Origin of the sequence: Vibrio ziniensis (assembly GCF_011064285.1) — a bacterium.
In the GTDB taxonomy this organism is placed as follows: domain Bacteria; phylum Pseudomonadota; class Gammaproteobacteria; order Enterobacterales; family Vibrionaceae; genus Vibrio; species Vibrio ziniensis.
On the sequence record NZ_CP049331.1, the window covers coordinates 2,707,264 to 2,764,934 of the forward strand.

Annotated in this window: 51 protein-coding genes and 9 tRNA genes (2 of these 60 only partly in view); 36 read left to right on the forward strand and 24 right to left on the reverse strand. The window is 42.1% G+C overall.

Going from position 1 to position 57,671, the window contains the following annotated elements; genetic code table 11:
- The 6 genes from G5S32_RS12490 to fepB all read right to left on the reverse strand — a co-directional run.
- Positions 1-549 carry the 5' portion of a siderophore-interacting protein gene (locus G5S32_RS12490; RefSeq protein ID WP_165312305.1) on the reverse strand. 270 nt of this gene lie to the left of the window's left edge, so only the first 549 of its 819 coding nucleotides appear in the window; the start codon lies at positions 547-549; the stop codon falls past the left edge of the window.
- 88 nt (positions 550-637) lie between these two features.
- Positions 638-2,704 carry a TonB-dependent receptor gene (locus G5S32_RS12495; protein WP_165312306.1) on the reverse strand — a complete coding sequence of 689 codons (2,067 nt, stop codon included), beginning with the start codon at positions 2,702-2,704 and terminating at the stop codon, positions 638-640.
- 150 nt (positions 2,705-2,854) lie between these two features.
- A complete protein-coding gene (locus G5S32_RS12500; protein WP_165312307.1) occupies positions 2,855-3,685 on the reverse strand; it encodes an ABC transporter ATP-binding protein in 831 nt (276 codons plus the stop codon).
- A gap of 12 nt (positions 3,686-3,697) precedes the next feature.
- The gene (locus G5S32_RS12505) at positions 3,698-4,753 is read right to left on the reverse strand and encodes a FecCD family ABC transporter permease (RefSeq protein WP_165312308.1); all 1,056 of its coding nucleotides are present in this window, start codon (positions 4,751-4,753) and stop codon (positions 3,698-3,700) included.
- Positions 4,750-5,769 carry a FecCD family ABC transporter permease gene (locus G5S32_RS12510; RefSeq protein WP_165312309.1) on the reverse strand — a complete coding sequence of 340 codons (1,020 nt, stop codon included), beginning with the start codon at positions 5,767-5,769 and terminating at the stop codon, positions 4,750-4,752. The genes G5S32_RS12505 and G5S32_RS12510 overlap by 4 nt, the downstream gene beginning before the upstream one ends.
- Positions 5,770-5,774: 5 nt before the next feature.
- Positions 5,775-6,710, reverse strand: coding sequence for a Fe2+-enterobactin ABC transporter substrate-binding protein (fepB, locus tag G5S32_RS12515; protein WP_165312310.1), 936 nt, complete (start codon positions 6,708-6,710; stop codon positions 5,775-5,777).
- A 98-nt stretch (positions 6,711-6,808) separates the two neighbouring features.
- Between fepB and fes the strand changes: the two genes are divergently transcribed.
- Positions 6,809-8,092, forward strand: coding sequence for an enterochelin esterase (gene fes, locus G5S32_RS12520; RefSeq protein ID WP_165312311.1), 1,284 nt, complete (start codon positions 6,809-6,811; stop codon positions 8,090-8,092).
- A 166-nt stretch (positions 8,093-8,258) separates the two neighbouring features.
- Positions 8,259-10,850, forward strand: coding sequence for a pectinesterase family protein (locus G5S32_RS12525; RefSeq protein ID WP_165312312.1), 2,592 nt, complete (start codon positions 8,259-8,261; stop codon positions 10,848-10,850).
- Between the two features lie 69 nt (positions 10,851-10,919).
- Here the strand turns inward: G5S32_RS12525 and G5S32_RS12530 are convergent, their stop codons facing one another.
- The 3 genes from G5S32_RS12530 to G5S32_RS12540 all read right to left on the reverse strand — a co-directional run bounded on the left by G5S32_RS12530 (position 10,920) and on the right by G5S32_RS12540 (position 16,201).
- Entirely contained in the window at positions 10,920-13,190 is a 2,271-nt protein-coding gene (locus tag G5S32_RS12530; RefSeq protein ID WP_165312313.1) for a penicillin acylase family protein, read from the reverse strand.
- Between the two features lie 335 nt (positions 13,191-13,525).
- Entirely contained in the window at positions 13,526-15,358 is a 1,833-nt protein-coding gene (gene glmS, locus G5S32_RS12535) for a glutamine--fructose-6-phosphate transaminase (isomerizing) (protein ID WP_165312314.1), read from the reverse strand.
- Positions 15,359-15,439: 81 nt separating this feature from the next.
- Positions 15,440-16,201 (reverse strand): DeoR/GlpR family DNA-binding transcription regulator, encoded by a 762-nt coding sequence (locus tag G5S32_RS12540; protein WP_165312315.1) that lies wholly within the window; start codon positions 16,199-16,201, stop codon positions 15,440-15,442.
- A 427-nt stretch (positions 16,202-16,628) separates the two neighbouring features.
- Here G5S32_RS12540 and pykF point away from each other — a divergent pair, with 427 nt between their 5' ends.
- The gene (pykF, locus tag G5S32_RS12545; RefSeq protein ID WP_165312316.1) at positions 16,629-18,041 is read left to right on the forward strand and encodes a pyruvate kinase PykF; all 1,413 of its coding nucleotides are present in this window, start codon (positions 16,629-16,631) and stop codon (positions 18,039-18,041) included.
- Positions 18,042-18,456: 415 nt separating this feature from the next.
- Here pykF and G5S32_RS12550 read toward each other — a convergent pair whose 3' ends face one another.
- From G5S32_RS12550 to G5S32_RS12560, 3 genes are all read right to left on the reverse strand, one after another.
- Positions 18,457-20,334, reverse strand: a complete 1,878-nt coding sequence (locus G5S32_RS12550; RefSeq protein WP_165312317.1) for a diguanylate cyclase — start codon at positions 20,332-20,334, stop codon at positions 18,457-18,459.
- A gap of 154 nt (positions 20,335-20,488) precedes the next feature.
- Entirely contained in the window at positions 20,489-21,184 is a 696-nt protein-coding gene (locus tag G5S32_RS12555) for an oxidative stress defense protein (protein ID WP_165312318.1), read from the reverse strand.
- Positions 21,185-21,294: 110 nt separating this feature from the next.
- Positions 21,295-22,191 carry a LysR family transcriptional regulator ArgP gene (locus tag G5S32_RS12560; RefSeq protein ID WP_165312319.1) on the reverse strand — a complete coding sequence of 299 codons (897 nt, stop codon included), beginning with the start codon at positions 22,189-22,191 and terminating at the stop codon, positions 21,295-21,297.
- A gap of 112 nt (positions 22,192-22,303) precedes the next feature.
- Here G5S32_RS12560 and G5S32_RS12565 point away from each other — a divergent pair, with 112 nt between their 5' ends.
- A complete protein-coding gene (locus tag G5S32_RS12565; RefSeq protein ID WP_165312320.1) occupies positions 22,304-22,936 on the forward strand; it encodes a LysE/ArgO family amino acid transporter in 633 nt (210 codons plus the stop codon).
- A 72-nt stretch (positions 22,937-23,008) separates the two neighbouring features.
- Here the strand turns inward: G5S32_RS12565 and mscS are convergent, their stop codons facing one another.
- The 4 genes from mscS to epd all read right to left on the reverse strand — a co-directional run bounded on the left by mscS (position 23,009) and on the right by epd (position 27,759).
- Complete coding sequence (gene mscS, locus G5S32_RS12570) at positions 23,009-23,872, reverse strand: small-conductance mechanosensitive channel MscS (RefSeq protein ID WP_165312321.1); 864 nt, start codon at positions 23,870-23,872, stop codon at positions 23,009-23,011.
- A 308-nt stretch (positions 23,873-24,180) separates the two neighbouring features.
- Positions 24,181-25,257 carry a class II fructose-bisphosphate aldolase gene (gene fbaA / locus G5S32_RS12575; RefSeq protein WP_165312322.1) on the reverse strand — a complete coding sequence of 359 codons (1,077 nt, stop codon included), beginning with the start codon at positions 25,255-25,257 and terminating at the stop codon, positions 24,181-24,183.
- A gap of 162 nt (positions 25,258-25,419) precedes the next feature.
- Positions 25,420-26,583 carry a phosphoglycerate kinase gene (locus G5S32_RS12580; protein ID WP_165312323.1) on the reverse strand — a complete coding sequence of 388 codons (1,164 nt, stop codon included), beginning with the start codon at positions 26,581-26,583 and terminating at the stop codon, positions 25,420-25,422.
- Between the two features lie 150 nt (positions 26,584-26,733).
- Positions 26,734-27,759, reverse strand: a complete 1,026-nt coding sequence (gene epd / locus G5S32_RS12585) for an erythrose-4-phosphate dehydrogenase (protein ID WP_165312324.1) — start codon at positions 27,757-27,759, stop codon at positions 26,734-26,736.
- A gap of 205 nt (positions 27,760-27,964) precedes the next feature.
- Here epd and G5S32_RS12590 point away from each other — a divergent pair, with 205 nt between their 5' ends.
- The 3 genes from G5S32_RS12590 to G5S32_RS12600 are packed head-to-tail and all read left to right on the forward strand — an operon-like array spanning position 27,965 to position 31,345.
- Positions 27,965-29,689 (forward strand): hypothetical protein, encoded by a 1,725-nt coding sequence (locus G5S32_RS12590; RefSeq protein WP_165312325.1) that lies wholly within the window; start codon positions 27,965-27,967, stop codon positions 29,687-29,689.
- Positions 29,690-29,699: 10 nt separating this feature from the next.
- Positions 29,700-30,626, forward strand: a complete 927-nt coding sequence (locus G5S32_RS12595; protein WP_165312797.1) for a glycosyltransferase family 2 protein — start codon at positions 29,700-29,702, stop codon at positions 30,624-30,626.
- A gap of 17 nt (positions 30,627-30,643) precedes the next feature.
- Positions 30,644-31,345: a class I SAM-dependent methyltransferase gene (locus G5S32_RS12600; RefSeq protein WP_165312326.1), complete on the forward strand. Its 702-nt coding sequence runs from the start codon at positions 30,644-30,646 to the stop codon at positions 31,343-31,345.
- Positions 31,346-31,347: 2 nt separating this feature from the next.
- Here the strand turns inward: G5S32_RS12600 and G5S32_RS12605 are convergent, their stop codons facing one another.
- Positions 31,348-32,529 carry a glycosyltransferase family 87 protein gene (locus G5S32_RS12605; protein ID WP_165312327.1) on the reverse strand — a complete coding sequence of 394 codons (1,182 nt, stop codon included), beginning with the start codon at positions 32,527-32,529 and terminating at the stop codon, positions 31,348-31,350.
- A 140-nt stretch (positions 32,530-32,669) separates the two neighbouring features.
- A complete protein-coding gene (gene tkt, locus G5S32_RS12610) occupies positions 32,670-34,667 on the reverse strand; it encodes a transketolase (protein WP_165312328.1) in 1,998 nt (665 codons plus the stop codon).
- A gap of 334 nt (positions 34,668-35,001) precedes the next feature.
- Between tkt and metK the strand changes: the two genes are divergently transcribed.
- The 8 genes from metK to ruvX all read left to right on the forward strand — a co-directional run bounded on the left by metK (position 35,002) and on the right by ruvX (position 41,848).
- Positions 35,002-36,156 (forward strand): methionine adenosyltransferase, encoded by a 1,155-nt coding sequence (metK, locus tag G5S32_RS12615; RefSeq protein ID WP_165312329.1) that lies wholly within the window; start codon positions 35,002-35,004, stop codon positions 36,154-36,156.
- A gap of 228 nt (positions 36,157-36,384) precedes the next feature.
- Positions 36,385-37,182 (forward strand): DUF2189 domain-containing protein, encoded by a 798-nt coding sequence (locus tag G5S32_RS12620; protein WP_165312330.1) that lies wholly within the window; start codon positions 36,385-36,387, stop codon positions 37,180-37,182.
- A gap of 144 nt (positions 37,183-37,326) precedes the next feature.
- A complete protein-coding gene (locus tag G5S32_RS12625; protein ID WP_165312331.1) occupies positions 37,327-37,830 on the forward strand; it encodes a SprT family zinc-dependent metalloprotease in 504 nt (167 codons plus the stop codon).
- Positions 37,831-37,978: 148 nt separating this feature from the next.
- Positions 37,979-38,686, forward strand: a complete 708-nt coding sequence (gene endA / locus G5S32_RS12630) for a deoxyribonuclease I (RefSeq protein ID WP_165312332.1) — start codon at positions 37,979-37,981, stop codon at positions 38,684-38,686.
- Positions 38,687-38,939: 253 nt separating this feature from the next.
- Positions 38,940-39,671, forward strand: a complete 732-nt coding sequence (gene rsmE, locus G5S32_RS12635; RefSeq protein WP_165312333.1) for a 16S rRNA (uracil(1498)-N(3))-methyltransferase — start codon at positions 38,940-38,942, stop codon at positions 39,669-39,671.
- A 12-nt stretch (positions 39,672-39,683) separates the two neighbouring features.
- On the forward strand, positions 39,684-40,640 hold the full coding sequence (gene gshB, locus G5S32_RS12640; RefSeq protein ID WP_165312334.1) for a glutathione synthase: 957 nt from the start codon (positions 39,684-39,686) through the stop codon (positions 40,638-40,640).
- A 26-nt stretch (positions 40,641-40,666) separates the two neighbouring features.
- Complete coding sequence (locus tag G5S32_RS12645) at positions 40,667-41,230, forward strand: YqgE/AlgH family protein (protein WP_165312335.1); 564 nt, start codon at positions 40,667-40,669, stop codon at positions 41,228-41,230.
- 192 nt (positions 41,231-41,422) lie between these two features.
- Entirely contained in the window at positions 41,423-41,848 is a 426-nt protein-coding gene (gene ruvX / locus G5S32_RS12650; protein WP_042489189.1) for a Holliday junction resolvase RuvX, read from the forward strand.
- A 223-nt stretch (positions 41,849-42,071) separates the two neighbouring features.
- On the opposite strand, the gene G5S32_RS12655 is transcribed toward ruvX, so the two are convergent.
- Positions 42,072-43,178: a PilT/PilU family type 4a pilus ATPase gene (locus G5S32_RS12655; RefSeq protein WP_165312336.1), complete on the reverse strand. Its 1,107-nt coding sequence runs from the start codon at positions 43,176-43,178 to the stop codon at positions 42,072-42,074.
- A gap of 11 nt (positions 43,179-43,189) precedes the next feature.
- Entirely contained in the window at positions 43,190-44,227 is a 1,038-nt protein-coding gene (locus G5S32_RS12660; protein ID WP_165312337.1) for a type IV pilus twitching motility protein PilT, read from the reverse strand.
- 44 nt (positions 44,228-44,271) lie between these two features.
- Here G5S32_RS12660 and G5S32_RS12665 point away from each other — a divergent pair, with 44 nt between their 5' ends.
- From G5S32_RS12665 to hemW, 7 genes are all read left to right on the forward strand, one after another.
- The gene (locus tag G5S32_RS12665) at positions 44,272-44,976 is read left to right on the forward strand and encodes a YggS family pyridoxal phosphate-dependent enzyme (RefSeq protein WP_165312338.1); all 705 of its coding nucleotides are present in this window, start codon (positions 44,272-44,274) and stop codon (positions 44,974-44,976) included.
- Positions 44,977-45,071: 95 nt separating this feature from the next.
- A complete protein-coding gene (proC, locus tag G5S32_RS12670; RefSeq protein WP_165312339.1) occupies positions 45,072-45,890 on the forward strand; it encodes a pyrroline-5-carboxylate reductase in 819 nt (272 codons plus the stop codon).
- A gap of 28 nt (positions 45,891-45,918) precedes the next feature.
- On the forward strand, positions 45,919-46,476 hold the full coding sequence (locus G5S32_RS12675) for a YggT family protein (protein ID WP_165312340.1): 558 nt from the start codon (positions 45,919-45,921) through the stop codon (positions 46,474-46,476).
- The gene (gene yggU, locus G5S32_RS12680) at positions 46,476-46,766 is read left to right on the forward strand and encodes a DUF167 family protein YggU (RefSeq protein WP_165312341.1); all 291 of its coding nucleotides are present in this window, start codon (positions 46,476-46,478) and stop codon (positions 46,764-46,766) included. The genes G5S32_RS12675 and yggU overlap by 1 nt, the downstream gene beginning before the upstream one ends.
- Before the next feature lie 86 nt (positions 46,767-46,852).
- Positions 46,853-47,284 carry a DUF4426 domain-containing protein gene (locus G5S32_RS12685; RefSeq protein ID WP_165312342.1) on the forward strand — a complete coding sequence of 144 codons (432 nt, stop codon included), beginning with the start codon at positions 46,853-46,855 and terminating at the stop codon, positions 47,282-47,284.
- 59 nt (positions 47,285-47,343) lie between these two features.
- The gene (locus tag G5S32_RS12690) at positions 47,344-47,940 is read left to right on the forward strand and encodes an XTP/dITP diphosphatase (protein WP_165312343.1); all 597 of its coding nucleotides are present in this window, start codon (positions 47,344-47,346) and stop codon (positions 47,938-47,940) included.
- On the forward strand, positions 47,940-49,112 hold the full coding sequence (hemW, locus tag G5S32_RS12695; RefSeq protein WP_165312344.1) for a radical SAM family heme chaperone HemW: 1,173 nt from the start codon (positions 47,940-47,942) through the stop codon (positions 49,110-49,112). Before G5S32_RS12690 ends, hemW begins: the two co-directional genes overlap by 1 nt.
- Here hemW and G5S32_RS12700 read toward each other — a convergent pair.
- Positions 49,109-49,732 carry a DNA-3-methyladenine glycosylase family protein gene (locus G5S32_RS12700; RefSeq protein WP_165312345.1) on the reverse strand — a complete coding sequence of 208 codons (624 nt, stop codon included), beginning with the start codon at positions 49,730-49,732 and terminating at the stop codon, positions 49,109-49,111. The genes hemW and G5S32_RS12700 overlap by 4 nt on opposite strands.
- A 20-nt stretch (positions 49,733-49,752) precedes the next feature.
- A complete protein-coding gene (gene glsB, locus G5S32_RS12705) occupies positions 49,753-50,673 on the reverse strand; it encodes a glutaminase B (RefSeq protein ID WP_165312798.1) in 921 nt (306 codons plus the stop codon).
- A 70-nt stretch (positions 50,674-50,743) separates the two neighbouring features.
- Between glsB and G5S32_RS12710 the strand changes: the two genes are divergently transcribed.
- Positions 50,744-50,926 carry a hypothetical protein gene (locus tag G5S32_RS12710; RefSeq protein WP_165312346.1) on the forward strand — a complete coding sequence of 61 codons (183 nt, stop codon included), beginning with the start codon at positions 50,744-50,746 and terminating at the stop codon, positions 50,924-50,926.
- 22 nt (positions 50,927-50,948) lie between these two features.
- Here G5S32_RS12710 and trmB read toward each other — a convergent pair whose 3' ends face one another.
- On the reverse strand, positions 50,949-51,668 hold the full coding sequence (trmB, locus tag G5S32_RS12715) for a tRNA (guanosine(46)-N7)-methyltransferase TrmB (protein ID WP_165312347.1): 720 nt from the start codon (positions 51,666-51,668) through the stop codon (positions 50,949-50,951).
- Positions 51,669-51,856: 188 nt separating this feature from the next.
- Here trmB and mutY point away from each other — a divergent pair, with 188 nt between their 5' ends.
- The 12 genes from mutY (at position 51,857) to G5S32_RS12775 (ending at position 56,358) form a co-directional block, all read left to right on the forward strand.
- On the forward strand, positions 51,857-52,906 hold the full coding sequence (mutY, locus tag G5S32_RS12720) for an A/G-specific adenine glycosylase (protein ID WP_165312799.1): 1,050 nt from the start codon (positions 51,857-51,859) through the stop codon (positions 52,904-52,906).
- Positions 52,907-52,923: 17 nt separating this feature from the next.
- Positions 52,924-53,196: an oxidative damage protection protein gene (locus G5S32_RS12725; RefSeq protein ID WP_112403748.1), complete on the forward strand. Its 273-nt coding sequence runs from the start codon at positions 52,924-52,926 to the stop codon at positions 53,194-53,196.
- Positions 53,197-53,352: 156 nt separating this feature from the next.
- Complete coding sequence (mltC, locus tag G5S32_RS12730; RefSeq protein WP_165312348.1) at positions 53,353-54,483, forward strand: membrane-bound lytic murein transglycosylase MltC; 1,131 nt, start codon at positions 53,353-53,355, stop codon at positions 54,481-54,483.
- Between the two features lie 369 nt (positions 54,484-54,852).
- Positions 54,853-54,928: transfer RNA gene (locus tag G5S32_RS12735), tRNA-Phe, on the forward strand.
- A gap of 54 nt (positions 54,929-54,982) precedes the next feature.
- Positions 54,983-55,058: transfer RNA gene (locus G5S32_RS12740), tRNA-Thr, on the forward strand.
- A 7-nt stretch (positions 55,059-55,065) separates the two neighbouring features.
- A tRNA-Phe gene (locus tag G5S32_RS12745) sits at positions 55,066-55,141 on the forward strand.
- A gap of 37 nt (positions 55,142-55,178) precedes the next feature.
- Positions 55,179-55,254, forward strand: a tRNA-Asn gene (locus G5S32_RS12750).
- A 565-nt stretch (positions 55,255-55,819) separates the two neighbouring features.
- Positions 55,820-55,895: transfer RNA gene (locus tag G5S32_RS12755), tRNA-Phe, on the forward strand.
- Between the two features lie 47 nt (positions 55,896-55,942).
- A tRNA-Thr gene (locus G5S32_RS12760) sits at positions 55,943-56,018 on the forward strand.
- A 37-nt stretch (positions 56,019-56,055) separates the two neighbouring features.
- Positions 56,056-56,131, forward strand: a tRNA-Asn gene (locus G5S32_RS12765).
- 36 nt (positions 56,132-56,167) lie between these two features.
- Positions 56,168-56,243 (forward strand) — tRNA-Thr (locus tag G5S32_RS12770).
- Between the two features lie 39 nt (positions 56,244-56,282).
- Positions 56,283-56,358: transfer RNA gene (locus G5S32_RS12775), tRNA-Asn, on the forward strand.
- Between the two features lie 246 nt (positions 56,359-56,604).
- Here G5S32_RS12775 and djlA read toward each other — a convergent pair.
- Positions 56,605-57,465, reverse strand: a complete 861-nt coding sequence (djlA, locus tag G5S32_RS12780; protein ID WP_165312349.1) for a co-chaperone DjlA — start codon at positions 57,463-57,465, stop codon at positions 56,605-56,607.
- 147 nt (positions 57,466-57,612) lie between these two features.
- Here djlA and lptD point away from each other — a divergent pair, with 147 nt between their 5' ends.
- Positions 57,613-57,671, forward strand: partial view of an LPS assembly protein LptD gene (gene lptD, locus G5S32_RS12785; RefSeq protein WP_165312350.1) — the 5' portion only. 2,290 nt of this gene lie beyond the right edge of the window; 59 of the gene's 2,349 nt are visible here — the first part of the coding sequence; the start codon lies at positions 57,613-57,615; its stop codon lies off the right edge, out of view.

The window sequence follows — 57,671 nt, forward strand, 5'->3', positions numbered from 1 at the left end:
ACCTGCAGGACGCTTAATCTCATGTACATCATCGAATGATTCCACTTCGATAAACACTGCACCTTTAGCGTCTTCATGCATATCTTCCAGTATGGCACTAATCGCAGGAACAGCCGTCAAGTCACCAGCCAAAATATGCCAATCAGAGGTTTGAAGCAAAGGATCGGGACCCGCAGGGCCAATCAATCCCAGTTCATCCCCTTCTTTTGCCGCAATAGCCCAACCAGAGCCAATGCTATCTTCACCATGAGCAACAAAATCGATGTCGAGTTCATTCGTTTCTGGATGATATTTTCTAACGCTATAAGCACGCGGAACGGGCTTGTGCTCTGGGAATTCAACACGGTCTTCATAGCGAACTGGAAGTTGTAAAATGCCCGATTCCTGATTTGGGAAAAACACTTTAATGTGCGCACCATTACGAGTTTCAGGAAAACCGACAAGTTCATCACCAGAAAAAGTAACTCGGATGAGATGCGGTGTAATGTATTGTTTGCGCTTGCAAACAATTAACTTAGCTTTGATCGGATAGATTACTTGTTCACTCATACGACTGACTCATTATTGTTTTAAAGGTAGAAAAGCTCGACTCTTCAGAGAAAGAAGCCGAGCTCAGTGGAATTAACTCAGATGACCATTACATGCGGTAAGTTGCATTTAGACCAAAGGTTCTTGTTTGACCAACAGACGCTTTAGTTGCTGTGCCACTACTTACTTGGTACTGATAAATCACATCTTCATCCGTCAGGTTGGTTACGTAACCATCCAATGTGAAGTCACCAATCGTATATTGAAGACGAGCATCCGCCGTAAAGTAATCACCGGCAGTATAGTCTTCCGTATTATCTAAGTCAGAGTAGTATTTACCCACATATGTCACATCAGCACCAAATGAGAAGTTTTGTCCTAGATATTGAGTAAAACCTGCTGAAAGGTTAGTTTTTGGTGCATTTGGTAACTCAAGACCACTTTCGGCGACACTATCTTTAACAATTTCGGTCTCTAAATAGCCAGCACTCGCACGAAGCTCTGTACTGGTTGTAGCCCAGATAGAACCAGCAAGTTCAATACCGTAGGTACGTGACTCATCGATATTTTCGAAACGATTGCTAACCATCGCCTGATAACCAGAATAATCGTTATAGAACACATTTGTACTAAATTGACCACCTTTAAACTCTTTTAAGAATCCAGCTTCATAAGCAATCACTGTTTCTTCATCATACTCATAGTACTCCCACGGAGTATTGTAGAAATCTAAAGCATGTCCGCCAGCGTTATAGCCTTTACGTACCGTAGTGTTAACGGTTGTTGTGTCGTCAAAGTAGTAAATCGCACCAACTTTCGGTAAGAAAACGTTATTACTCTGTTTATCTTGATCGTCAACACGCGAACCAACGGTTGTATGTTCTAGTTTTTCATTCTCAAAACGAGCACCTCCGACTAGCTTAAATGCAGGGTTGAGTGTGTAAGTCGTTTCTCCATAAACTGCCGACGTGGTTGTTTTACCTTTAACGTCTGTGGCTCCAGTAATAAGCGTTGATGTGTCAGCATCTGAATAGTAAAGACCGATAAGAGTAGAAAAATCTGAGCCAGGAGTTTGTATAAAGAGGCGGTTCTCAGCGGTAATGTTCTTAATGTCTGAATCAACATAAGTTGTCGTTTCTGGGTACTGCTCAAATGACACATCGGTAGTTAGGTAAGCAATATGTAAGCTGTTGGAAATACCATTATCAAAGTCGTAATCAATATCTGCAGCAACAGATTGAGCGACTGAGTCTTGTAAACGAGTATTTACGCCATCTCTACCACCATTAGAGTTATACAGAAGCAAAGTTGGATCATTGACATAGTCAGCAGAAGCCCAAGCAAGGTACTCTCCATCATAAGTATGACGATTGTATGTAAGCTTAGCTTTTAAACCTGGGATAGCTGCGGGTTCCCACAATAGTTTGAAACGAGCGTTAAGGTTTTCAGATTCGGACACACCTGGATCTGCATCAAGTTCATCCGCTGTAGCTGAATAATTCATCCAGCCATCACCTTTAGTTCCATCAAGTGCCAAACGAAAAGCCAGTTCATCTTTAATTATTGGGCCTGACGTCATTAGTGCAAGATGATTTTTCACATTACCGTTTTCGTAGGTTTCAAAACCTGCACGCAACTTAGTTTCCCAGTAATAAGTTGGGTCATTAGTTTGAATAACGAGTGCGCCACCAATCGAGTTTGTACCCTGACTGGTTGATTGAGGACCTCTAAGTACTTCTACTTGCTTTACATCCCATGATTTGCTTGGGGTATATCCTTGACCAAACCAAGCTTGGGAGACTCCGTCTACTATAGTGGAAACTCTAGCTTTACCACCGCTGTAAAATGCGTGTGCGCCAGTGGCAACCCCCGCGCCCTCAATACCACGAATGCTTATTGATTCGAAACCTGCGGCAACCACGTTTGGCGCTGACGTTGCGATGTCGTTGATTGATGTTTTCTCGCCATTAGCTAGCTGATCTTCACCAATGACAGTGACTGCCGTTGTGGTATCTTTCAGGCTTTTATCCATTCTTTCGCCAGTCACCACGATAGTTTCTGTTTGAGACGTTTTTGATGTTTCTGCGCTTAATGCTGGTAAAGATACTGACATACCAATAGCCACTGCGATGCTATAGCTTAAGTAATTCATCCTTTTTGCTTGTACCGTTTTCATTCTGTTCCCTAATTTTATAATGAACTCCAATTAAAAGATAATCGCAATGATATTAATTATCATTTGTAATTTCAAATTAATTTTTAGCACACTATGAATTAAATAAAAGGCAACAAAATGAAAGGGCCCATTAATGATGGTTAGAAAAAGCTACTTACCGTAAGGAATAACCATTGGAGTATGCGAAATCGGATCGTCCATAATCAAACAATCCAAATTAAAGACTTGCTTGATGATCTCACTAGAAACAATATCTTTCGGACCACCTTGTGCCGCTATCTCACCTTCGCTCATCAAGATAATATGATCAGCATAGCGAAACGCTTGGTTCAACTCATGCAGCACCGCCACGATAGTGAAATTTTTGCGTCGGTTAAGGTCGCGACATAGCTCCAGAAGATCAATTTGATGTGCTATATCGAGATAAGTCGTCGGTTCATCAAGAAAAAGAATCGGCGTTTGCTGAGCCAGAACCATAGCAATCCATACCCGCTGACGCTGCCCGCCAGACAACTCTTCAATCAACCTTTCAGACAAATGCTCGGTGTCTGTCAATTGCATCGCCTCACAGACAGCTTGCTCGTCTTCAGGACTCCATTGTTGAAATAACTTTTGATATGGGTAACGACCACGAGATATCAAATCCTTCACACGTATTCCGTCAGGAGCATGTACCCGTTGTGGAAGAAGACCAATTTGCTTTGCTAACGTTTTAGGATGCAATAAATAAATATCTTCTCCATCCAACGTAATACCTCCGGTGTTAGGCTTAAGTAGACGACACAACATCCTCAGCAAGGTCGACTTACCACAACCATTGGGCCCAATAATCACGGTGAACTTATTATCTGGAATACTCACATCCAAAGAAGAAAATATCTTTGTTGATTCATAACTTAAGCTCAAATTTGAACCAGACAAACGACTACCATCTTCTTGAAGATTAGGAGCAGCTAAATCAAATTTCTGTTTATTATTCATAATCATGACAACTTAAAAACTTTTACTTCGAGTGAGTAACCAAAGTAAATATGCACCACCAACGAGGCTCGTTAACTGCCCTATCGGCAAGTTGAAACCAAAGGGTTTGGTTTGAGAAACCATGTCAGCAACAAGAAGTAGCCCTGCCCCCATTACGGCTGAAGCAGCAACAGGAATATGACCAACGCGCAGAATACGAATCACAAGCTGAGGGGCAGACAAAGCAATAAACCCGATAGGACCAGCCGCCGCAACGGCTAACGCCGCTAATGCAACTGAGAGAAAGGTCATAACCAATCTCTCTCTTTCTACGGAGACGCCAATCTGCGCTGCCATATCATCGCCCATTTCCAGTAAATGAAGGGTTCTGGCTTTATAAATCACAATAGGAACGATGATAAACACCCCTATCATTACAGGTATCGCATGGTTCCAGTTTCTTGCATTAAGAGACCCCGCTAACCACAAGTTGGCAATGACGGCTTGGTCCAAATTACCTTTCACCAGCATCAATCCATTGAGTGCATTTAAAATTGAGCCAATCCCTATACCAATCAAGATGAGTCGATAACCGCCCACAACACCGTGTTTTCTAGATAGCAAGTACACCACAACCGCAGTGACCATTCCCCCTAGCACAGCCGATAACATGACAGCTTGAGCTGAGTTTTGAAAAACGATGATTTGAATCAGCGCACCACTTGCGGCTCCAGTAGTGAAACCAATAATATCCGGCGACCCTAATGCATTTTTTGATACAGATTGAAAGACAGCACCTGATACCCCCAAAGCAATACCAACAAATAACGCTGTTACCACCTTTGGCAGTCGAATGTTCCACACAATTCGTTCAGCTATAGGCTCATTCGTTTGACCCAAAAGAACAGCAAACAGTTTTTCAAAAGTCAGTGGAAATGAGCCAACTGTGAGCAAATATAGGCTCATCAATACCAGAGCAATGATAGCTCCGCCAACAAACAACCATTCCCGACGCGAATAGCGAACTGTGACGCCTTTGAATTGAATCAGTTGATCACTTAACACTGCAGAATTAAGAACTTTGCTCATAGTTCAGTCATCCTCCATTTTCGAACCAACAGTACAAATATTGGACCACCAAGCAGAGCGGTCATAATACCCACACTGATTTCATCTGGAGAAACAAGGACCTTACCTACAGTATCAGCAATAGAGATAAGCAAGGCTGATATCACCATTGAATATGGCAACAACCACTTATGTTCCGAACCAACGAAAAATCGAGCAATATGCGGAGCAGTCAATCCTATGAAATTTAATGGCCCTACAGCAGCGGTGGCAGAGCCTGCTAGAACAGTAATTGCAATTGATGCCCTAAGCCAAACACTGGTTTGGTTAACTCCGAGTGATTGGCTGACGTCACGACCAAGAGAGACAGTATTCAACTCTTTAGCTAGACACAGGGTGTAAGTTAACCCAATGAATACCACTATAGAAATAGGATAAAGCACATCGAAACCACGACCTTGCAAGGAGCCAACGGCCCAATGGCGAAATTGGTTAAAAGCTTCTTCTTGGCTGTTAACTGTAATGATTTGCGTCAGCGAAAGCAGTATCACAGACATCGCAATCCCCGATAACACCACTTTAACAGGGTTAACTCCACGGCTTAGGCCAGCGAGTAAATAGATAATAGCCCCAGCGAAAGCGGCGCCAATAATGCTAAACCACATGTAGTGATGAATGTCTGTCAGTCCAAATACGGCAATTGCTAATACCACCGCGAATGTTGCTCCAGAATTCACCCCTAGTAACCCGGGCTCAGCTAAAGGATTACGAGTAAGAGTTTGCATCAGCACACCAGCAGCACCAATTGCCAATCCAACAACTAAGGCTAACATTGCTCTTGGCAAACGCAGGTGATGAACAATTAAATGTTCACTATTGGTTGCAGAATAATGAGTTAATGCTTGCCAAGTAACCTCAGGAGCAATGTGTCTTGAGCCGAAGAACAGCCCAACAAACGCACAAAGAATGGCGGCTGCGAGTAGTAGCACTAATCCTAAATAATAGGTCGATGATTTATGACCACTTAACACTGACATTTGAATTACTTAACCACACCAAATTGCTGTTTCAATAACTCAACAATCTCCATACTGCTGTAATAATCAATACGGAAAGAATTCAACCCCAATGGGTAAACTTGGTGTTTTTGCACCGAAGGTAAATTGACTAAAACCGGATCGTCCATCACTTTCTGAGCCTTGCTCTCATCAGCAACAATGACAAACGTGACAGGTGATTTAAGCATTGTTAGAGTTTCAAAATGAACTCGAACGAAGTCACTACGCTTGTCACTGAAAGTCTCCCAGTCATCTTTCGCACCTTCAATATCAAAGCCAAGCGCATGCAGTAGTTCACTATGAGGACCGGTTACTTTCGCTATCACATTGGCAATACCAGGACCATTGTAAGCAATGATATTAGCTTTTGTGTCTGGCAAATTGAGCTGAACGCTTTTTAAATAATCGTTAAATTCAGAGATTTTTTGCTTAACAAACGCTTCTCGGCCCGTTGCAAAGCCGAGTTTTTCAGCTAGCTCCTGCCAAGTTTGAGCGCCGTAATCAACAATAATAACCGGCGCAATTAGCTGAAGTTCCGATACAAGATCATAAACAGAGTCACCGCCTGTTGCCGCGACCACTATCAAATCAGGCATCACTGCATAAGCCATTTCAGTATCAACGCTGCCAACAGCCCAAAGCGGCTGAATATTTCTTTGCTTAGCTATCTTCTCCCACTGAGCAAAAAAGCGACCATCACCCGCAACGGAGCTAGCAGCAACCGGCGCATCAATAGCAATCAAGGTTCCAGTGACCGTGGTCGTGGTAGAAAGAATTTTCTGTGGTTTATGTGGAATGACTGTGGTCGTTCCATCGGAATTGACAAATGTTCTTGGCCACTGCTCATTACTCGCTTGAGCCGCGATTGAATTCGTCACACTGAGCACTGCCGTTAACAAGCAAATGATAATGCGTATCATAGGGATTACCATTAATATTAATTTTCGGTATCCTAACACATATTTTGTTCAGATAAACACTCAGTATTATCTGAAAGTGCTAACTCCTGGAGATAAGAGTGGATCTACAAGCTTTAACTCAACAAACCGAGCTTAATCAATTTGATATAGGTAGTAGTCAGTGGTGGGACAAGGTTTCTCAAGTTGGGACACCAATACAAATATCCCGTAATGACGGCACGGCTGATCTACTATTTTTATGGCAAGAGCAAACCATAGAACCAAAGCACAAGGCGATTTACATCGAAATTAATGGCGTAATAAACCACCATGATTTCAATGCCGCAGAGCTTACTCACTATAAAAATACCGATGTTTATTACTATGTTTGCAACATTGAAGACACTTGGAATGGTACTTACGCGCTAATACCTGTAACTGAGGAATCGGTACAACCTGCTTATCTGGGGAATGAACAGCAACAAATCACGCAACATCGCAACTGGATAATGGAACGTAGAAAGCACCATATCGCAGATCCCTTTAATAAAATGAATCTCCACTATGGTCCATGGGCAGCAGCACATTCACGCGCCTATCTCGATCCCAACGTAATCCATCCATCCTGGACAGATTTCGATAACAGCACAACCAAAGTAGATTGGTCAGAGCTTTGTCGAACACATATTTACCAAAGTAAATTACTGCAACAAAATCGCCGGTTCTGGACCTATTCCACAGCAGAGCAAACAGACAGTGATCTACCTTTAGTGATCCTGCTCGATGGTGAGTTTTGGGTTGAATCAATGCCAGTTATGAGTCCACTTAGCTCTTGTACTCAAAAAGAACTTCTTCCACCAGCAGTCTATTTGATGATCGATGCTATTTCAGTTCAACAAAGAGGCGAGGATCTCACCTGCAATCCCGTGTTCTGGCATGCCGTTATAGAAGAGATGATCCCTATGGTTGCCCAACACCATTCTATCTCACTGGATAAGGATAAAACGATCGTTACAGGACAAAGCTATGGAGGACTATCTGCTTTATATGCAGTACTTAATTGGCCTGAAAGATTCGGTAAAGCACTCTCTCAGTCAGGATCATTCTGGTGGCCACATATGTCTTTAATACACAACTCACATCAAGAAGACATTGTTATGTCACTTCCAGAATCGCTTTATCTTGATAAATACATCTCATCACTGGATAGCCAATATAAACTGGATGTTTATCTAGAGGTGGGACTGCGTGAACAAATGATGATACCACTAGCTGAACACATGCACCGAAAACTTAGTACAGAAAACCATAATTCCACTCTCAGCTTTTACGATGGCGGCCACGACAGACTGATATGGCGTGAAGGGTTAATTAAAGGGCTAACTTGGCTATTTAAACAATGAAATCAAGGTTAAATATAACGATCAAATGTGAGAAATATAAACCAGTAAAAATCTGAATAATGACGTGAACTCTTTTCTAAGCAGATCACTGTTTCTCCCAGCTCAATGCATATAATGAAACCATGTTTCTATTTAAAAGACCCTTCATTTCATAAAGGAAAATACCATGAATAAGTCTTTAGCAAACGGGCTAGGGATTGCGGCTATACTCTACCTTTCTTCAGCTTCTGCCACTGCACTCTATGATGTCACCGTATCTCAGGATGGATCGGCTAGTTACACATCAATACAACAAGCTATCGACAGTGCTCCAGATGGAGAACAACCATTTGTCATTTACATAAAAAATGGTGTGTACCAAGAAAAACTTCATATTACTCGTCCTAATATCTACTTGATTGGCGAAGATCGAGACAAAACGATCATTACAGCCACAACAGCAAACAGCATGAAGGATGAGAATGGGAAAAACTTTGGTACATTCGGTAGCCGCACCGTAAGTATTGATGCTCTAGACTTTAAAGCACGATCGTTAACGATCGAAAATGGTTTTGATTACCCTGCAAACCAAGCTAAAGCGAAAGACGATCCAACACGTCAAAAGGGGACTCAAGCTGTTGCTCTCCTCGTCTCACATAATGGTGATAGAGCCCAGTTTAAAGATGTGAACCTTGTCAGCTACCAAGACACACTTTATCTACGTGCTGGTCGCTCTTATTTCGATGACTCACAAATTAGTGGCACAGTAGATTTCATCTTTGGTCACGGAACAGCACTAATTGAAAACAGCGATATTGTTGCTCGTTACCGCGATGATGTAAAAGAAGGTGAACCACTAGGCTATATAACAGCCCCAGCAACAGATATTGCATCACCATTTGGTTTGGTCTTCAAAAATTGTAACTTAACCAAGGAAACAAATGTCCCAGCAGGAAGCTATGGTCTAGGTCGCCCTTGGCATCCAACAACACAATTTTCTGATGGTCGCTATGCAGATCCGAATGCGATCGGTCACACAGCCTTTATCAATTGCCAAATGGATGATCATATCTATGGCTGGGATAAAATGAGTGGCAAAGATATTAATGGCGAGAAAATCTGGTTCCAACCACAAGATTCAAGATTCTGGGAACATGCCAACCAAGGCAAAGGTGCAACACAAAGTGCCGAACGTCCACAACTCAACGGCAGTGACATAGCCAAATACACAACTCAAAGTATTCTGTCTAATTGGCAGCCTGATATTTCACTTGGTGAACAGAGCCAACTTACTGGCCAAGTGACTCATAGAAGCATGGTCTTCCCTGCTGCTGTTAGCATTAAAGATAGCTTAGGTAAGGTAGCCACTACTGAGACGGATGCAAACGGTCACTACCAATTATCAATTGCAACAATGACTCCGCCTCTTTTGGTAACCGTTGATGACCGCAGCGGCAATACCTGTATCAACAGTGATACTAAACGATCTATTTGTGCGACCGCGATAGTTCCAGAGGCTAACAATAACCAGATCACCATTGCGAACGTAAACCCCTTCAGTGACTTGGTAGTATCAAGCCTTGCCGATGCAGAAAATATTGACGGTCCTCAGGTTCTTGCAGCTAAAACACGAGTTCCTGCGCTTTCTCATCAAGCATGGCTAAAGGCTAACAGTAATTTTAACAACGCATTCAAAAATGTAGTTAAAGCCCACGGACTGAATCCTAATCAGCTTTGGGATCCAGTAAGCTACCAAGAAAAATATCAACCAGTAATGAATGAGTTGGCTTCTCAGGTTATTCATAACTTGGGACACAACACCAAGACTGGCCAGCTATCAAAGACTTTCTTGGCTGACCTAGCGTTTAGACCCATCATCAACCTAGATACTATTCCTAATTACGTTTTAAGCGATAATCAGTTAGCAACTGCAGCTAATACCGTCCTCAATGCTAAAACTCGTTTGTTTATTGTCAGTGATTCTACAGCGTCTAATTATCCTTTAGACGTCTATCCTCGCATGGGTTGGGGGCAAGCCTTTGCAAGTAAATTCAACAATAACGATCTGACTATCGTTAACGCAGCACAATCAGGTCGCAGTTCTCGTGACTTTATTAATGGTCGTTGGCTGAGCTTTGTTGAGCCACTAGTAAAACCAGGTGATTACCTTTTCATTCAATTTAGCCACAATGATGAAAAATGTGATGGTGCAGCTAAAGGACGCGGACCGCTTGATGTTGGTACTTTGTGTACTTATCCAAATAGTGCTGACGGTAATCCTCAGTTTCCTCAAGGGCAACCTGAATACTCTCTTCAACACTCATTAGAGCGTTACTTAAGCTTTGCTAAACAACATCAACTCAATCCGGTTATGCTGACCTCACTTCCTCGTGCTCGTACCGCAAATAACAAAGCAGGTACACCAGTAACGTCTAAACAACATGTTACGGCTCAAAATAGTAATAACGGTTTCCGTTTCTTTGGTGACTACACAGCAACCGTACGCCAAACAGCAGAAGCTAATAACGTACCTCTGTTAGATATGCAAACACGCGTAATTGACATGGCTAACGAAAGCTCAAGAGGTGAATGGCAAAACATATGGTTAGCGGTAGATCCTAAGCAATATCCTTATTATCAAGGAAAAACAGGATCAATCGATAAGCCCGATGTTACACACTTCCAAAAACAAGGTGCTGAAGCTATCGCTGACTTAGTGTTAAAAGAGATAAAAGCCCAGAAATCACTGTCTAAATTGAGTCAAGTGATTGCTCAATAAAATAACCATCTGAAACAAAACAGCCACTTTATAGTGGCTGTTTTGTTAAACTTCATTTGTACTCGAACATTAACTTTCCAACACTTGTCGACTGAGTGTAAGTGAATCAAGCTCTGACAATTTGAGCTGCTGAGGTAAAAAAGGAATCACACCCAACGTTTTATTCGAGAACATCTTTAATTGCCTCGTTCTCCCTTCCGAAGCAACAGCATCTCGCTGTCCGTGACTTAAAAGTCCTTCGACAACAATCTCACTATTTTCCCAGCGAGAAAGCTGAATATATGCTGTACCAAACAGAATGTAAGGAAATCCAGACTTTTCTAAAGGTGCTGGCATTTCACCATTAAGAATCCCTTCCAGATAGGAGCCGCCATGAAGTTGGATTGTTTCACCATTTTCAGTTTTGCACAGAACATCGCCCCAAGCTTTATCCAGCTCAAACTCAAATTGCTGTAATTCTGCTACGGTCTCTTCCAACGCTTGCTGGATTTGTTCAACACAATCAACAGTTAGATTTAATTGAGTACCTAACTCTGGATCTCCGCTACTTGGCACACTCAACAGATTGAGCTGTACCACTTTGTTCCAAAATAGATGGAACAATAGAGCGCCTCGGCTATCAGAGTTATTCTTCCTATCCCATTTCGCTAATACTTTACTTGCCGCTTGAATAGACAGAGATGAAGACGGTTGCAGATGAGACAGAATATCCTGCAAGAAAGTTTCTGCCGCATAATTTCGGTTATCAAACAACACTTCTAATGCATTGCTCGGTGTAATAAAAGGCGCTTGGCTTAGCTCTTTCATTCGAATTGCCGACATAGCTAATCGAGGATCATAGCTAAGCCTAGCTGCAATACTCTTCGCGATTTGATGTTCTGGTTTGTGCTGCCCAAATACTGAAGGGAAATCAGGCTGACAAACACCATATTCGGTGTACTTGTAACTATTGTTCGCGTTGTGAATGATCCCACGGGAGAACACATTAGGATAAAAAGAGGTCGGTGCCGTTAAAGGACGACGATTTTCGTCTCGAAATGAACAAACGCTTCGAGTTCCATCTAACACATTAAATGCCGCAGCATGATCACCAATATGACATGCAGCCATCTGTTCATCCGTAATCGGCGGAACATTGCCCGCCATCACATAAGCAATATCACCGTGCCTGTCAGCGACAATCAACTGACATAAAATGCCTCGATTAGACTCTATCGATTGAACAAACTCGCTTGTTGTATGCGTTTTTGCTGCCGCCAAAAACTGATCTATACCACGCGCATTGCGCTCGCCAGGGTTGGTAATTGCATACCATCCTTCAGGTTTACCCTGTCTTTGTGGCAGCTTAAACAAGAACCCCAGCTCCGAGTGAAGGAAATGATAACGACGAGTTTCAATCTCTCCGTTATCTTCTAGAACATCAATATTGATCTCTTTTATCTCGAGCGGCTTCAGCTTCCCATCCATAAGATAGGTTGGATTTAGTTCAGTTTCTTGAATATCCATGAGTTGAAGAACAAAAGAGGTTACTGTTGCCGCATCCAAAATGGACCATGACACGTCAGCATTGTAGCCTGTAAGAGGAAGCGGAAAACCTAAGAAAGAAGTACCAGCGACATCTAATTCCCCAGGGATGGTGAGATGATACTGATGCATATAGATACGCTGCTGATGTGGGGTTCTTTGCCATGCCGAGTGAGGATTGCCAAGAAGAATAGCTCCCTCACCTTCAATAACATCACCACCAAATGCCCACGCATTACTACCAAAACCACCTTCAACAATCACCTCTTCACTATGGCAAGTGTGGTGATTACTTGCCAAATCAGCTCGCCACGCTCCTGATGATGCAACCAGATAAGGACCAATTTCGATCAATTCTTTCATAATGCCAAATCGCATCGCAGAACGAATCACATCCTCTGCCTCGAAAGTGATTAACGGCTCTGCACTGTTCCTTTCGTGCCATTCTTCTTCTGTCAAAGATTGAACGAAGTGATTTAGACCATTCACATAACCAACAACATAAGCTCGTGCATCATCGCTGAGGTTTGCCAATTCTTCCTTTGCCCATTCCACTGGCATGCGTAAGCGGAACATTAAATCTGAATTCAGGTTGGTCGTTTTTAGAAAGCCAATAGTTGAGAACTGTTCAGCGCCGTAATATTTGGAACGTTCGCCGCGTAACACAATCGCCTGTGCCGATATTTCCGCCAAACGATCTCGAGCATGAACATAACCATAGCCAAAACCAAGAGATTGGTAATTGCCCGCTTCAATATGAGGAATATCGTTTTCTGTCCAACTGATTTTGACAGTATCTAAGTTTTTTTTGAGCATACATAGCGCCTGTTTTGGGACGATAGTCTTCATTTTTCAATGTGATATAAAACCTCACATTTCAAGAACATCAATCGCACTTGGTAATAATAATGATTTGCATTATTACACAGTTAACTCAAAAATAATAAAAACCTGCATCAATTTGTCTGCGAAGCTCCGCTCAGACTCCATTGGTTTGTAGGGTTCGCATGATCAATGCTCACATTCATCAATGATTTTTCTAGAGTGGTACGAGAAGGGGCATTGCACTCGCCAATATGAAAAAAGAAAATGGCAGCGACGTGAGTCAAACTGCCATTTACATATCCGGTTAGAATCAAATAATTTATTGATTACTCAACAGTAACTGCTTTTGCCAAGTTACGAGGTTGGTCAACATCAGTACCTTTAATTAATGCTACGTGGTAAGAAAGTAGCTGCATTGGCACTGTGTAGAAGATCGGTGCCGTAATTTCACTAACGTGCGGCATCGGAATAATCTTCATACTTTCATCCGCCTCGAAACCTGCTTTCTCATCGGCGAAAACATAAAGCAAACCACCACGTGCACGCACTTCTTCAACGTTTGATTTTAGCTTTTCAAGCAAGTCGTTATTTGGAGCAATAACAACTACCGGCATATCCGCATCAATTAACGCTAAAGGACCATGTTTTAGTTCACCAGCAGCATAAGCTTCGGCATGAATGTAAGAGATCTCTTTCAGCTTAAGAGCCGCTTCCATAGCAATTGGGTAGTACTCACCGCGACCAAGGAACAATGTGTGGTGCTTATCAGCAAAATCTTCTGCTAGCGCTTCAATCTGTTTATCAAATGCTAATGCACTTTCAATTTGAACTGGCAGAGCATGAATCGCTTCAACAATTTCAGCTTCTTTCACGGCATCAATACGGCCTTGCTCTTTACCAATCGCTGTCACTAACATCAGCATTGCTGCCAGTTGAGTGGTAAATGCTTTGGTTGAAGCAACACCAATTTCAGTGCCAGCACGAGTCATAAATGCAATGTCCGATTCACGAACTAGCGAAGAGCCAGATACGTTACAGATTGTCATTGCTGCCATGTAGCCCTTTTCTTTCGCAATGCGCAGCGCAGCAAGTGTATCTGCCGTTTCACCTGATTGAGAAAGAGTAATTAGCAAGCTATTTGGACGAGTCACAAAATTACGGTAACGGAACTCAGAAGCGATCTCTACGTCGCAACTAACGCCAGCGATATCTTCAAACCAGTAACGAGCAGCCATACCAGAGTTATAAGAAGTACCACATGCGATGATCTGTACGTGTTCTACTTTCTTCAGAATCTCAACCGCATTCACGCCAATGCTTTCTGTGATTACTGTGTCACGAGTGATTCGACCTTCCATAGTGCTTTTCAGCGCCATTGGCTGTTCGAAAATCTCTTTCTGCATGAAGTGACGATATTGACCTTTATCACCGGCATCGTGTTCAATGTTGGATTCAATGATTTCACGCTCAACAAGCTTGCCAGCCTGATCGTAGATAGTCACATTGCGGCGCGTAATTTCTGCCACGTCGCCTTCTTCTAGGAACATAAAACGACGAGTAACACTGAGTAGTGCAAGCTGGTCAGACGCTAGGAAGTTCTCACCAATACCTAAACCAATAACAATTGGGCTGCCAGAACGAGCAACAACGATACGGCTTGGATCTTTACGATCTAGAACTACAGTACCATATGCACCATCCAGTTGAGCTGCCGTTTTTTGTAACGCTTCCAAAAGCGTTTCAGATGTGCGTAGCTCCCATTCAACAAGGTGTGCAATCACTTCTGTATCGGTTTGAGAGACGAATACATAACCACGTTCTTGAAGTAGAGTACGAAGCTCTTCGTGGTTTTCGATAATACCGTTGTGAACCACAGCAATATCGCCAGAAACATGTGGGTGAGCATTCACTTCAGAAGGAACACCGTGTGTTGCCCAACGAGTATGAGCAATACCTGTACCGCCAGAGACTTGCTCTGAATTCACAGCATCCGCTAGCTCCTGAACCTTACCTAAACGGCGAATACGAGTTAAGTTGCTCTGTGCATCAACAACCGCTACACCCGCTGAGTCATAGCCGCGATACTCTAGACGGCGTAAACCTTCAACCAGAATTTCAGCTACATCGCGCTGCGCAACAGCGCCAACAATTCCACACATGTTATCACTCCAATATTTTCGTTATCTAATGCACTCTACGCATGCAAGCAACGCTATGGTGTAGAGGCCGATTAATTTTTATCAGGCTCGAATCACTCGAACCTGATGAGATTCTATTTTTGCAACGAGTTCGTCAGACAACCCTTTATCCGTCACCAGAACATCAATGTCGTCCCAAGGCAGTTCCAAATTCGGAATTTTTCGCCCTACTTTGTCTGATTCGACCATGACAATCACTTCTCTGGAAACTTCTGCCATAACCTTACTTAGGCCGACTAATTCATTAAATGTCGACGTTCCTCGTTCAAGGTCGATACCATCTGCACCGATAAACAACTGATCAAAATCATAGGAACGAAGAACAGATTCGGCGACTTTGCCTTGAAATGATTCGGAATGTGTATCCCATGTACCGCCAGTCATCAGCAGAGTTGGCTCGCTTTCAAGCTCATTAAGTGCATTCGCAACGTTCAATGAGTTGGTCATCACAATAAGTCCGTGCTTACTATTAAGCTGATTAATTAGTGCTGCAGTGGTACTTCCGCTATCAATAACAATACGATTATGGTCTCTAATCAGTTTTGCAGCGGCTTTTGCCAACGCTTCCTTTCGAACTGAAACTTTTGAGTTCAATTCGTCATTCACCACTTCTTTAGGCAAAGCAATAGCGCCACCATAGCGACGCAGTAACTGACCATTTTGTTCTAGTGACGCCAAATCCTTTCTAATCGTGACCTCTGATGTCTCAAATTGAACGGATAGCTCTTCAACACTGACTTCACCTAATTGATTAACTAAGTTCACAATCGTGTGTCTTCTTAATTGTGTATTACGTTTTGACATAACATTCACTAGAGCAAGTTTCGAAACGAAAGAAATTATATTCAAAACGAAACATTCATGTCTATTTATTTCGATCTAAAAAATTAATATTTCTGGCTAAAACCTTGTCCTAAGACAATTCTTAAGCAGTGATATTGGAATGATTAGATGTTAGAATTCGCACCCTAAAGAAAAAAAATTACAGAATGGTGTGTGATACTTTTGTAATTTACACCAAACATGGTGATACAGATCACACTAACGTGATAATACACCCTCACTAGGTAGTCATAAAATGACTAAACCTTTTGTAAGACTTTCAGTTTTGGAGTGAGCAGTACTCGAGAAAGAAATGTGGTAATGAAGAGATAAAATTGCCGCCATCGAGGCCATTCTTAAGCTATATATTAACTTTCAAATTGATAATATTCACCGGAGAGACTCTTCCATGAAAAAGACCAAAATCGTATGTACGATTGGCCCTAAAACTGAATCTGTAGAAAAATTAACAGAACTTGTTAATGCAGGCATGAACGTAATGCGCCTTAACTTTTCTCACGGAGACTTCGCAGAGCACGGTACTCGTATTGCTAACTTCCGTAAAGTTATGGAAAACACTGGCAAACCACTAGCGATTCTTTTGGATACTAAAGGTCCAGAAATCCGTACTATCAAACTAGAAAACGGTGATGATGTTGAACTAGTTGCTGGTCAAGAGTTCACTTTCACAACTGATACTTCAGTTATCGGTAACAAAGACAAAGTAGCGGTAACTTACGCTGGTTTCGCTAAAGACCTATCTGCAGGTAACACTATCCTTGTTGATGACGGTCTAATCGAGATGGAAGTTGTTTCTACAACTGCCACTGACGTTATCTGTAAAGTTCTAAACAACGGCGCACTAGGCGAAAACAAAGGTGTTAACCTACCTGGCGTTTCAGTAAACCTACCAGCTCTATCTGAAAAAGATAAAGGCGACCTTAAGTTTGGTTGTGAGCAAGGCGTTGACTTCGTTGCTGCATCTTTCATTCGTAAAGCTTCTGACGTTCAAGAAATCCGTGAAGTTCTAGCAGCACACGGCGGCGCAAACATCCAAATCATCTCTAAAATTGAAAACCAAGAAGGTGTGGACAATTTTGACGAGATCCTTGAGCTATCTGACGGCATCATGGTTGCACGTGGCGACCTAGGTGTTGAAATCCCAGCAGAAGAAGTTATCTTCGCTCAGAAGATGATGATCGAGAAATGTAACCGTGCACGTAAAGTTGTAATTACTGCAACTCAGATGCTTGATTCTATGATCAAAAACCCACGTCCTACTCGTGCAGAAGCGGGTGACGTTGCGAACGCAATCATGGACGGTACTGACGCAGTAATGCTTTCTGGCGAAACAGCAAAAGGTAAATACCCTGTTGAAGCGGTAACTATCATGGCGCAAATCGCTAAACGTACTGATTCAGTACTTAAAGCTGAACTAGGTTCTCGTCTAGACAGCCCACGTCTACGTATCACTGAAGCGGTATGTAAAGGCGCTGTAGACACTGCTGAGAAACTAGCTGCTCCACTTATCGTTGTTGCAACTGAAGCAGGTAAATCTGCTCGTTCAGTTCGTAAGTACTTCCCAACTGCGAACATCATCGCTGTAACAACTAATGCTAAGACTGCTGCACAGCTTGTTCTTTCTAAAGGTATCACTCCAGTAGTTGTTGATGCTTACGAAAGTACTGATGATTTCTACCGTCAAGGTAAAGAAATTGCACTTTCTTCTGGTCTAGGTAAGAAAGGCGACATCATCGTTATGGTTTCTGGTGCTCTAGTTGCTTCAGGTACTACTAACACTGCATCTGTACACGTTCTTTAATTAGAATTCCAGATACTAAAAAGCCGGAGCATCTGCTCCGGCTTTTTTATTTGATAAATTTTCTGTCGTTACTTGTAATAACTCTACCAGCCAAAAAATTCTTTATGGTGGGTGTTAAGTAATAACACCATAAGAAGAAAATAAAGCGCGCTTAATTTTATTCCTAGCACCAATAAAGAACTAATTGTCAGCCTCACTAGAAAATGATTAACCATACCCTGCCTCATGTTGCCCAGAGTGCTTGATTTCCTTTCTACTTAGTCTGGTTTGTTTTACCTTGCCAGACTCGTAAATCGCCATAAACGGGAAAACCGGATCACTACTGATGAAAAAAACAACAGTTTACTTATTGTACAGTTTAGCTCAAGTGAAATTTTAAATTAGACTTTAGTCGACTCGTAACAAAAACATGACATCAAGCAACTTCATCCGTCGTAAGACATAGAGAAACTTGATTTCGGCCAAGGGTTTTGGACTCATAGAGTGCAATATCGGCACACTTATAGGACCGCATGCTGTCTTGAGAAAGGTCTGAAATACCTGCACTTATAGTGATAGTTAGACTTTCGTCTAATTCGATTGCCAACCTCAAACGCTCAACCACCACCTTAGCTTCCAAGGTTGAAGTATGAGGCATGATCACCGCAAATTCTTCGCCACCAATACGAGCGAGAAAATCGGTAACACGGAGCTTCTCAGAAAGCACCTGTGCCACTTTGATAATCACTCTATCACCTTGGTCATGCCCCTGCTCGTCATTGACGCGCTTAAAATAATCAATATCAATTAAGCACAGGCAGGCAGAATAATCATTAGGGTAACGTTCAATCAGCTGCGTCTGTAGATTAAGCTCTCGTTCGAATTTACGGCGATTCCAAAGATGGGTTAACGAATCTTTTTCACTCAACTCTCTCAGCTTGTTTTCAAGCTCTTTACGCTCAGAGATATCGACGATAGAGGTAATGTAGTAACTCACCTTATTCGCTTCAATGATGGCTTGGATGCGCATGATCGTCGTCAGCAACTGCCCTTCAGGCGTCACACATTCAACTTCACCTTCCCAAAGATTATTCTTATCGACTTGTTCAAGCACATTAAGAATAAACTCCATACCGTTATGACTGAGCAGCGTCTTAAGAGCATTGTGCCCACGAACTTGTTTGCTCGTTAGGCCGATCATGGTTTCAAATTCACCATTAACCATGATGACTTGGTGCGACTTATCGGAAATCATCACAGCCGTCATGCCATCTAGAGCGGCTCGTGCGAGCTTACTTTCGATATTACGATGGTAGTAATGCAGTGACATAGAAACCGTTGGTAGAGCAAATACCAGCATGATCATGAAAACAAAAAAGCCTTCTTTAACCAGGTCATTGAGTTCATGGGAAGCTCTATCATTTAATTGTTGAGGCGTTAAGCGAATGACTAAATGGACATTTTGGCCGAAGAATTTATCAACAGGCTTAAATACAATGGCATTCATTTCCTCCATCACATATTGAACATCTGATGTTTTCATTGCTTCCCAAGTTTTTGGGAAGGACTTAGCGAGGTCAAAGCCATGGTCTTGATTAGTAACATCACCATAAAATGGCAGAGTCGTTGTTCCGGTGATCAAGTACCCATTATCCCCAACAATTGCCGGAGATAAATCAGTTCGGTGTACGTAATTTAACTTATTAGCCAGTATCGACATATCGACTGAGATGACTATGTAACCCTTACGTATGCCGAGAATAGAGACAGGAGTTACCACCTGTATGGCTGGTGTGTAAGGTTTGGCAAAGGTATCAATATCACTAGATAACTCTTCAGCCCACACGCCAATTTCATCCTCTGTTAGTGACTGGAGATATTGGAAAAATTCTGATCGAGATACATCTACCACGCCTTCGAGTACATTCGCTTTATGGGTGCTCGGTAGATAATTGATATTGACGGTACCACGACCTTCAGCGTCGATAAATCCAATGCTATCAAACCACTTTTGTCCATTAGCAGCAGAAGCTAATGAAAGTTGAAGTTGATTACGAGTGTTGTCACTGGGCGACTCGACGTAGCGGTACGTGCTACTACTGTGGCTTAAAAGAGAAATAGTCGAAAATATCTGATCTCTTAGATTCCGGTATTCATTTTCGCTGAATGAAAGCTGTTTAATCGCTTCATGAATAGACTGAAGATGACTATTTTCTTTTACTTGCTCGTAACGGTAGGAATAGAAAGAGACAATGCCGATTGTGATTAAAGCACAAGCCATGAGAAACGCGACAATGATTTTAGTATATCTCATAAGCAAAACTAATAATTAACCACAAAGCAAAGCGCGCATTATATCACCATTGACAGTAATCTGAATAAAAAAGTAGCGCTTAAATACCACTGCAATTATTAAAAATCGTTAAAGGCGTCGCATAATATTACAATAAATTTCAATAAGTTACATTTCAATTGAGCTTATAAACAACACTAACATTGTCACGAATAATCAACGTCGAATCTTGATAACTATTGTTTACTGCTGAATCCTCACTAAATGTTGCGGCTCGAGCCAGTACCGCCTTTCTCATGGGCGCGTTGTATTCGATTCGCCATACACCATCAAGCTTACGTCCAAAACCATCCGCTAGAGACTGCGCTTTTTGTTGAGCGTCTTTAATCGCCGCCATACGCGCTTGTTGTTGATATTTTTCTTCGTCACGAACTTTTAACTGAATATCGTCAACCTGATTGATTTTCTCTTCCAAAGCGATATCCAAATATTGATTGAGTTTTGCGAGGTCATCAACTTCGACGGATACGTTCCTAATGGCTCGGTAGCCCACCAGCTCTGGTTTTCCCGTTTTGGGATAGTGGTACTGAGGAGTTAAATAGAGATTTGAGCTAGTAATTTGAGACTCTTTGACTCCAGCCTGAGTAAGACGCTTAATAAACGAAGTGACGATGCTATCAACACTCTCTTTGGCTCGTTCCGCATTCATGGTAATTTCGACAACTTTCACCGAAAACTGAGCCATATCCGGCGTTGCAATAACTTCACCATAGCCTGATGTAGTCACATGCGGAAAATCGAATTCTTGAGCCTGAACAAGCATTGAAACTGAGCTCAATACAACTAAAGCCATTACAGAAAGTGCTTTCATTTCATTCCCCTAATTAGCAACACATGTCTAAATAAACTACTGCTAAATAATAGATGAAAAAGATTTCAGTCCCAGTATCTGTGCATGTAAATCACACAAATTTGACATGCTTACTGCGGTAAAGTTTTTATCGCATATGCAACAATAGCTTGAGAGCATTTCTTCAATCTTCCGGTCTCTAACTGCCAATGATGCCAATAGAGCTGCTGATCGATATAGCTACCCGGTGTGATATCCACAAGCAGCCCTTGTTCTAATTCATCAACAATTTGAATCTTCGGAATCATACAATAACCAAACCCGGCTAGTGCCGCTTTTACACACGCTTCAGAACTACCAACCGTATGTTTCACCTCGCTGACCATTTCACAACCCAAATGATCGTAAACAAAACGCTCGTTAACAAAGTCATGCCGATCAAATGCCACTGCGGGTGCTTTCTCAAATGCTTCAATCGTTACACCTTGAGAAAAGTATTGTTGATAAAACTGCGGAGAAGACACACAGAGATAAGGCATATCACCAAGTAAAACCGCACTACAACCAGGTAGAGTTCGAGATGACTGACTGATTGCGCCTATTACTTCTCCATTTTTGAGTTTATCAAGCGTCCGATGCTCATCATCCACAACAAGGTGAATCTCCAAATTGCTTTGTCTCATCGCATCAGCAATTGCAGGTAACAACCATGTAGCCAAACTGTCAGCATTGGTTGCGATAGAAACTGAAATAGGCTTTTCACCTATGTAATCGCTTAATTCAGGCAAGATATCTTGTTCCAACACGCACACCTGACGATATAGACCAAGCAACTTTTGTCCTGCTGGAGTGACTCTAGGGGGAGTTTCTCTCACTAATACTGGTTGAGCTAACCATTTTTCCAATTGTTTAATTCTTTGTGAAACCGCAGATTGCGACACACACAAAACATCAGCGGCTTTCTCAAAGCTTCTTTGCAAAATAATCTGGTCCAAAGCTTCAAGCCATCGGTAATCTAATCCACGCATTGTCAAATCATAAGTATCTCTAATGGTATATTAATATTATTAGTTTTATTTCTATTCATCTATACCGTATTTTTCTTTCAACCTTTTCTAACTCAGACTTGAAACAATAACGATGAATTTATGGATACTGCTACAGGGATTTAGCTTAGGTGCGACAATGATTATCCCTATCGGTGCACAAAATGCGTATGTCCTAAACCAAGGCATCAAAAGAAATCATCACCTAACTACGGCAACAATCTGTAGTTTTATGGATGTCTTTTTTATCTCTTTGGGCATTTTTGGCGGCGGTGCTCTACTTTCTCAAAACGAGACTCTGCTGACTGTGGTGACTTTAGGCGGGATTGCCTTCCTGTCATTTTACGGCTGGCTTTCACTTCAAACCGCATTACAAAGTTCAGAGACACAGGAGAGCCAGCCTCAGAAACTCGCTAGAGGGCGCAGAGCGGTTATATTAGGCGCGCTTGCAGTTACAGTACTTAACCCACACCTTTACTTAGATACGGTGGTGATTCTAGGTTCGATTGGTGGGCAGTTTGAAGGAAGTGATCGTATTGCCTTTGCTTTAGGTACTATGATGGCTTCTTTTGTTTGGTTTTATGGCTTATCCATTGGTGCAGCTAAATTAGCGCCAGTGCTATCAAAGCCTAAAACGAAGAAAACCATCGACCTAATAGTAGCAACAATGATGTTCGTGATCGCCTTTGCTTTAGCCAAAAGCCTCTATAGCCAATGGTTCAGTTGAAATAGCTCGCTTCTCGATAAGTGATATAAAAAACGGAGGCAATTGCCTCCGTTGTTAAATTCATCGTCAATATTAATCGACTTTGTTGAGATGAACATCCATTTGTGGGAATGGGATTTCAATACCGTTCGCATCCAATGCTTCTTTAATCGCTTGCATTGAATCGAAGTATACACCCCAGTACTCCTCCGTCTTACACCAAGGACGTACTACGAAGTTCACTGAAGAATCCGCTAATGCTAGAACGCCAATAGTCATGTCTGGATCTTTCAAAATGCGTGAGTCTTTTTCTAAAGTTTCACGGATAACCTGCTTGGTTTTTTTCAGATCCGATTTGTAAGAAACACCAATCACTAGATCCACACGACGAGTCGCATGACGTGAATAGTTAACGATAGAGCCACCAATGATCGCACCATTTGGCACAACCACCATTTTGTTGTCTGGTGTTTTTAGAATGGTTTGGAAAATTTGAATTGCTTCTACAGAGCCTGCCACACCAGCGACTTCAACGTAGTCACCAGATTTAAATGGACGGAATCCAACAATCAACACGCCTGCTGCAAAGTTAGAAAGTGATCCTTGTAGTGCTAAACCAATTGCTAAGCCAGCGGCACCGATAACAGCAACCACAGAAGCTGTTTCTACCCCAACTCTGCCTAACGCTGCAATTAATACGATAACGAATAGTACGTAACGCACAAGACCGTGGATAAACTCAACAACCGCCTTATCCATCTCTTTCTTTTTAAGAACTTTAGCGACACTACCTGCTACAGCTTTAACAATGATATTACCAATAATCAGGATAAGAACTGCCGAAACAATGTTTACCCCGTATTGAATTAACAAATCTGAATTACTACTAAGCCAATCACTCATTTTATTTAATCCATCAGCAATTGGAGCTTCCATATCCAACGATTCACCAGCCATACTTTCCTACCCTCTAAGACTCTTAATTTTAACAACCGACTATTTGACTCACTGAGTTCGTCTGGCATTACACATCTGCACAGCTATATCACTCATCGTGGGCTTTATGATATGACGTATAACTTTTTGCAAAGTCAGCATTTTGCAAACTACAAAACAAAAGGTTATCCCATCTAATTAGATCTGTATCAGAGTAAGCAATAAATTCACATTCTGCCAGTGCTTTGAAAGAAATAGCTTTTTCTATTTCAGAACCGAGAAACAAAAAAGCCCACTCAATGAGCGGGCTTTCTAGCAATCAATTAAGATTACAGTACGTCTACAGCGTTAAGGTCAGCGAATGCTTTCTCAAGACGAGCAACCATAGAAGCTTGACCAGCACGTAGCCATACGCGTGGATCGTAGTATTTCTTGTTCGGAGCATCTTCACCAGTTGGGTTACCAATTTGACCTTGTAGGTAATCGTGGTTTTCTGCTTCGTACTTACGAATACCATCCCAAGTTGCCCACTGTGTATCCGTATCGATGTTCATTTTGATAACACCGTAAGAGATAGACTCTTTGATTTCTGCTTCAGTAGAACCAGAACCACCGTGGAATACGAAGTTTAGAGAGTTCGCTGGAAGACCGAATTTCTCAGAAACATACGCTTGAGAATCACGTAGGATAGTTGGAGTAAGAACAACGTTACCTGGCTTGTAAACGCCGTGTACGTTACCGAAAGAAGCTGCGATAGTGAAACGGTGGCTAACTGCGTTTAGTTTCTCGTATGCGTATGCAACATCTTGTGGAGAAGTGTAAAGCTCAGAAGCGTCCATACCTGAGTTATCAACGCCATCTTCTTCACCACCAGTACAACCAAGTTCGATCTCGATTGTCATGTTCATTTTAGCCATGCGAGCTAGGTATTTAGCACATGTTTCAACGTTCTCTTCTAGAGACTCTTCTGAAAGGTCTAGCATGTGAGAAGAGAATAGAGGCTTACCAGTTTGAGCGAAGAACTCTTCACCTGCATCTAGTAGACCATCAATCCAAGGCAGTAGTTTCTTAGCAGCGTGGTCCGTGTGAAGAATTACAGGCACACCGTATGCTTCAGCAACAGCGTGTACGTATTTTGCACCAGCTACAGCACCAAGAATTTGAGTACCTTGACCTTCTAGTTTAACGCCTTTACCAGCGAAGAAAGCAGCGCCACCGTTAGAAAATTGAACGATAACAGGAGCTTTAACTTTAGCTGCCGCTTCTAGTACGCCATTCACAGAATCTGTGTTAACACAGTTAACTGCTGGAAGAGCGAAGTTGTTCTCTTTAGCTACTTGAAATACTTTTTGTACGTCATCACCAGAGATAACACCAGGTTTTACGAAATCGAAGATCTTAGACATGGATATAATCCTATTTTCTGTCGTTTTAACAAATAAAAACGGTGAGTTTAAATTCTTTCATACGTCTGCTCACAACACCTGAAGTTTAACAGATCTCAGCATATTGCGCAGCAAACAATAAAGCGGAAATATAATTCCCGCTTTATTAATAATTCACAGTAATTAAGCTTTCGCGCGCTCTTCTAGCATCGCAACCGCTGGAAGTACTTTACCTTCAACGAATTCAAGGAACGCACCGCCACCAGTTGAGATGTAAGACACATCTGCTTTGATACCGAACTTGTCGATAGCAGCTAGTGTGTCGCCACCACCCGCTACAGAGAAACCTGCAGATTTAGCGATAGCTTCAGAAATACCTTTAGTACCCGCTTCGAAGTTCTTGAACTCGAATACACCTACAGGGCCGTTCCAAAGAATAGTTTTTGCGTTACCGATGATTTCAGCAAGAGCAGCAGTTGAATCTGGACCTAGGTCGAAGATCATGTCGTCATCTTGAACATCTGCAACGTTCTTAATTTCTGCTTCTGCGTTTTCGTCAAATGCTTTAGCACATGCAACGTCAGTAGCAACTGGGATAGAACACTCTTTCATTAGTTTTTGAGCTGTTTCGATAAGGTCTGCTTCATATAGAGACTTACCTACGTTGTGGCCAGCAGCTGCGATGAATGTGTTCGCGATACCACCACCAACAACAAGCTGGTCAGCAATTTTAGAAAGAGATTCTAGAACAGTTAGTTTAGTAGAAACTTTAGAACCACCAACGATAGCAACTAGTGGACGCTCTGGTTTGTCCATTGCTTTACCTAGTGCTTCTAGCTCAGCAGCAAGAAGAGGACCAGCACAAGCAACAGCAGCATGCATACCAACACCGTGAGTTGAAGCTTGAGCACGGTGAGCAGTACCGAATGCATCCATTACGAAGATGTCACATAGAGCAGCATACTTCTTAGATAGCTCTTCTTCGTTCTTTTTCTCGCCTTTGTTAAAACGAACGTTTTCAAGAACAACTAGCTCACCAGCGTTTAGCTCTAGGCCATCAAGGTAATCTTTAGCTAGTTTAACTTCGCAATCTAGTGCGTCGTTTAGGTAGTTAACTACAGGTAGTAGAGAGAACTCTTCAGCATACTCACCTTCAGTTGGGCGGCCTAGGTGAGAAGTCACCATTACTTTAGCGCCAGCTGCAAGACAGTGCTTGATAGTTGGTAGTGAAGCTAGGATACGTGCATCAGAAGTTACTTTGCCATCTTTCACAGGTACGTTTAGGTCAGCACGGATAAATACGCGTTTACCTGCTAAATCCAGGTCAGTCATCTTGATTACAGACATGGTTTGTCCTCTCAAATATTAAAAAGAAAAGTTTCTGTAAGCCCGGCTATCCCGCCGAGCCTGTAAAATCTTAAACTGCATACTAATATGGGGCATTAGATATTTATTTCAAGTTCTAAAATAAATAATTTCGCCCTTAGGGGGAGGTAACTACTTTGCAGCTTGCATTGCTAACGCTGTATCCAGCATTCGGTTAGCAAATCCCCATTCGTTATCACACCAGACGAGCATCTTGACCAGATGCCCGTTACTCACTCGAGTCTGGCTTCCATCAACAATCGCACTGTGTGGATCGTGATTAAAATCAATGGATACGAGTGGTGCTTCAGTATAGTCAACAATGCCGTGTAATGTACACTGAGATGCCTCTATCATGGTTTGATTTACGTCATTAACTTTCACATTTGCGTTAATAGTGACACTCAAATCCATCGCCGTCACATTTACAGTCGGAACTCGCACCGAAATAGCTTCAAATTTGTTAGAAAATTTCGGAAATATCCTTTCTATCCCTTTATGTAATTTTGTATCAACAGGAATGATAGATTGACTAGCCGATCGAGTACGACGCAAATCACTGTGATAGGCATCGATCACTTGTTGATCATTCATCGATGAGTGAATAGTAGTGATCGTTCCGGATTCAATGCCAAAGGCATCATCTAACACCTTTATGATTGGTACGATACAGTTGGTCGTGCAAGAACCATTCGACACTATATGGTGCTGCGCGGTTAATGTTTCGTGGTTCACACCATAAATAATGGTGTTATCGAGATCGGCAGAACCCGGATGAGAAAACAGAACTTTCTTTGCACCTGCGGCAATATGTTGCTCACCATCCGCTTTAGAACCGTAAACACCTGTGCAATCCAACACGATATCGACTTCAAGATCACGCCAAGGTAATAGATGAATATCTGTAGAGTGAAGAATTCGAACACTATCGAACTCACCATTATCATGATGAACATACAAATGTTCTTGATCGTGAGAAATCTTCTTACCGAAACGACCATGACTGGTATCGTACTGTAACAAGTGCGCCATCGCCTCAGGCTGAGCCAATTCATTTACAGCTACTACTTTTATCTGCTGAGCTTTGCCACTTTCGTAAACAGCGCGCAAAACATTACGCCCTATTCGCCCGAATCCATTAATTGCGACTCTTAACATCCGTACTATCAACCGACTAAAAATTCGTGGCACAGATAGTAACCGATGAAAAAACAAAGCGCAGTTTTTTTCTTATACCACCTCTAAAAACAGCAAGCTGTAAGTTAGCAAGATCACTATTTAAATAAAATTAGCTAAACTAAATTGCTAATTTAATTACGTATTCTACGCTATTTGTATTAGGGATGATTTAGGTAGTAAAGCGTTGGATCGTTTTAGAAGTTTGTTTTTAGTGATAAAGCATAATGAAGCGCTTACATTGAGTATCATTCTAGCGCTAGCAATACTCATCATTCGCTATCCAAATGTGGTTGAATGGAATCTAGGTGATAATGACAACTTCATGCGTCTTCACCAGATTAAGACATTTATTGATTCACCTTCTTGGTATCTACATCCGCTAAAAGATTTTAACCCTCAAGACGGGCAAATCATACACTGGTCTAGGATTCCAGATCTTCCAATTCTCGCCATTTATTACGTCACTTACCTTTTCCTAGACGAAACAACGGCTATCCAAATAGCTATCACCATCGTCCCCCTCATATATCTAATATTACTTTCTCTAGTGCTGTGTAAGATCACCAAATCTATCTTCGAGTTAAATCAACCGGTACTTGCAACGACATATACCTTTTTCTCAGTTGCATCACTCAAATTTCTCCCCGGCCACATAGATCATCATAACTTACAGATACTGTTGTTTGCTGTATTTATATTGTTAACTTTCTCTTCCAACTATTACAAAAAAATAAACCTTTTCGGTAGTGCTTTAAGCATTACTTTATCTTTGCTTATCGGGTTAGAAACACTGCCGTTTTATATTCTAACCTTAAGCTTACTAACTTTATATTCATTATATAATGACCTAAGAAAGTTAACTTATATAAAAAATTTATCGTTTCTTGTATCTATATATGGAACGATTGGCATATTTATATTTGAACCAATAGAAAACATATTCACACCAATCTATGACAAATTAACCATTGAACTTTTAATTTATTTCTTAGGCGCAGGCATAGCTTTACATCTATCATTATATAGACCAAAGCTAAATATACTTTTATTATCATCGTTATTAATTGTGGGAGTTGTTTACTCAATATTTCCAGAAGCAATAAAGCCGCCATTCCATGATTACCATGAAACTTTAATTGAATATTGGCTTAGCCATGTTACAGAAGCACAACCATTATTAACAAAAATACTAAACACTGAAAAATTATCAACAAACTGGCTTTACATTGGGACAATTTTCCCAGCTATACTGTCCATTTTTTTGTTGAATGAAAAAAAACACAAGACCTATTACCTTGTTTTTTGTCTAAGTTTAATCCCAGCAATTTTTTGGCAAACAAGAACTATTCTTTTCTCATCAGCATTATCAATACCTTTGCAAGTATTCGTTGGATTAAAAATTTTCAATAACATCAAAACTCCTGTTGTAAGAATAATTATCCCTTTGCTTATAGCACCAGTTATATCAGCAGGGTTACTAAATTATATTTCAAGTATATCTGATAACGATAATACGTTAAAAAAAGATGAAACCAATATAATAGAAGTTATTAACAACCTAAAAATAGAAAATAAAAAAATATTTACAGCAATGGATGATGGTGCTGATATTCTAGCATTAACTAGCAATAGTATAATTAGCGCACCATATCATAGAAATATTAGAGGTAACTTATTATTCATTGAAACCTTATTATCAGACGACGAGGACAACACTCTAAAAAACCTAATAGAAAATAAAGTAGATATATTTATATTTAATAAAAATGAAAATCAAAACAAATTCATATTAAAAGGAGCATCTGAAAACAGCCTAATCAATAAATTAATTTCTGGAAACCCACCTAAATGGCTGATACCTATGATAGAAAATAAAGATGGTTTCTCTGTCTATGAGTTGAGAAGGTAATAAAATGGATATTCATAATTTAAAGATAGCAGTTCTTTTACCTTGCTTTAATGAAGAAGGAGCTATTGGAAGAACAGTGAATGGTTTTAAAGCACAGCTACCAACAGCCAAAATTTATGTTTACGATAATAACTCTACTGATAACACTGTTGAAGAGGCTAGACAAAAAGGAGCAATAGTAAGAAAAGAAACAAGACAAGGTAAAGGTGAAGTTGTACGTAGGATGTTTTCTGATATAGATGCCGATCTATATGTAATGGCCGATGGTGATGCTACCTACGATCATACTGTTGTTTCAACACTAATTGAAACTTTATTAAATAATCAACTGGATATGGTAATTGGTACCCGATCACAACGGCAAGAAGCTTATCCTAAAGGTCATATACTAGGAAACAAAGCCTTTTCTATTCTTATAAATAAAGTGTTTAAATCATCATTGACAGATGTTTTCTCTGGATATCGTGTAATGAGTAAACGATTTGTAAAAACGGTTCCAATTATAAGTGATGGATTCCAAATAGAAACAGAACTCACAGTTCACGCATTACACCATAAAATACCTATAGCTGAGGTTCCAACAAACTATAACTCAAGACCAGAAGGTACTAAAAGCAAATTAAGAACGTATTCTGATGGATTAAAAATATTATCATTTATAATCTATCTAATTAGGGATATTAAACCATTATTTTTCTTTTCTATTCTTTCCATTTTTTTAATTACTGCCTCTATGATTTTAGGAATACCTGTAGTGATAGATTTCATAGATACTGGTTTAGTTGAACGAGTCCCAACAGCTATTCTAGCTAGCAGTATAGGTGTAATATCAGTAATTAGCCTCTTCACAGGATTAATGTTAGATAACGTAACAAAAGGAAGAATGAACTTAACATATTTACATTATAATAATTACTATCCAGTTAATATAGAATAAGAATTATAGGATTAGATATGAGAAAGAATAAAGATGATGATATTGATTGGCTTCTCTACTTAGAAAGCTTTAGTGATACATATGAAGAGCGCGTTTACAATAATTCTACAGGTAAAGTACTTAATTTAGGCCATAAATCCTGTGAAAACAAGTTCAAAACTAACGAACACTTCTCAAGAGTATTGGAAGTTGGAGCTGGATTAGGTGAGCATTTTAAATATGTAAACCATACGTTCACTGAATATATAATAACAGATAGCGACCCTAAAAACCTTTCTTTTGCAAAAGAAAAAATAGGAACAGGAGATAATGATAGGAGAATATCTTATCTTGTTGAAGATGCTAAACAGTTAAGTTTTGAAGATGATAGTTTTGACCGTTTAATTGCTACACATATCCTAGAACACTTATATGAACCACATTTAGTTATAAAAGAATGGAAAAGAGTATTAAAAACTAATGGCACAATTTCCATTATAATTCCAACCGATCCTGGAATAGCTTGGAGATTGGGTAGATACCTAACTACTAGGAAAGATGCTATTAAAAACGGGTTGCAATACGATTATATAATGGCTAGAGAGCATGTGAACCCATGCAATAATTTAGTAGCTTTTCTAAACTATTATTTTCCAAATAATTATAGTTATTTTTGGCCATTTAAATTTATACAGAGCATTGATCTAAATTTATTTTATATATTCCATGCAAAAAAATAGATTTATAATTTATCGTTTTTTGTTATATTTACTTTATACACTAATACAGATAACATTAATAAAGTAATTAATGGGAATATTGGAAAGCCTAAATACCCAATTGACATCATAATAAGAGGCATGACCCAAGCAACTACAAGTAAAGTTTGCTCTCCATATATAAATCCATTTTCTAGCCCCTTTCTAGCCTGCCATATCATAACAAAATTCAATGCAGCCATATCATATGAATGAATATATGGGCTAACTAAATATGTTGCAGTAATAAGTACTGATGCCTTAAGTTCTAAACTATGACTTTTTTTAAATGTATAAATTACACATCCAGAAGATAATATAGCACTAATAATTTGGGTTAACCATGCAAGTTCAGTATTATTAAATAATAATCTAATAGTCATAAATGGAGATGGCTGCATAAAAAGAGCAAATCCGGTTCCATTCTCAATAAAATTTTTGGCGTAAACCCATGGAGCATTATTGAACCAAGCTTCCCATACTCCACTCCCAAAAACAATCAAAGATATAACAAAAAAACAAATTGTAGATATCATCGCCCAAAGAAAAGACTTTTTATAGCCACCAGCAATAAGAGCTACAGGTATCAGAATTCCTAGATGAGGTTTAATTGTTAAAATACCAAATAAAATTCCTGACAATCTAGGCTTAGATTCTAACAGTATTAAACCACTAATTAACAATGCTGCTGTAAATAATCCATTCTGCCCCATACTTATATTAAGGAAAGTTGTAGGTGCAATTAATAGTAAAGCAATATTAGAAACTTTCTTTTCAAAGATAATTGAAGATGATATATAACACAAAATACTAAAGCAACCCCAAATAATTAGTGAGGTGATATAGTTAAAATTTGATAGGGGAAGTAATAATGCTAATGTCTGTGGAGGATAAGCAAAGTTAAATGCTACACCAGTTTTTTTTACGTCATCAGGACTATGCGATATTAATAGTTCTGGATTATAAATATCATCATATTTACCTTCACTTGCTAATTTTACTGCAGTCCATGAATGAAGAAAATCTCTACCAACAATTTGTCCTCTAGATAAGTCCCCATTCAGGAAATCCTTATTATCTATATATAAAAATTTCAAACTTCCCAAAAATCCAACGAACAAACCAACGATTAAAATAAATTTTGACGTCTTAGCTTGAAGAAACATCCATTCCTCACTCAAGTTTATAAGCAATTATTTTTGTTATTAAAAACAGTAGATTATTTTCTAGGGAAATGCGAATTCAAAATATTTCATCCACAAAAAAACGAGCTCTAAGGCTCGTTTTTTATTTAAAAAGTTGTAGGTTACTTAATCAACTCTTTTGCTTTTTCAACAACATTCTCAACAGTAAAGCCGAACATCTTGAACAGTTGATCTGCTGGTGCAGATTCACCGAATGTCGTCATACCGATGATTTTGCCGTTTAGGCCAACGTACTTGTACCAGTAATCCGCGATACCTGCTTCGATAGCGATACGCGCTGTTACATCTGCTGGCAGAACTGCACTGCGGTAAGCTGCGTCTTGTTTGTCAAATGCATCGGTTGATGGCATTGAAACAACACGTACTTGTTTACCTTCTGCGGTAAGTTGCTCAGCCGCTTTCACAGCCAAATCAACTTCAGAGCCTGTCGCAATCAGAATTAGCTCAGGTTTGCCTGCACAATCTTTCAGGATGTAACCACCCTTAGCGATGTCAGCCACTTGCTCTGCTGAACGTGGTTGCTGTGCTAGATTTTGACGAGAGAAGATAAGCGCAGTAGGCGCGTCTTTACGCTCGATAGCCAGTTTCCAAGCTACTGCTGATTCCACCTGGTCACATGGACGCCATGTGCTCATGTTTGGAGTCAGACGTAGAGAAGCGGTTTGCTCAACCGGTTGGTGAGTTGGACCATCTTCGCCAAGGCCGATAGAGTCGTGCGTGTACACTTGGATGTTTTGCACTTTCATCAGTGCCGCCATACGCAGCGCATTACGAGCGTATTCCATGAACATCAGGAAGGTTGCGCCGTAAGGAACGAAACCACCATGTAGCGCGATACCGTTCATGATAGCCGTCATACCGAATTCACGAACACCGTAATGGATATAGTTGCCTGATGCATCTTCTGGCGTGATTGACTTAGAGCCAGACCACATGGTTAGGTTTGAAGGTGCAAGGTCAGCCGATCCGCCCATGAATTCAGGTAGCATTTTACCAAACGCTTCGAGTGCGTTTTGCGATGCTTTGCGTGATGCGATGTTCGCTGGGTTTGCTTGAAGCTCGGCAATCACTGCGTTTGCTTTCTCTTCCCACTGCGCTGGAAGTTCGCCGTTCACACGACGTTTGAATTCTGCTGCTAGCTCAGGGTATGCCGCTGCGTACGCTGCGAATTTTTCATCCCATGCCGCTTCTTTTGCTGCGCCTGCTTCTTTTGCATCCCAGTTCGCATAGATATCGGCAGGGATTTCAAACGGTGCGTATTCCCAAACGAGGAATTCACGTGCTGCTTTGATTTCATCAGCGCCTAGTGGAGCACCGTGACAATCGTGAGAGCCCGCTTTGTTTGGCGAACCAAAACCGATGATGGTTTTAGTACAGATTAGAGTTGGACGACCTGTTTCCGCTTTCGCCGCGATGATTGCTGCGTTGATTGCGTCAGCATCGTGACCATCAACTGCTGGGATAACATGCCAGCCGTACGCTTCAAAACGTTTTGGTGTATCGTCAGCGAACCAACCTTCAACGTGACCATCGATAGAGATACCGTTGTCATCCCAGAATGCAATCAGTTTGCCCAGACCTAGTGTACCTGCTAGAGAACATGCCTCGTGCGAGATACCTTCCATCATACAGCCGTCACCCATGAACGCGTATGTGAAGTGGTCAACGATGTCGTGGCCTTCTTTGTTGAACTGAGCAGCAAGCGCTTTCTCAGCCAGTGCCATACCCACAGCGTTAGTGATACCTTGACCTAGTGGACCAGTCGTCGTTTCAACACCTGGTGCATAACCGTACTCTGGGTGACCTGGGGTTTTTGAGTGAAGCTGACGGAAGTTCTTTAAATCTTCCATTGAAAGCTCGTAACCAGTCAGGTGCAGCAGTGAGTAAATCAGCATCGAGCCATGACCGTTAGAAAGAATAAAACGGTCGCGGTCAGCCCAGTTAGGGTTTTGTGGGTTATGGTTTAGGTGTGAACGCCAAAGTACTTCAGCGATATCCGCCATACCCATAGGTGCACCCGGGTGGCCAGAGTTAGCTTTTTGAACACCATCCATGCTTAGAGCACGGATTGCATTAGCCAATTGTTTGCGAGACGCCATGTCAGCTCCTGATTGATTTAAGCGAAGTGAAATAATCTATCTATAATTGAGGGTATTGTTAAATTGTGGGTATTGTTACAAAGCCCCTAAATCACTGCAATCGTTTACTTGTCTTATAAAGCAATTTTGTCGGCTAGATTCGGATAAGACTGCAAGTAAAGAAGGAATGTAAGCAAACGTTTGGTTATATCTAAAAGTGAAAAAGAGCTTGTAATTTAAGCATTCAAAACTAAAATAGCCGTCTAGATGTAGAAACGCCTACATAATGAACACTTTTCAAAGTAGTGAAGGACAAATTCTTTGCTACTTTTTGACTATTTATATTGGAGCTATCATGGCTAAGCACCTGTTTACTTCTGAATCAGTATCAGAGGGACATCCGGATAAAATCGCAGACCAAATCTCAGATGCGGTTCTAGATGCTATTTTGGAACAAGACCCTAAAGCACGTGTTGCTTGTGAAACTTACGTAAAAACCGGCATGGTTATGGTTGGTGGTGAGATCACAACTTCAGCATGGGTTGATATTGAAGAACTAACTCGTGAAACTGTTCGTGAAATTGGTTATGTCCATTCAGATATGGGCTTCGATGCTAACTCATGTGCAGTTCTTAACACCATCGGTAAGCAGTCTCCAGACATCAACCAAGGTGTTGATAAAGCAGATCCTAAAGAGCAAGGCGCAGGTGACCAAGGTATCATGTTCGGTTACGCATGTAACGAAACTGACGTATTGATGCCAGCACCAATCACTTACTCTCACCTACTGGTACAAAAGCAAGCTGAAGTTCGTAAGAACGGTACGCTACCTTGGTTACGTCCTGATGCAAAATCTCAGGTAACGTTCCAATACGATCAAGGTAAGATTGTAGGTATCGATGCAGTTGTTCTTTCAACTCAACACTGTGACACCATCTCTACTCCAGATCTGCGTGAAGCAGTAATGGAAGAGATCATCAAGCCTGTACTTCCAGCAGAATGGTTGAGCAAAGAGACTAAATTCTTCATTAACCCAACAGGCCGTTTCGTAATCGGTGGCCCAATGGGTGACTGTGGTCTAACTGGTCGTAAAATTATCGTAGATACTTACGGCGGCGCGGCTCGTCACGGTGGTGGAGCATTCTCTGGTAAAGATCCATCAAAAGTTGACCGTTCTGCAGCATACGCAGCACGTTACGTTGCGAAAAACATCGTAGCAGCTGGCATGGCTGATCGCTGTGAAATCCAACTTTCATACGCTATCGGTGTTGCAGATCCAACATCTATCATGGTTGAAACGTTCGGTACTGAAAAAGTGTCTCACGACATCATCATCGAAGCGGTTCGCCAATTCTTCGACCTACGTCCATACGGCCTGCAAGAGATGTTGAACCTACTTCAACCTATCTATAAGAAAACAGCAGCTTACGGTCACTTCGGTCGTGAAGAGTTTCCTTGGGAAGCTACTGACAAAGTTGAGTTACTGCGCGATTTCGCAAACCTTAAGTAATTCAAAACGCTTTACTGACAAGCCCTCGCCTTCTGGCGGGGGCTTTTGCTTTTGTACTCTTCTAAAATCGAATCTGATTAAAATTCAATCAGAGCATTTGTAATTTTCAGCCTTATCAACAATAGTTAACCAAGTAATAGTTAATAAAATGTTACAAACTAACGAGTGTTTTGTACTCGAACAAAACCGAACTTTCTCATTCACTGCCATATTGTTTTGGGAGGATTTATGCCTCGTACAATAGACCCTTCTGACTTCAAGCAAAAAGACAAAGAAGTCAGCCATCAAGAATATGCTCGCACACTGCCTTGCAATAAAGTGGAAGTTTCTGCGCCCTTACACTGGCTTGCTCTAGGTCTGCACGATTTTATTCGACTACCTCTTACCAGCGCCTTTTATGGGCTTTGCTTTATGGCTGCTGCTGTCGGCATTGTGTTGCTTATCCAATGGCAAGGAACCCACCTAGTAGTGATGCCTGCTTTAGTCGTTTATATGCTAATTGGTCCCTTCCTAGCGCTTGGACTTTACGACGCATCTTGGCAAAGAGAAAGAGGCAGAGAAACAGGCTTAATGCACTCCATGAAAGCGATTACTCGTAATAGTACTTCACAATGGATGTTTGCCGTGGTTCTCGCTGTAGCAATGATATTCTGGATGAGGATAGCTGCACTTTTACATGCACTTTACCCATCCGTTCAAGGCGCACCGTTGACCGATTTCCTCCCTTTCCTAGTCATCGGCTCACTGATTGGTTTCATCATAGCGTGCGTTATTTTCAGCATCTCCGCGTTCTCTATTCCATTGATGATGGAGAGACGTGTCGATGTGATGACCGCCATTTTTAGTAGCTTTAACGCTGTAAAATCAAACATTCCAGCGATGATTGTCTGGGCTGCAATCATCTGTGGCGGAATTTTAATCGGCTTTGCGACTTACGGAATTGGCATGCTCTTTACTATGCCGATACTCGGATATGCCACCTGGCATGGTTACCAAGCAACGATTAAGAAAAAACATCAACCATAGGCCTCCACCTTCTCTTTATCGCTATTTGTATTTTCTTAATAAGGCTCAGAACACAACTCAGTGATAAAAAGAGGTTTGATGTTATAATTTCCCCGCTAATACCTAACTAGCTGCGTATTAGTGGGGATTTTTTTGGAGCCAGATTTGACCGATTTTCAACTGCAGTACCAAGCATTGTCACAAGTGAAGAAGTGCATGGACATTGCCTCTCAATATTTCAAACGCCATTTTGAACTACCAGAAATCAGCTACCGACTAAGAGGTAAAGCTGCGGGTAAAGCTTATCTACAGCTGTGGGAAATCCGCTTAAATCCCGTTTTATTCAAAGAAAACCAACAAGATTTTCTCCGTGAAGTCATTCCCCACGAAATCGCCCACCTCATTACCTATGCTGTTTACGGCCGTGTAAAACCCCATGGTATCGAATGGCAAGCAGTGATGAATCGAGTATTCAATTTACCCGCTGAAACCACACATAAAATGTCGGTTGAATCCGTGCAAGGAAAAACATTCGCTTATCAGTGCGCTTGTAATCAGTACCCACTGTCCGTGCGTCGTCACAACAAAGTACTGCGTAAGCAAGCGACCTACCGTTGTCAGCAGTGCAAACAAACTCTGACTTACACCGGTATTCAACTGACTGGGTAACCATCACCCTAGCAGACAAATCCCCCTCGCAAACAAAATAACTGCGAGTCACGTTAATATTTCCTTAGAAATTAACGTGGTATTTATCAACTAGCTTTCAAATTAGAGAATGTTAGACTGTAAAAAATAATAAAATACAGTCCAACATATGTTTAATTTTCGCTTTCTGCTGACATCAGCTTTACTGCTCGTGTCTCACACTTCTTATGCTGATTTTCCAAGCTCTTTTTCTAGCGCCAAAAACGAGGCACTGAAAATCTATAAAGATCACCCAAAGTCTTTTTACTGTGGCTGTGATATTTCATGGCAAGGAAAGAAAGGCATTCCTGACTTAACGAGCTGCGGCTATCAAGTTCGCAAGCAACAAACCCGAGCTAGCCGCATAGAATGGGAGCATGTTGTACCTGCTTGGCAATTTGGACATCAACGTCAATGCTGGCAAGAAGGCGGACGCAAACTCTGTAGCAATAACGATGCTGTGTTTCGTCGCATGGAAGCAGACCTTCACAACCTGACCCCAGCGATTGGTGAAGTCAACGGCGACAGATCCAACTTCAACTTCAGTCAATGGAATGGCACATCAGGTGCTACTTATGGACAATGCGAAATGCAGGTCGATTTCAAGCAGCGCAGCGCAATGCCACCAGCCAGAGCCAGAGGCGCTATCGCTCGCACTTATTTATACATGAGTAGTGAACATGGCTTTAAACTATCAGCCTCTCAAACTAAGCTCATGCAAGCATGGAATAAAACCTACCCTGTTGATGAGTGGGAATGTGAACGCGAAAGACGAATTTTCAAAATTCAGGGCAACCATAATCCATTTGTTTATGAGCAGTGCCAAAGTAAAAAATAAGCCACCCAACTCAACGGATATATGAGGGGGATTCGCATTCCCCCCTTGTTTTTTCTGCACAAAGCATCCATGTTAGATGCGAGATATCCCACGCTATTGAATAGCAATACTCAAGCTACTTGAAGTTGCAGGTAGGCGGCAAGTGAGTGAATCCCCATGAGCATAGATAAACTATGTGATTGGGGTGAACGAGCGTAGTCAACACCGCTGCAGCTTCAAGTAGGAAGAGTATATTTTGATTAGGAAACAACACATGCGTATTCCCCGTGTCTATCATCCGCAGCCCATTACTCAGTTAGGCAAAATTAACCTCGACGACGATGCTGCAAACCACATTGGTCGGGTACTGCGCATGAAAGAAGGGCAAGAAATCCTACTGTTTGATGGTAGCGGTGCTGAATTCCCAGCAGTCATCAGCGAAAGTGGGAAAAAACACGTCACCGTTGATGTGACTGAACGTGTTGAACGCAGCAATGAATCACCGCTTGATTTGCATTTAGGACAAGTGATTTCACGTGGCGATAAAATGGAATTCACTATCCAGAAATCGGTGGAATTGGGCGTCAACACCATTACTCCACTACTGTCTGAACGCTGTGGTATCAAGCTGGATGAAAAACGCTTTGAGAAAAAGCTTCAGCAATGGCAAAAAATCGCAATCAGTGCTTGCGAGCAATGTGGTCGCAATGTGGTCCCAGAAATTCGTCCCGTGATGGAACTAGAACAGTGGTGTGCAGAGCCAAGTGATGCATTGAAACTGAACCTACATCCTCGCGCTCAATACTCAGTTAATACTCTTCCTGAACCGGTGACTAAAGTTCGTCTGTTAATCGGTCCTGAAGGTGGTCTTTCTGAAAAAGAAATCGATATGACCAGCAAATACAACTTTGAAGAAACGTTGCTTGGGCCTCGTGTCCTGCGTACAGAAACCGCAGCGTTAACCGCAATTACAGCCTTACAAGTTCGTTTTGGCGATCTTGGATAACGGAGAATTCCAATGATTAAACTCGGCATCGTAATGGATCCAATTTCGTCCATTAATATCAAGAAAGATTCTAGCTTCGCGATGATGTTAGAAGCACAGCGTCGCGGCTATGAAATTCATTATATGGAGATGAATGATCTACACTTAGATCAAGGTGTGGCTGTCGCTGATACAAAAATCGTCACACTGAAAGAAGATCCAAAGGGTTGGTACGAGTTCAAATCAGAGCAAACAATTAAGTTATCTGAGTTAGACGCAGTGTTAATGCGTAAAGATCCTCCTTTCGACACCGAGTACATTTACGCAACCTACATCCTAGAGCGTGCAGAAGATGAAGGTACGCTGATCGTCAACAAGCCACAAAGTCTACGTGACTGTAACGAAAAACTGTTTACTGCTTGGTTCCCAGAGCTAACACCAACCACTATCGTGACCCGTAAAGCAGAAAAAATTAAGCAATTCAGAGAGCAGCATGGCGATGTGATTTTAAAACCACTTGATGGCATGGGTGGTGCATCTATTTTCCGTGTGAAAGAAGGTGATCCAAACGTCTCTGTGATTATCGAAACACTAACCAATCACGGTCAAAATTACTGTATGGCGCAAACCTTCGTTCCAGATATTAGTAATGGTGACAAGCGTATTCTAGTGGTTGATGGTGAACCAATGCCTTACTGCTTAGCTCGTATCCCTGCTAAAGGGGAAACGCGTGGTAACTTGGCAGCGGGTGGCCGTGGTGAACCTCGTCCACTGAGTGAAACCGATAAGAAAATTGCACTTGCAGTTGCACCAACACTAAAAGAAAAAGGTCTAATTTTTGTAGGACTCGATGTGATTGGAGATAAACTGACTGAAATTAACGTAACCAGCCCAACCTGTATTCGTGAAATCGAGGCCGCTTACGATATCTCTATCACTGGCAAGTTAATGGATGCCATTGAGACACGCATTAAAGCAATGGCGATGTGATACCAATCTTTGAGGTTGGAGATACTATGAATCTTACTAATCATTTTCTCGTTGCTATGCCGAGCATGAAAGACCCTTACTTCAAACACAGTGTTATTTACATCTGTGAACACAATGAAGAAGGTGCGATGGGGCTAATCATCAATTCGCCGATTGATATTACGGTCGGCAAAATGTTGAAACAGGTGGATGTTGAGCCTGCGTATCCTCAATCGCAAAGTAAAAGTCTCAAGGAGCCGGTTTTCAGCGGTGGTCCAGTGTCTGAAGATCGCGGTTTTATTCTGCACAGACCGAAAGATCACTATGAATCGAGTATTCGCATGACGGATGATATCGCGGTAACGACTTCCAAAGATATCCTCACCGTTTTGGGTACCGATGCCGAACCAAAGGGCTATCTGGTTGCACTTGGCTACTCTGGCTGGGAAGCGGGTCAGTTAGAAAGCGAGCTATCGGATAACTCATGGCTCACCATAGAGGCTGACTCAGATTTGATCTTTAATACTCCGATCAGAGATAAATGGAACAAAGCCATCCAGAAACTGGGCATAGATCCCGTTCAGTTATCTGGTGAAGCCGGTCACGCTTAAACAATAGTAGTCTCTTGCTCACTAATGTTCTGCACTTGGTTCTCCCCCTCAGTTGAGGGGGGAGTTAGAGGGGGTTGATTTCCACAGAACTTATTAATAATGCACTTTTGATTAAGTTCCGTGGAAACAACCCCACCCAGCCTCCCCTTCAAAAGGGGAGGAGCTAAAAAATGAAATAATTAAGAGTTTTACATGTCTCGAACTATTATGGCTTTCGACTACGGAACCAAAAGTATTGGTAGCGCCATTGGTCAGGAAATTACAGGTACAGCCTCACCACTCAAAGCATTTAAAGCCAATGATGGGATTCCTAATTGGGATGACATCGAAAAGCAATTAAAAGAGTGGAAACCAGACCTTGTGGTTGTGGGTTTACCTACTGACTTACACGGAAAAGATTTGGAAACCATTACCCCAAGAGCCAAAAAATTTGCTCAGCGTCTACATGGACGGTTTGGTGTTCAAGTAGAACTGCATGATGAGCGCTTATCAACCGCAGAAGCGCGAGCTGAACTTTTCTCTATGGGCGGCTATAAGGCGTTAAGCAAAGGCAACATTGACTGCCAATCAGCGGTGATCATTTTAGAAAGCTGGTTTGAAAGCCAGTGGGGTGAATAATACCATTCTGGAAAATTTCCTGATCAGTGAATGGGCGTTGATAAGCAAACCCTCCGAGCCATGGATGGCTCGGCGGAGCTTCAGGGATGAATGAATGCGCGTTTGCGTTTGACGCCCATTCGCTGCTCGCCGATGCTCAATCTGATCATATTTTTATCTAGGATTGTAAAAACCCTACGCTGAAAGCAGAGACAAAAAACGCGCTTTATCAGCGCGTTTTTTATTAGTTCATATCGATTTTCACATTCGCGAGAGAACTTGAACTCGGAGCATCTCCACGCTGAGTTTTAAGCATCATCCGTAAGTCATTGGCTGAGTCAGCACTGTGCATTGCATCTTGCTCGGTGATCTTATCTTCCACCAGCAAATGATATAACGCTTGATCGAAGGTCTGCATGCCAATCTCTTTGGACTTCGCCATCGTCGATTTCAACTCATGCAACTCTCCTTTGCGAATCAAATCTGATACGCGAGGTGAATTGAGTAATATCTCAAACACACCGTGACGACCTTTACCATTTTTATCACGAATCAGTTGCTGCCCTACCACGCCACGCAAGTTCATCGACAAATCAAACAAGAACTGTTCTTTCTGCTCTTTAGGTACTAGGTGAAGAATACGCTCTAACGCTTGGTTGGCGTTGTTAGCGTGCAAGGTTGCCATACACAAGTGCCCCGTTTCAGCAAAGGTCATCGCGTATTCCATGGTTTCACGACTGCGGATTTCACCAATCAAAATCATGTCTGGCGCTTGGCGAAGGGAATTCTTCAGTGCTACTTCGTAGCTCTCAGTATCCAAACCAACCTCACGCTGGGTGACGATGCATTTTTGATGCTCGTGAACAAATTCAATCGGGTCTTCAACCGTTAAGATATGCCCTGTTCGATGACAATTACGATACCCTGTCATTGCAGCCATGGTGGTGGATTTACCAGAGCCTGTCGCACCAACGACCAACACCAAGCCTCGCTTGGCAATCGAGAGATCCTGCAACACCGCAGGCAGATTGAGTTCTTCAAATGTCGGAATTTGTGTTTCGATGCGTCGAATCACGGCGCCCGGTAGCTCACGCTGGAAAAAGGCACTCACCCTGAAACGCCCATTCCCTCTTACAATGGCAAAATTCGCTTCGTGTGATGATTTAAACTCAGACTCGCGTTCTGCATCCATCATTTCATGTAATAAGGAAAACACCTCTTGCTGTGAAAGCTTCTCCCCCTGCGGACGCATCTCACCATCGACACGTAACAGTACCGGCGCGCCGACGGTGATGTACAAATCTGACGCTTTTAGCGAGGTCATCGCTTCAAGGTAGTGATTCAATTCCATTTCATTCGCTCTTAAAAAGTAGAGATTTCAGACTCGATCTTCTTCTGTACTTCAGCCGGTTCTACTAGCCCCTTAGCAATCAACTGCTTAGAATTTTGCTCCATCGTCTGCATACCATGCGCAGCACCAGTTTGGATGATCGAATACATCTGCGCCACTTTATCTTCACGGATCAAGTTACGAATTGCAGGTGTTGCTAACATGATCTCATGGCAAGCAACTCGTCCACCGCCAGTACGTTTTAGCAGCTTCTGTGCAATCACCGCACGTAATGATTCAGACAACATAGAACGCACCATGTCTTTATCGTTTCCCGGAAACACATCAATAATACGGTCAATGGTTTTTGCCGCAGAACTGGTATGCAATGTACCGAACACTAGGTGTCCTGTTTCCGCAGCAGTCAGAGCCAAACTAATGGTCTCTTGGTCACGCAACTCACCCACCAAAATGACGTCTGGGTCTTCACGCAATGCAGAACGAAGTGCATTCTTGAAACTGTGTGTATCGCGGTGAACTTCACGTTGGTTGATCAAACACTTATCGTTGCTATGAACGAATTCGATTGGATCTTCAATGGTAAGAATATGCTTGTTGTGATTCTTGTTGATGTAATCAACCATCGCTGCCAAGGTGGTTGATTTACCAGAACCCGTAGGTCCAGTCACCAAAACCAGACCTTTTTCATAATTGGCAATTTTGCTGAAAATCTCTGGCGCATCTAACTGGTCAAGAGTAGGAATCACTGTCGGGATAGTACGGAATACAGCAGAGCAGCCACGAGCCTGATGGAAAGCGTTGACACGGAATCGTCCAACATCCGGCAGTTCAAATGAAAAATCCACTTCGAGTTTCTCTTCAAACTCACTACGCTGAGCATCATTCATTACTTCAAACACTAGGCGATGAACATCCGCATGAGTAAAAGCAGGTACGCCAAGCTTTCTTACTTCTCCATCTATCCGTACCATAGGAGGAACACCTGCAGAAAGATGTAGATCTGACGCATTATGCTTTACACTAAAATCCAGTAACTCAGCGATATTCATTTATTTCTTTTCCTTAGGGTCTATTGACCAAATAAAGTCAGGCTATGAGTAGTATTCAACAAAATATCAAAGATATCATTTCACAAATTGAAAGTGCGCAACAAAAGTGTGGACGTACTCCAGACTCTGTGCAACTTCTCGCAGTGAGTAAAACCAAACCTGCCGAGGCAGTTCTAGAAGCGGCACAAGCCGGACAACGCAGTTTCGGTGAAAACTATGTGCAAGAAGGTGTCGAAAAGGTTCAGTATTTTCAACAAAATTATCCTGAGCTTAAGCTAGAATGGCACTTTATTGGACCACTACAATCAAATAAAACTCGTCTTATCGCTGAAAACTTCGATTGGATGCACACCATTGACCGGGCAAAAATCGCTCAACGCCTCAGTGAGCAAAGACCATCGAATCTTCCGCCATTACAAGTATTGATTCAGGTTAACACCAGTGGTGAAGCATCCAAATCAGGCATTTCCGAAAATGAAGTATTTGAACTGGCTGAATTGATTTCTGGCTTACCAAACCTCATGTTAAGAGGATTGATGTCGATTCCTGAGAATGTCTCAGATTATGAATCCCAATTTGCTGCGTTTAAGAAACTGGCGGATTTGAAAACCAAATTGGCTGAAAAATTCCCGAATATCGATACCCTATCCATGGGTATGAGTGGCGATATGGAAGCTGCGATTGCCGCTGGTAGCACCATAGTTCGTATCGGTACAGCTGTATTTGGTCAGCGTGACTATAGTCATTAGCAAAAAAAGCAGTCATTAAGAAAGATAGTCATTAACAAAAATGACTATCGCTAACAAAAGAACTAACACTAAAAATTTTGGATAGAAGAGCAGACATGGAACAAAGAACAATCGCGTTTATTGGTGCGGGTAATATGGCTCATGCGATTATCGCAGGTTTAGTGGCAAGCGGTTACGATGCAAAGAAAATCATCGCAACAGCGCCTTCAGAAACTCGTCGTAAACCGCTGGAAGAGAAATACGGTATTCGTACCACCAGCGATAACCTTGCTGCAGCCCATGAAGCCGATGTGGTTGTGATGGCAGTAAAACCACAACTAATGGCAGAAGTGTGTGCACCTCTACAAGCTGTCGACTATTCAAACAAACTGGTGATCTCAATTGCTGCCGGTGTTTCAGTGGCTCGCTTCAACGAAATGCTGGCAACCGAACTACAACTGGTTCGCGTGATGCCAAACACACCTTCGTTAGTGAACAAAGGTATGGCTGGACTTTATGCTGCAAATTCTGTTTCTCAACAAGACAAAGATTTCACCTCACAACTGATGTCTGCGGTGGGTGAGGTTTGCTGGGTAGAACAAGAGTCTGGCATCAACAGTGTCATTGCGGCTGCAGGTAGTGCCCCAGCGTATTTCTTCCTTTTCATGCAAGCTATGCAACAAGAAGCGATGGCACAAGGTTTTGATGAACAAACAGCACGTCTGCTTGTCCAACAAGCGGCTCTGGGCGCTGCGGAAATGGTACAAGCTAACCCTGATGTCTCGCTGGCAACACTACGTGAACAGGTGACATCTAAAGGCGGTACGACAGCTGAAGCTATCCGTACATTCAATGAAAATCATCTCTCAGAGATTGTTGCTAAGGCGATGCAAGCTGCGGTAACAAGAGCGGAAGAGATGGAAAAACTATTTTAATTAGCGCAACTCAAACTAAGGGCTCTCTATGAATTCTATGAGTTTTCTAATCTCCACCGTGTTCGACCTGTACATCATGGTCGTGATTCTACGTATCTGGCTACAAGCGGCACGTGCAGATTTTTACAACCCATTTTCTCAATTTATCGTCAAGGCAACTCAACCGGTAGTAGCACCACTGCGTCGTGTTATTCCATCTTTGGGCAGCATTGATTTAGCAACGGTTCTCTTTGCTTACGTATTATGTGTAGTGAAGTTCGTTGTGTTGATTCTTATTGCATCTAAAGGCGCAGTAAGCTTCAGTACTGACTTCCTATTCCTAGGTTTGCTATCACTAGTGAAAGCGGCTGGTGGTCTACTTTTCTGGGTACTGTTGCTACGTGCAATTCTCAGTTGGATTAGCCAAGGTCGCAGCCCGATTGAATACGTATTCCATCAATTAACTGAGCCGATGCTTGCACCGATTCGTCGTATTCTGCCAGCACTAGGTGGCATTGATTTGAGTGTATTGGTGCTGTTCATTGTGCTGCAGTTTGCCAACTTTCTGATGGGCGACATCATTGGCCCTATCTGGTATCAACTATAATGAAAGTAGCTTGGTTTGATGGCGACGACTTGATTTTAAGGCTCTATATCCAGCCTAAAGCAAGTCGTGACAGCATTGTTGGTCTACACGGTGAGGAGCTAAAAATAGCGATCACCGCGCCACCTGTAGACGGCAAAGCCAATGCCCATCTCACCAAATATTTAGCCAAACAATGCAAAGTAGCTAAAGGGCTGATAGCAATAGAAAAAGGTGAACTGGGCAGACATAAGCAAATCAGAATTATTGCGCCTGCCGAGATACCTCAAGAAATTCAAGCCATTATTCAATAACGACACTTTCATTCCCCACTCATGTGGGGAATGTTTTTAGCTAGCATTATTTTTATAACTAAATTTTCATAACAAAGGAAATGATCATGCGCCAGTGGATGATAGCCCTACTACTCACCTTCATCGCTCTGCCAAGCTCAGCAGAACAGTTTCAGAACATCAAAGATGTTGAAGTACACTACTCTGCCTTTAATTCAACGTTTCTAACGCCACAAGTGGCCCGCAGCTACAAACTCACTCGTAATGGTTATTCTGCTATTTTGAATATCAGTGTGTTGGATACCTCATCGCTTGGTAAACCAGCGGTTGAAGCAAAAGTTTCAGGCAATGTGAGAAGCTTGTTGGGCAATATTCGAAACTTGGAGTTCAGTGAAATCAAAGAAGGCGAAGCCATCTACTACTTAGCTGAATTTCCGATTAATAACGAAGAAGATTTAATATTTGATATCGACGTTAATGCTGGCAATAAAGGCGCAGGCAAAGTTAAATTCACCCAAAAATTTTATGTTGAAGAATAAGGTCCACTGAGATCAGTTCTTTGGCAATAATAACGTCGAACACATAGAGATAACAGAAAATGAAAAAGATTGTATTAGCGACCGGCAACCAAGGTAAAGTTCGCGAAATGGCTGACCTATTGGCAGACTTCGGTTTCGACGTAGTTGCTCAAAGCGAATTAAACGTTTCGGAAGTAGCCGAAACAGGCACCACTTTCATTGAAAACGCGATTATCAAAGCGCGCCATGCAGCAAAAGAGACAGGCTTACCAGCCATTGCCGATGATTCTGGCTTAGAAGTCGATTATCTGAAAGGCGCACCAGGCATTTATTCCGCTCGCTACGCTGGTGAAGGTGCGACTGATCAACAGAACCTCGAAAAGCTGCTTCAAGCAATGCAGGGCGTTCCTGAAGAACAGCGTAGTGCACGTTTCCACTGCGTGTTAGTTTTAATGCGCCACGAAAACGACCCAACTCCGATTGTCTGCCACGGCAAATGGGAAGGTCGTATTTTAGAGCAAGCACACGGCACCAATGGCTTTGGCTATGACCCGATTTTCTTTGTTCCACAGGAGAACTGCGCATCAGCAGAATTAGAGCCTGCACGTAAGAAGCAGCTTTCTCACCGAGCTAAAGCTCTACATAAGCTTTTCCAAGCGATTAAAGAGCAACATTAATGTTAACACCGCCTGATCTTAGCCTTTATGTACATATCCCTTGGTGTGTACAAAAATGCCCATATTGTGATTTCAACTCTCACGCGCTCAAAGCTGAGATCCCAGAAGATCACTACATTGATGCTTTGCTTGAAGACCTTGATACCGATATTGAACGTTATCAACTTGCTGACGATCCACGCCAACTGCACTCGATCTTTATCGGTGGTGGTACACCAAGCTTGATCTCTGCCGAGGGGATCAAGCGCTTACTGCAAGGTATTGAAGAGCGAATAGCGTTTAAACCGAATATTGAAATTACCATGGAAGCCAATCCGGGCACGATTGAAGCTGAACGTTTTGCTGGTTACAGAAAAGCGGGGGTCACTCGTATCTCGATAGGCGTGCAAAGCTTCGCGCCTGAAAAGCTACAACGTCTTGGTCGAATTCACGGTAAAGATGAGGCTCTACGAGCGGCAAATCTGGCTCATACCATTGGACTGACGAGCTTCAACTTAGATTTGATGCATGGTTTGCCCGATCAAACCATTGAAGAAGCGTTAGCCGATCTCGATCAAGCTATCGCGCTCAATCCGCCACACCTCTCTTGGTATCAGTTGACGATTGAACCTAACACCATGTTTTACTTCAAACCACCGACGTTACCTGATGACGATGCATTGTGGGATATCTTTGAATTAGGGCATAAGAAGCTAACCGAAGCCGGTTACGTTCAATATGAGATATCTGGCTACAGCAAGCCCGGTTATCAGTGCCAGCACAACCTCAACTACTGGCGATTTGGCGATTATCTCGGTATTGGTTGTGGCTCTCACGGCAAACTTAGCTTTAGTGATGGTCGCATTGTTCGTACCACCAAAGTCAAGCACCCGAAAGGCTATCTGGCAGCATACCAGAACCTGACTAAACCATACTTAGATTCAGAGCAGCTGGTGGCTGATGAAGATCGTCCTTTTGAGTTCTTTATGAATCGCTTTAGATTAATGGAGCCTTGCCCAAAAGCAGATTTTGGTGCGACGACAGGCTTAGATCTGGACGTCATTGAATCAACAATCAACTGGGCGTTGCAATTAGGTTATTTAAGTGAAGATGCCACACACTGGCAGATCACAGAAAAAGGTAAATTGTTCCTCAATGATCTGCTTGAAGCGTTTATGGTGGAAGAAGACTAATTCGCCATTGACGTGAAAAGGTCGGTATCCAAACTTTGCCAAATATGCAATGCAAAGTAAGAACGATAAGGTGTGACTGTCGACAAAATCTCTTGTCCACTCACACCTTCTTTTTCTGCAACCATAGCAAGACCTCTGGCTAATGCCACATCGCCTTTTGACCACACATCCGGCAATCCAAAAAAGAAAATCGCTGTCATCTCTGCCGTCCAAGGACCAATTCCCCACAGCTGCGTGAGCACCTTAATCATCTCGGCTTCAGGCATTGTGGCAAGTACTTCTGGAACAATCACTCTCTGCTCCAGAGCTTCTCTCACACCGCAAATTGTTTTGATTTTCGCATTCGACAATCCACACCCTCGAAGCGCTTCGCGGTTCGATTCAACAAATAAATCCAACAGCTGCTGATCGACGGTTAACAACGCTTCGACACGCTGCCATATCGTTCGAGCTGCGGTATTAGAGAGTTGTTGCCCCGCTACAGAGCGAGCCAAATAAGGGAAGAAATTCTCTTCACCTTGCAGAGAAAGTTGTTGAATACCGTTGGCGTGGAGTAACTGTTGTAGATAAGGAAGAGACTCTGTTTGTTCAAGTAAAGCTTGATGAATAACCTGTGACATCTTCCTTTCCTCATATCTCGTTAAAAGATAGAACGACCAATACGTTGCGCTAACAGTTCAAGAGCGCGAGTCCCTGCCAGCGAGTTACCAGAAGCATCCAGTTCTGGAGACCATACTGCAATCGTCATTTCACCCGGCACGATGGCGACAATACCACCACCAACGCCGGATTTACCCGGCATACCCACTCGGTAAGCAAACTCACCAGCACCGTCATAAAGACCACATGTTGCCAGTAACGCATTCACTTGCTTGCTTTGAATTGGGGTTATCACTTCTTCTCCGGTATGAACTGAAACACCTTTATTGGCAAGATAGCTGAAGGTTTTTGCCAGTTCAACACAGCTCATTTTTAATGCACAAGCATGGAAGTAGTTATTCAATACAGGCAATACATCATTATGGAAGTTGCCAAATGAACGCATCAGGTAAGCAATCGCGGCATTACGGTCACTGTGCATCATCTCGGAAGCCGCAACCACTTTATCGTAGACAATCTGTGGCTCGCCACTTAGCTGACGTGCAAATTCAAGTAAACGTTGACGAGGTGCAGACAAACGACTGCTAAGCATATCAGCAACCACAATAGCCCCCGCATTGATAAAGGGGTTACGCGGGATTCCTTGCTCAACTTCCAACTGAATCAACGAATTAAACGCCTGACCAGAAGGTTCTTTACCAACACGGCACCATATTTCTTCAGGCTGATAAAGCCCCATTGCCAATGTCAGACTCAGTGCTTTTGAAATCGACTGAATGGAGAATCCCTCATCGGCATCTCCGGCGGTAAACACTTCACCTTGGTTGGTATAAACGGCAATACCCAATTTGCTATTCGGCACTTTTGCTAATGCCGGAATGTAATCAGCGACTTTTCCTTGTCCAATCAAAGGGCGAACATCATCCAATATGCTCGCAAGTATTCCTGAAGTCGGTTTCATCATGTCACTTACTTGTGTCAACACGCTGTATCAAAAGTTATACCATTCTGGAAAATTTCCGGATCAGTGAATGGGCGTCGATAAGCAAACCCTCCGAGCCATGGATGGCTCGGCGGAGCTTCAGGGACGAATGAATGCGCGTTTGCGTTTGACGCCCATTCGCTGCTCGCCGATGCTCAGTCTGAGCATATTTTTATCTAGGATGGTATTAAAGGTCAAAAAAGCCAACATTGCAGCAATGTTGGCTTTTTAAAATTCATTCTTTGGAATAAAAATCAGCTCACGCGCTTGTATTTAATATCCCAAACACCGTGACCAAGGCGGTGACCACGTTGTTCAAACTTAGTCAAAGGACGCTCATCTGGACGTGGAATGTAATCACCATCTTGAGCGATGTTCGCAAAACCCGGTGCTTGATTCATGATTTCAATCATGTGTTCAGCATAGTTTTCCCAGTCGGTTGCCATATGGAAGATACCTTGATCAACAATCAGCTTTTGGCGAACCATTTCAGCAAACTCTAGCTGAACAATACGACGCTTGTGGTGACGTTTCTTGTGCCAAGGATCTGGGAAAAACAGCTGTAATGTGTGCAGGCTGTTATCAGGAATCATATGCGCGAATACTTCTACAGCGTCATGACACATAACACGTAGGTTAGTTACGCCAGCTTCACGAGCTGCTGATAAACAAGCACCAACACCTGGGCTATGCACTTCAATACCAATAAAGTTTTTCTCAGGCGCATTCTTTGCCATCTCAACCAAAGATGCGCCCATGCCGAAACCGATTTCTAAAACCACTGGGTTATTATTGCCAAACACTTGATTCCAATCAAGTAAGCTCGCTTGATATTCGATACCCATAGTTGGCCAGCATTCTTTCATCGCGGTTTCTTGGCCTTTAGTTAGACGACCTTCACGACGAACAAAACTGCGAATTCGACGAACGATTTTGCCATCTTCTGTGAACTCGTTAGTGGTTACTTCACTCATTGATATTGCCTGTATAAAATTTAGTCTTGAGTTTGAGGGCTGTGATTATCCAAAGAATTACTTTAGGTGCAAGTATTATTGTTGGTCAAATCAACACAAATACCCGTAGTTTTTGTCTGTTTTACATCCTGACCATTCTGTGGTGCAATTTTGTCTCATTATTTTAATTAATATAGATGAGTAAAGTCGTGACCCCTTTTGCTAAGGCAATTCTCACTTGGTATGACAGCTACGGGCGTAAAAATCTGCCATGGCAGCAAAATAAAACCGCCTATAGCGTCTGGCTATCGGAAATTATGCTCCAACAGACTCAAGTAGCCACCGTTATCCCCTATTACCAACGTTTCATGCAGCGCTTTCCTACGGTGACTGATCTTGCCAATGCCGAACAAGATGAAGTTCTCCATTACTGGACTGGCCTTGGCTATTACGCGCGCGCTCGTAACTTACATAAAGCAGCCAAAACCGTCGCACAGCAATACGATGGCGAGTTCCCAACGGATATCGAAACAATGAATGCTCTGCCCGGTGTAGGACGTTCTACTGCTGCTGCCGTTCTTTCTTCCGTTCATAAACAGCCACATGCCATTTTAGACGGCAATGTGAAACGAACGTTAGCTCGCAGCTTTGCCATTGAAGGGTGGCCGGGGAAAAAAACGGTTGAAAACCAACTTTGGCAATATGCGGAAATGCATACACCGAAGGATGATGTCGACAAATACAACCAAGCCATGATGGATATGGGGGCGATGATTTGTACTCGTTCAAAACCCAAGTGTAGCTTGTGTCCAGTTGAAGAATTTTGCCAAGCAAAACAACAAGGTAATCCATTGGATTATCCGGGTAAAAAGCCCAAGACAACCAAACCAGAGAAAGAAACTTGGTTTGTTATTCTGCGTCACGGTGATGAGGTTTGGCTTGAACAACGCCCGCAAAGCGGTATTTGGGGAGGACTGTTCTGTTTTCCTGAAAATGGTGATTCTAAGATTGAAAAGGTTTTGGACAAAAGAGCGATTAACGAGAAACAAGTACTGTCGAAGAAACAACTTATCGCTTTTCGCCACACTTTCAGCCACTACCACCTCGATATCACGCCAGTTTTGCTAAAGCTGTCAGCCAAACCAGATATGGTAATGGAAGCAAACAAAGGTCTTTGGTATAACTTAAACAAACCTGAAGAAGTTGGCTTAGCTGCACCAGTAAAACAATTACTACAAAGCCTTCTGTATGAAATTTAATTTAAGAGGAAATACTTATGAGCCGCACTGTATTTTGTGCTCGACTAGAAAAAGAAGCTGATGGTTTGGATTTTCAGCTTTACCCAGGTGAACTCGGTAAACGTATTTTCGACAACATTTCTAAAGAAGCTTGGGGCCAATGGCAAGCCAAACAAACCATGCTGATTAACGAAAAGAAGCTCAATATGATGGATCCTGAGCATCGCAAACTGCTAGAACAAGAGATGGTGAACTTCTTGTTCGAAGGTAAAGATGTGCACATTGAAGGCTACACACCGCCTAGTCAGTAGCAAATTAAGCCAATAGTAGATAAAGAAAAACCCTATTTTATCGCATGAAAATAAATGACATCATTGTCGAGAGCGAATTAGCTCAAGTTGTGGTGTCATTTTTATTTAAGCCAATCAAAGCTGATAATTTCTCTTTGAAGGCTGTTTGAGGAGCGCATGAGAAAGTTTGCTTACTGTATGATTGCCCTAACGCTAGTTGGATGTAGTCGTGAATTTGTTGAAAGTATTTACGATGTGAACTACGAGCCGACTAACCGCTTCGCCAAAAATTTAGCCCAGCTTCCGGGGCAATTTGAAAAAGATACAGCAGCACTTGATGCGCTCATCAATAGCTTTTCCGGCAATATCGAAAAACGTTGGGGCAGCAAAGAAATTAAAGTTGCAGGTAAAAGTAATTACGTAAAATACATCGATAATTACCTAAGCCGCGCTGAGGTGAACTTCCAAGAAGGCAAGATCCTCGTTGAAACTGTCTCTCCTACCGATCCTGAAGGTCACTTAAGACGAGCGATTGTCACCACACTGCTCACCCCTGATGATCCTATGAGTGTTGACCTTTTTTCATCTCAAGACATTGAATTAAAGGGACAACCTTTTCTATATAACCAAGTATTAGACCAAGACAAACAACCAATTCAATGGGGTTGGCGAGCAAACCGTTTTGCTGACTATCTGATTGCTAACCAGTTAAAAGTCAAACAAGTCGATTTCAAAAAAGCCTATTACGTTGAAATTCCGATGGTAGAAGATCAAATTCAGATCCGTAGTTATCAATACGCAAACATCGTCCAAAAAGCATCGCGAAAGTACGACATCCCAGAAGATCTGATTTACGCCATCATCAAAACCGAGAGTAGCTTTAACCCCTATGCGGTAAGTTGGGCGAATGCTTATGGCTTGATGCAGGTGGTACCCAAAACAGCCGGCCGTGATGTGTACAAACTGGTAAAAAACAAATCCGGTCAGCCAACGCCTGAATATTTATTTAATCCGGAAAACAACATAGATACAGGTACCGCCTACTTCCACATCCTCAAAACGCGCTATTTGAAAGATGTTAACGACCCTACGTCTCTCGAATACAGTATGATTTCAGCCTACAACGGTGGTACTGGCGGCGTGCTAAATACTTTTAGCAAGGATAGAAAACGAGCCATGTCCGACCTAAATTCATTGCAACCGAATCAAGTTTATTGGGCGCTCACCAAAAAACATCCAAATTCTGAATCACGTCGTTACCTAGAAAAAGTGACGAAATACAAGAAAGAATTCAATATGCCCAAGTGACCTCAAGATACAGGATTCAGAGCTTCATTAACGAGTTCAGATCAAGCTTAATAACGGTAGAAATGGTATTCCCTTTCAATGTTATTGAGCGCTGAGATGGGCTCGTTAATGAGCTCCCAACGGGCGAGTTTTATTCGCTCCTATGCTGCGTTACTGATTTTCTACGTAGCATAACTATGTATTCAAATCAGTGCCTTGCCTAAGAGCGAATAAATTCTCGCTGAACAAGCATCTTGAGGTTACTTGGGCATATACAGTGATAAAAAACGATCAATCAGCTCAAAACATCAGCAAACAACACGATTTTTGATTTTTTTATAAAAAACAGGTTGACGCAGAGAAGGAAAATCCGTTTAATAGCGCTCCGTTGCCCGGATAGCTCAGTCGGTAGAGCAGAGGATTGAAAATCCTCGTGTCGGTGGTTCGATTCCGCCTCCGGGCACCACAATTTGATTGTTGGTGTCTTAAGACATCAATGTGCATATAAGAATATTAGTGTGCCGACTTAGCTCAGTAGGTAGAGCAACTGACTTGTAATCAGTAGGTCACCAGTTCGATTCCGGTAGTCGGCACCATTCTTTTGCCTCGATAGCTCAGTCGGTAGAGCAGAGGATTGAAAATCCTCGTGTCGGTGGTTCGATTCCGCCTCGAGGCACCATTATTTGGTGCAGTCATCACGATGACGTACAAATAATTCCCCCTTAGTTCAGTCGGTAGAACGGCGGACTGTTAATCCGTATGTCGCAAGTTCAAGTCTTGCAGGGGGAGCCACTTTTAAAGCCAAGTCGAAAGACTTGGCTTTTTTCATTTCTGAATCCCAAAAAATCTCAAATTAAAAAACTGTTATACCATCCTAGATAAAAATACGATCAGACTGAGCATCGGTAGAACTGCGAATAGGCGTCAAACGTAAACGCGCATTCATTCGTCCCTGAAGCTCCGCCGATCCATCGCTCGGAGGGTTTGCTTATCGACGTCTATTCACTGATCAGGAAATTATCCAGAATGGTATTATTTAAACCATTCTCTCGTTTTGCACTTGCAAATTTCAATTAACTGTCAGTCTCCCCTTCTGATTATCTTATCCATTTTTAAACACAAACCACGTAAACAAACTAAAAATATCATCGACAGTTTTTAAAGCTTAATGGTCCGAACTAGACTCAAATGTCAGTTTTAACTCACCAACAGTGCGCCTTTATTAACAGAAAACCTCGCTATTTCTTAACGAAAATGGGCAAAAACAAGTCACTAAGTATAGAAAAGCAACAAACGACATTTTTTTTGCAATTTAGTGTTGACGTTAAATGCGAAAAACCTTTTAATACACCCCGTTGCCTCGATAGCTCAGTCGGTAGAGCAGAGGATTGAAAATCCTCGTGTCGGTGGTTCGATTCCGCCTCGAGGCACCATATTTAAGTTGTTGGTGTTTAGAACGAGCAACAGAAAGAAAATTTGGGCCGACTTAGCTCAGTAGGTAGAGCAACTGACTTGTAATCAGTAGGTCACCAGTTCGATTCCGGTAGTCGGCACCATTCTTTCAAACTTGTCACTTCGATAAGTAAAAACAATTCCCCCTTAGTTCAGTCGGTAGAACGGCGGACTGTTAATCCGTATGTCGCAAGTTCAAGTCTTGCAGGGGGAGCCACTTTCATTGATGAGTATATCTATACTTGTTGATAAAGCCGACTTAGCTCAGTAGGTAGAGCAACTGACTTGTAATCAGTAGGTCACCAGTTCGATTCCGGTAGTCGGCACCATTATTTAAAAACATATCTCTCAAAGATATGAAAAACAATTCCCCCTTAGTTCAGTCGGTAGAACGGCGGACTGTTAATCCGTATGTCGCAAGTTCAAGTCTTGCAGGGGGAGCCACTTTTGAAGCCAAGTCGAAAGACTTGGCTTTTTTTCTATCTGTCAAAATTATCTTTCAAACAGAAACGGCAAGCATAAAAAAAGGGCAAGCAGTGCTTACCCTTCCATTTCAAAATCTATACTCAAACGACTTGGGGTTGCAGGTAGGCGGCAAATGAGTGAATCCCCATGAACATAGATAAACTATGTGATTGGGGTGAGTGAATGTAGCCAACACCGCTGCAGCTTCAAGTCGGAAGAGTATATCTATTTAAAGCCTTTCTCTTTTTTGATTAAGTCATAGGCTTGCTGAATTTCCTGAGACTTTTCTTTAGCGACATTCATCATCTCTGGTGGCAATCCTTTTGCCATCAATTTGTCTGGATGGTGTTCATTCATCAACTTACGATAAGCACGCTTAATCTCTTTATCATCAGCGTTTTCACTAACACCAAGTACTGAATAAGCGTCTGATAATCTGTCCTTAGTTGATGCTTGTTGCCACTGCCCTCCTGCAGAAGAATGATGATGACGTTGTTGTCCGCCAAATCCACCACCATGCTGAAAGCGGAAAGAGGCTTCTTGCATACGTAAGCGGCTTTCTAGCTGCTCTGAAGAGAATCCTAACCCTTGGGCAATCTTATGCAGTACGTTCCTCTCACTTGGATGTATATCCCCATCAGCAAAAGCAGCAGAGATCTGAAGCTCCAAAAAGAACTGCATCAAGTCGAAACGACCACCAGCAGAGATACGTACTCGTTCTAACACATTTTCCAAAGGAAAATTCGCATCCTTACCGTCACGGAAAGCATTCTGAGCAGCCAGACGTTGCTCTCCATGTAAGCTCATACGATCCATCATGATGCTCGCAAGCTGTATCTCTTCTTTTGTGACTTTACCTTTTGCTTTGGCAACGTGTCCCATAACGGAAAATGCAGCCTTGAAGAACTCTTCCTGCCTTTCCGCTTGACTTGGTCCTGAACCAAAATTTCCGGTGTGAAAGCCAGCTTGATTTAAACGTCTCGCCTTATCGAATTGGTGTCCAAGAAACAGACCAAAAATTGCGCCAACGGGTCCTCCGAACAGAAAGCCGAAGAAAGCGCCAAGAATTTTGCCAAAAATATGCATTATGTGCTCTCAATCTATGAATTTTTTAGGACTAAAGCGGTCTGATAGTGCCGGGAGGGTTAATTTCCTTTATGATATTGAACGTTATCAGTTAGCATTTACTCCCAATACTGGAATTAGATAAATTCAACAGGATAGTACTATTCAATGTCACGTTTTTCCCGCTCATTTTTAGCTGCCGCCATTAGCCTTGCGCTTTTTGCACC

What these genes read in the sequence shown, in the direction of transcription:
- G5S32_RS12495 (WP_165312306.1), bottom strand. Translation starts at nt 2,704, where the DNA reads ATGAAAACGGTACAAGCAAAAAGGATGAATTACTTAAGCTATAGCATC.
- G5S32_RS12500 (WP_165312307.1), bottom strand. Translation starts at nt 3,685, where the DNA reads ATGAATAATAAACAGAAATTTGATTTAGCTGCTCCTAATCTTCAAGAA.
- G5S32_RS12505 (WP_165312308.1), bottom strand. Translation starts at nt 4,753, where the DNA reads ATGAGCAAAGTTCTTAATTCTGCAGTGTTAAGTGATCAACTGATTCAA.
- G5S32_RS12510 (WP_165312309.1), bottom strand. Translation starts at nt 5,769, where the DNA reads ATGTCAGTGTTAAGTGGTCATAAATCATCGACCTATTATTTAGGATTA.
- fepB (WP_165312310.1), bottom strand. Translation starts at nt 6,710, where the DNA reads ATGATACGCATTATCATTTGCTTGTTAACGGCAGTGCTCAGTGTGACG.
- G5S32_RS12525 (WP_165312312.1), top strand. Translation starts at nt 8,259, where the DNA reads ATGAATAAGTCTTTAGCAAACGGGCTAGGGATTGCGGCTATACTCTAC.
- G5S32_RS12530 (WP_165312313.1), bottom strand. Translation starts at nt 13,190, where the DNA reads ATGCTCAAAAAAAACTTAGATACTGTCAAAATCAGTTGGACAGAAAAC.
- glmS (WP_165312314.1), bottom strand. Translation starts at nt 15,358, where the DNA reads ATGTGTGGAATTGTTGGCGCTGTTGCGCAGCGCGATGTAGCTGAAATT.
- G5S32_RS12540 (WP_165312315.1), bottom strand. Translation starts at nt 16,201, where the DNA reads ATGTCAAAACGTAATACACAATTAAGAAGACACACGATTGTGAACTTA.
- pykF (WP_165312316.1), top strand. Translation starts at nt 16,629, where the DNA reads ATGAAAAAGACCAAAATCGTATGTACGATTGGCCCTAAAACTGAATCT.
- G5S32_RS12550 (WP_165312317.1), bottom strand. Translation starts at nt 20,334, where the DNA reads ATGAGATATACTAAAATCATTGTCGCGTTTCTCATGGCTTGTGCTTTA.
- G5S32_RS12555 (WP_165312318.1), bottom strand. Translation starts at nt 21,184, where the DNA reads ATGAAAGCACTTTCTGTAATGGCTTTAGTTGTATTGAGCTCAGTTTCA.
- G5S32_RS12560 (WP_165312319.1), bottom strand. Translation starts at nt 22,191, where the DNA reads ATGCGTGGATTAGATTACCGATGGCTTGAAGCTTTGGACCAGATTATT.
- G5S32_RS12565 (WP_165312320.1), top strand. Translation starts at nt 22,304, where the DNA reads ATGAATTTATGGATACTGCTACAGGGATTTAGCTTAGGTGCGACAATG.
- mscS (WP_165312321.1), bottom strand. Translation starts at nt 23,872, where the DNA reads ATGGCTGGTGAATCGTTGGATATGGAAGCTCCAATTGCTGATGGATTA.
- fbaA (WP_165312322.1), bottom strand. Translation starts at nt 25,257, where the DNA reads ATGTCTAAGATCTTCGATTTCGTAAAACCTGGTGTTATCTCTGGTGAT.
- G5S32_RS12580 (WP_165312323.1), bottom strand. Translation starts at nt 26,583, where the DNA reads ATGTCTGTAATCAAGATGACTGACCTGGATTTAGCAGGTAAACGCGTA.
- epd (WP_165312324.1), bottom strand. Translation starts at nt 27,759, where the DNA reads ATGTTAAGAGTCGCAATTAATGGATTCGGGCGAATAGGGCGTAATGTT.
- G5S32_RS12600 (WP_165312326.1), top strand. Translation starts at nt 30,644, where the DNA reads ATGAGAAAGAATAAAGATGATGATATTGATTGGCTTCTCTACTTAGAA.
- G5S32_RS12605 (WP_165312327.1), bottom strand. Translation starts at nt 32,529, where the DNA reads ATGTTTCTTCAAGCTAAGACGTCAAAATTTATTTTAATCGTTGGTTTG.
- tkt (WP_165312328.1), bottom strand. Translation starts at nt 34,667, where the DNA reads ATGGCGTCTCGCAAACAATTGGCTAATGCAATCCGTGCTCTAAGCATG.
- metK (WP_165312329.1), top strand. Translation starts at nt 35,002, where the DNA reads ATGGCTAAGCACCTGTTTACTTCTGAATCAGTATCAGAGGGACATCCG.
- G5S32_RS12620 (WP_165312330.1), top strand. Translation starts at nt 36,385, where the DNA reads ATGCCTCGTACAATAGACCCTTCTGACTTCAAGCAAAAAGACAAAGAA.
- endA (WP_165312332.1), top strand. Translation starts at nt 37,979, where the DNA reads ATGTTTAATTTTCGCTTTCTGCTGACATCAGCTTTACTGCTCGTGTCT.
- rsmE (WP_165312333.1), top strand. Translation starts at nt 38,940, where the DNA reads ATGCGTATTCCCCGTGTCTATCATCCGCAGCCCATTACTCAGTTAGGC.
- gshB (WP_165312334.1), top strand. Translation starts at nt 39,684, where the DNA reads ATGATTAAACTCGGCATCGTAATGGATCCAATTTCGTCCATTAATATC.
- G5S32_RS12645 (WP_165312335.1), top strand. Translation starts at nt 40,667, where the DNA reads ATGAATCTTACTAATCATTTTCTCGTTGCTATGCCGAGCATGAAAGAC.
- ruvX (WP_042489189.1), top strand. Translation starts at nt 41,423, where the DNA reads ATGTCTCGAACTATTATGGCTTTCGACTACGGAACCAAAAGTATTGGT.
- G5S32_RS12655 (WP_165312336.1), bottom strand. Translation starts at nt 43,178, where the DNA reads ATGGAATTGAATCACTACCTTGAAGCGATGACCTCGCTAAAAGCGTCA.
- G5S32_RS12660 (WP_165312337.1), bottom strand. Translation starts at nt 44,227, where the DNA reads ATGAATATCGCTGAGTTACTGGATTTTAGTGTAAAGCATAATGCGTCA.
- G5S32_RS12665 (WP_165312338.1), top strand. Translation starts at nt 44,272, where the DNA reads ATGAGTAGTATTCAACAAAATATCAAAGATATCATTTCACAAATTGAA.
- proC (WP_165312339.1), top strand. Translation starts at nt 45,072, where the DNA reads ATGGAACAAAGAACAATCGCGTTTATTGGTGCGGGTAATATGGCTCAT.
- G5S32_RS12675 (WP_165312340.1), top strand. Translation starts at nt 45,919, where the DNA reads ATGAATTCTATGAGTTTTCTAATCTCCACCGTGTTCGACCTGTACATC.
- yggU (WP_165312341.1), top strand. Translation starts at nt 46,476, where the DNA reads ATGAAAGTAGCTTGGTTTGATGGCGACGACTTGATTTTAAGGCTCTAT.
- G5S32_RS12685 (WP_165312342.1), top strand. Translation starts at nt 46,853, where the DNA reads ATGCGCCAGTGGATGATAGCCCTACTACTCACCTTCATCGCTCTGCCA.
- G5S32_RS12690 (WP_165312343.1), top strand. Translation starts at nt 47,344, where the DNA reads ATGAAAAAGATTGTATTAGCGACCGGCAACCAAGGTAAAGTTCGCGAA.
- hemW (WP_165312344.1), top strand. Translation starts at nt 47,940, where the DNA reads ATGTTAACACCGCCTGATCTTAGCCTTTATGTACATATCCCTTGGTGT.
- G5S32_RS12700 (WP_165312345.1), bottom strand. Translation starts at nt 49,732, where the DNA reads ATGTCACAGGTTATTCATCAAGCTTTACTTGAACAAACAGAGTCTCTT.
- glsB (WP_165312798.1), bottom strand. Translation starts at nt 50,673, where the DNA reads ATGAAACCGACTTCAGGAATACTTGCGAGCATATTGGATGATGTTCGC.
- G5S32_RS12710 (WP_165312346.1), top strand. Translation starts at nt 50,744, where the DNA reads ATGGGCGTCGATAAGCAAACCCTCCGAGCCATGGATGGCTCGGCGGAG.
- trmB (WP_165312347.1), bottom strand. Translation starts at nt 51,668, where the DNA reads ATGAGTGAAGTAACCACTAACGAGTTCACAGAAGATGGCAAAATCGTT.
- G5S32_RS12725 (WP_112403748.1), top strand. Translation starts at nt 52,924, where the DNA reads ATGAGCCGCACTGTATTTTGTGCTCGACTAGAAAAAGAAGCTGATGGT.
- mltC (WP_165312348.1), top strand. Translation starts at nt 53,353, where the DNA reads ATGAGAAAGTTTGCTTACTGTATGATTGCCCTAACGCTAGTTGGATGT.
- djlA (WP_165312349.1), bottom strand. Translation starts at nt 57,465, where the DNA reads ATGCATATTTTTGGCAAAATTCTTGGCGCTTTCTTCGGCTTTCTGTTC.